49 protein-coding genes and 2 pseudogenes (1 of these 51 cut by a window edge) are annotated in these 56,638 nt (G+C 67.3%); 27 read left to right on the top strand and 24 right to left on the bottom strand.

Features of this window, described 5'->3' with window-relative positions:
• From A3A5_RS0121570 to A3A5_RS0121550, 5 genes are all read left to right on the top strand, one after another.
• Nucleotides 1-1,369, top strand: partial view of a UbiD family decarboxylase gene (locus A3A5_RS0121570; RefSeq protein WP_035813259.1) — the 3' portion only. Its footprint begins 101 nt before the window's first position; the window shows 1,369 of its 1,470 coding nt (coding positions 102-1,470); the start codon falls outside the window, past its left edge; the stop codon is at nt 1,367-1,369.
• A 4-nt stretch (nt 1,370-1,373) separates the two neighbouring features.
• Nucleotides 1,374-1,967: a UbiX family flavin prenyltransferase gene (locus tag A3A5_RS0121565; RefSeq protein WP_051108557.1), complete on the top strand. Its 594-nt coding sequence runs from the start codon at nt 1,374-1,376 to the stop codon at nt 1,965-1,967.
• Between the two features lie 69 nt (nt 1,968-2,036).
• The gene (locus tag A3A5_RS0121560; RefSeq protein WP_018312598.1) at nt 2,037-2,999 is read left to right on the top strand and encodes a tripartite tricarboxylate transporter substrate binding protein; all 963 of its coding nucleotides are present in this window, start codon (nt 2,037-2,039) and stop codon (nt 2,997-2,999) included.
• Nucleotides 3,000-3,033: 34 nt separating this feature from the next.
• Nucleotides 3,034-4,773 carry a GMC family oxidoreductase gene (locus A3A5_RS0121555; protein WP_018312597.1) on the top strand — a complete coding sequence of 580 codons (1,740 nt, stop codon included), beginning with the start codon at nt 3,034-3,036 and terminating at the stop codon, nt 4,771-4,773.
• Nucleotides 4,774-4,852: 79 nt separating this feature from the next.
• Nucleotides 4,853-5,647, top strand: a complete 795-nt coding sequence (locus A3A5_RS0121550; RefSeq protein ID WP_018312596.1) for a sterol desaturase family protein — start codon at nt 4,853-4,855, stop codon at nt 5,645-5,647.
• Here A3A5_RS0121550 and A3A5_RS0121545 read toward each other — a convergent pair.
• On the bottom strand, nt 5,574-6,479 hold the full coding sequence (locus A3A5_RS0121545; RefSeq protein WP_018312595.1) for a LysR family transcriptional regulator: 906 nt from the start codon (nt 6,477-6,479) through the stop codon (nt 5,574-5,576). The two genes, A3A5_RS0121550 and A3A5_RS0121545, sit on opposite strands and share 74 nt — an antisense overlap.
• 452 nt (nt 6,480-6,931) lie before the next feature.
• On the opposite strand from A3A5_RS0121545, the gene A3A5_RS0121540 reads away from it, so the two are divergent.
• The 6 genes from A3A5_RS0121540 to A3A5_RS0121515 all read left to right on the top strand — a co-directional run bounded on the left by A3A5_RS0121540 (nt 6,932) and on the right by A3A5_RS0121515 (nt 15,305).
• Nucleotides 6,932-9,976 (top strand): molybdopterin cofactor-binding domain-containing protein, encoded by a 3,045-nt coding sequence (locus A3A5_RS0121540; RefSeq protein ID WP_018312594.1) that lies wholly within the window; start codon nt 6,932-6,934, stop codon nt 9,974-9,976.
• Nucleotides 9,973-10,788 carry a xanthine dehydrogenase family protein subunit M gene (locus tag A3A5_RS0121535; protein WP_018312593.1) on the top strand — a complete coding sequence of 272 codons (816 nt, stop codon included), beginning with the start codon at nt 9,973-9,975 and terminating at the stop codon, nt 10,786-10,788. Before A3A5_RS0121540 ends, A3A5_RS0121535 begins: the two co-directional genes overlap by 4 nt.
• Entirely contained in the window at nt 10,785-11,339 is a 555-nt protein-coding gene (locus A3A5_RS0121530) for a (2Fe-2S)-binding protein (protein ID WP_018312592.1), read from the top strand. Before A3A5_RS0121535 ends, A3A5_RS0121530 begins: the two co-directional genes overlap by 4 nt.
• A gap of 1 nt (nt 11,340) precedes the next feature.
• Entirely contained in the window at nt 11,341-12,951 is a 1,611-nt protein-coding gene (locus A3A5_RS0121525) for an AMP-binding protein (RefSeq protein WP_018312591.1), read from the top strand.
• 3 nt (nt 12,952-12,954) lie between these two features.
• Nucleotides 12,955-13,770, top strand: a complete 816-nt coding sequence (locus tag A3A5_RS0121520) for an enoyl-CoA hydratase/isomerase family protein (protein WP_018312590.1) — start codon at nt 12,955-12,957, stop codon at nt 13,768-13,770.
• Nucleotides 13,771-13,949: 179 nt separating this feature from the next.
• Complete coding sequence (locus tag A3A5_RS0121515; RefSeq protein ID WP_018312589.1) at nt 13,950-15,305, top strand: MFS transporter; 1,356 nt, start codon at nt 13,950-13,952, stop codon at nt 15,303-15,305.
• Nucleotides 15,306-15,311: 6 nt separating this feature from the next.
• Here the strand turns inward: A3A5_RS0121515 and A3A5_RS45025 are convergent.
• Together A3A5_RS45025 and A3A5_RS45430 are read right to left on the bottom strand one after the other, a co-directional pair.
• A pseudogene (locus tag A3A5_RS45025) lies at nt 15,312-15,464 on the bottom strand (EAL domain-containing protein); the annotation flags it as partial.
• Nucleotides 15,465-15,770: 306 nt separating this feature from the next.
• On the bottom strand, nt 15,771-15,899 hold the full coding sequence (locus A3A5_RS45430) for a hypothetical protein (protein ID WP_018312587.1): 129 nt from the start codon (nt 15,897-15,899) through the stop codon (nt 15,771-15,773).
• Nucleotides 15,900-15,994: 95 nt separating this feature from the next.
• On the opposite strand from A3A5_RS45430, the gene A3A5_RS0121500 reads away from it, so the two are divergent.
• The 4 genes from A3A5_RS0121500 to A3A5_RS0121485 all read left to right on the top strand — a co-directional run bounded on the left by A3A5_RS0121500 (nt 15,995) and on the right by A3A5_RS0121485 (nt 21,127).
• Nucleotides 15,995-17,002 carry a LacI family DNA-binding transcriptional regulator gene (locus A3A5_RS0121500; RefSeq protein WP_018312586.1) on the top strand — a complete coding sequence of 336 codons (1,008 nt, stop codon included), beginning with the start codon at nt 15,995-15,997 and terminating at the stop codon, nt 17,000-17,002.
• Nucleotides 17,003-17,117: 115 nt separating this feature from the next.
• On the top strand, nt 17,118-18,452 hold the full coding sequence (locus A3A5_RS0121495) for an FAD-dependent oxidoreductase (RefSeq protein ID WP_026200988.1): 1,335 nt from the start codon (nt 17,118-17,120) through the stop codon (nt 18,450-18,452).
• Entirely contained in the window at nt 18,449-20,134 is a 1,686-nt protein-coding gene (locus A3A5_RS0121490; protein ID WP_018312584.1) for a dihydroxy-acid dehydratase, read from the top strand. The genes A3A5_RS0121495 and A3A5_RS0121490 overlap by 4 nt, the downstream gene beginning before the upstream one ends.
• 18 nt (nt 20,135-20,152) lie before the next feature.
• A complete protein-coding gene (locus tag A3A5_RS0121485) occupies nt 20,153-21,127 on the top strand; it encodes a tripartite tricarboxylate transporter substrate binding protein (RefSeq protein WP_018312583.1) in 975 nt (324 codons plus the stop codon).
• A gap of 415 nt (nt 21,128-21,542) precedes the next feature.
• On the opposite strand, the gene A3A5_RS41990 is transcribed toward A3A5_RS0121485, so the two are convergent.
• Complete coding sequence (locus A3A5_RS41990; RefSeq protein ID WP_081623963.1) at nt 21,543-21,731, bottom strand: hypothetical protein; 189 nt, start codon at nt 21,729-21,731, stop codon at nt 21,543-21,545.
• Between the two features lie 104 nt (nt 21,732-21,835).
• On the opposite strand from A3A5_RS41990, the pseudogene A3A5_RS39070 reads away from it, so the two are divergent.
• Nucleotides 21,836-22,939, top strand: a pseudogene (locus A3A5_RS39070) (AMP-binding protein); the annotation flags it as partial.
• A gap of 13 nt (nt 22,940-22,952) precedes the next feature.
• A complete protein-coding gene (locus tag A3A5_RS0121475; RefSeq protein WP_018312581.1) occupies nt 22,953-24,134 on the top strand; it encodes a CaiB/BaiF CoA-transferase family protein in 1,182 nt (393 codons plus the stop codon).
• 461 nt (nt 24,135-24,595) lie between these two features.
• On the opposite strand, the gene A3A5_RS45020 is transcribed toward A3A5_RS0121475, so the two are convergent.
• A complete protein-coding gene (locus A3A5_RS45020; protein WP_232431427.1) occupies nt 24,596-24,916 on the bottom strand; it encodes a flagellar hook-length control protein FliK in 321 nt (106 codons plus the stop codon).
• 351 nt (nt 24,917-25,267) lie between these two features.
• Between A3A5_RS45020 and A3A5_RS45015 the strand changes: the two genes are divergently transcribed.
• The gene (locus A3A5_RS45015) at nt 25,268-26,071 is read left to right on the top strand and encodes a hypothetical protein (RefSeq protein ID WP_232431424.1); all 804 of its coding nucleotides are present in this window, start codon (nt 25,268-25,270) and stop codon (nt 26,069-26,071) included.
• Here A3A5_RS45015 and fliJ read toward each other — a convergent pair.
• Genes fliJ through fliF form a run of 5 tightly spaced genes read right to left on the bottom strand, consistent with a single transcriptional unit; the run spans nt 26,058 to nt 31,479 of the window.
• Nucleotides 26,058-26,516, bottom strand: a complete 459-nt coding sequence (gene fliJ, locus A3A5_RS0121465) for a flagellar export protein FliJ (protein WP_018312580.1) — start codon at nt 26,514-26,516, stop codon at nt 26,058-26,060. The two genes, A3A5_RS45015 and fliJ, sit on opposite strands and share 14 nt — an antisense overlap.
• A complete protein-coding gene (fliI, locus tag A3A5_RS0121460; RefSeq protein ID WP_018312579.1) occupies nt 26,494-27,969 on the bottom strand; it encodes a flagellar protein export ATPase FliI in 1,476 nt (491 codons plus the stop codon). The genes fliJ and fliI overlap by 23 nt, the downstream gene beginning before the upstream one ends.
• On the bottom strand, nt 27,962-28,780 hold the full coding sequence (gene fliH / locus A3A5_RS0121455) for a flagellar assembly protein FliH (protein ID WP_026200987.1): 819 nt from the start codon (nt 28,778-28,780) through the stop codon (nt 27,962-27,964). Before fliH ends, fliI begins: the two co-directional genes overlap by 8 nt.
• Nucleotides 28,767-29,789, bottom strand: a complete 1,023-nt coding sequence (gene fliG, locus A3A5_RS0121450) for a flagellar motor switch protein FliG (protein ID WP_018312577.1) — start codon at nt 29,787-29,789, stop codon at nt 28,767-28,769. The genes fliH and fliG overlap by 14 nt, the downstream gene beginning before the upstream one ends.
• Entirely contained in the window at nt 29,776-31,479 is a 1,704-nt protein-coding gene (fliF, locus tag A3A5_RS0121445) for a flagellar basal-body MS-ring/collar protein FliF (protein ID WP_018312576.1), read from the bottom strand. Before fliF ends, fliG begins: the two co-directional genes overlap by 14 nt.
• A gap of 408 nt (nt 31,480-31,887) precedes the next feature.
• Between fliF and fliE the strand changes: the two genes are divergently transcribed.
• A complete protein-coding gene (gene fliE / locus A3A5_RS0121440; RefSeq protein ID WP_018312575.1) occupies nt 31,888-32,211 on the top strand; it encodes a flagellar hook-basal body complex protein FliE in 324 nt (107 codons plus the stop codon).
• Nucleotides 32,212-32,293: 82 nt separating this feature from the next.
• Here the strand turns inward: fliE and A3A5_RS0121435 are convergent, their stop codons facing one another.
• The 9 genes from A3A5_RS0121435 to A3A5_RS0121395 form a co-directional block, all read right to left on the bottom strand.
• Nucleotides 32,294-32,587, bottom strand: a complete 294-nt coding sequence (locus tag A3A5_RS0121435; protein ID WP_018312574.1) for an EscU/YscU/HrcU family type III secretion system export apparatus switch protein — start codon at nt 32,585-32,587, stop codon at nt 32,294-32,296.
• Nucleotides 32,584-33,888, bottom strand: a complete 1,305-nt coding sequence (locus tag A3A5_RS0121430; protein ID WP_018312573.1) for a flagellar hook-length control protein FliK — start codon at nt 33,886-33,888, stop codon at nt 32,584-32,586. The genes A3A5_RS0121435 and A3A5_RS0121430 overlap by 4 nt, the downstream gene beginning before the upstream one ends.
• 70 nt (nt 33,889-33,958) lie before the next feature.
• A complete protein-coding gene (locus A3A5_RS0121425) occupies nt 33,959-34,300 on the bottom strand; it encodes a flagellar protein FliT (RefSeq protein ID WP_018312572.1) in 342 nt (113 codons plus the stop codon).
• Between the two features lies 1 nt (nt 34,301).
• Entirely contained in the window at nt 34,302-34,727 is a 426-nt protein-coding gene (fliS, locus tag A3A5_RS0121420) for a flagellar export chaperone FliS (RefSeq protein ID WP_018312571.1), read from the bottom strand.
• 37 nt (nt 34,728-34,764) lie between these two features.
• Nucleotides 34,765-36,171, bottom strand: coding sequence for a flagellar filament capping protein FliD (fliD, locus tag A3A5_RS0121415; RefSeq protein WP_018312570.1), 1,407 nt, complete (start codon nt 36,169-36,171; stop codon nt 34,765-34,767).
• Between the two features lie 33 nt (nt 36,172-36,204).
• On the bottom strand, nt 36,205-36,558 hold the full coding sequence (locus A3A5_RS0121410) for a flagellar protein FlaG (RefSeq protein ID WP_026200986.1): 354 nt from the start codon (nt 36,556-36,558) through the stop codon (nt 36,205-36,207).
• A 132-nt stretch (nt 36,559-36,690) separates the two neighbouring features.
• On the bottom strand, nt 36,691-37,932 hold the full coding sequence (locus A3A5_RS0121405) for a flagellin FliC (RefSeq protein ID WP_018312568.1): 1,242 nt from the start codon (nt 37,930-37,932) through the stop codon (nt 36,691-36,693).
• Between the two features lie 220 nt (nt 37,933-38,152).
• A complete protein-coding gene (locus tag A3A5_RS0121400; RefSeq protein WP_018312567.1) occupies nt 38,153-38,479 on the bottom strand; it encodes an RNA chaperone Hfq in 327 nt (108 codons plus the stop codon).
• Nucleotides 38,480-38,965: 486 nt separating this feature from the next.
• Nucleotides 38,966-39,922, bottom strand: a complete 957-nt coding sequence (locus tag A3A5_RS0121395) for an oxygenase MpaB family protein (protein WP_018312566.1) — start codon at nt 39,920-39,922, stop codon at nt 38,966-38,968.
• Between the two features lie 236 nt (nt 39,923-40,158).
• On the opposite strand from A3A5_RS0121395, the gene A3A5_RS0121390 reads away from it, so the two are divergent.
• Both A3A5_RS0121390 and A3A5_RS0121385 read left to right on the top strand, forming a co-directional pair.
• Nucleotides 40,159-40,446 carry a hypothetical protein gene (locus A3A5_RS0121390; RefSeq protein WP_198293166.1) on the top strand — a complete coding sequence of 96 codons (288 nt, stop codon included), beginning with the start codon at nt 40,159-40,161 and terminating at the stop codon, nt 40,444-40,446.
• A 287-nt stretch (nt 40,447-40,733) separates the two neighbouring features.
• Nucleotides 40,734-41,174, top strand: coding sequence for a BON domain-containing protein (locus tag A3A5_RS0121385; RefSeq protein ID WP_018312564.1), 441 nt, complete (start codon nt 40,734-40,736; stop codon nt 41,172-41,174).
• Between the two features lie 104 nt (nt 41,175-41,278).
• Here A3A5_RS0121385 and A3A5_RS0121380 read toward each other — a convergent pair whose 3' ends face one another.
• The 4 genes from A3A5_RS0121380 to ligD form a co-directional block, all read right to left on the bottom strand.
• Nucleotides 41,279-42,301 (bottom strand): Ku protein, encoded by a 1,023-nt coding sequence (locus A3A5_RS0121380; protein ID WP_018312563.1) that lies wholly within the window; start codon nt 42,299-42,301, stop codon nt 41,279-41,281.
• A 216-nt stretch (nt 42,302-42,517) separates the two neighbouring features.
• On the bottom strand, nt 42,518-44,521 hold the full coding sequence (locus A3A5_RS0121375) for a response regulator (RefSeq protein ID WP_018312562.1): 2,004 nt from the start codon (nt 44,519-44,521) through the stop codon (nt 42,518-42,520).
• A 311-nt stretch (nt 44,522-44,832) separates the two neighbouring features.
• Entirely contained in the window at nt 44,833-45,234 is a 402-nt protein-coding gene (locus A3A5_RS0121370; RefSeq protein ID WP_018312561.1) for a hypothetical protein, read from the bottom strand.
• A 145-nt stretch (nt 45,235-45,379) separates the two neighbouring features.
• Nucleotides 45,380-48,103: a DNA ligase D gene (ligD, locus tag A3A5_RS0121365; protein WP_018312560.1), complete on the bottom strand. Its 2,724-nt coding sequence runs from the start codon at nt 48,101-48,103 to the stop codon at nt 45,380-45,382.
• 257 nt (nt 48,104-48,360) lie between these two features.
• Between ligD and A3A5_RS0121360 the strand changes: the two genes are divergently transcribed.
• Complete coding sequence (locus tag A3A5_RS0121360) at nt 48,361-49,368, top strand: SDR family oxidoreductase (RefSeq protein ID WP_018312559.1); 1,008 nt, start codon at nt 48,361-48,363, stop codon at nt 49,366-49,368.
• Nucleotides 49,369-49,529: 161 nt separating this feature from the next.
• Entirely contained in the window at nt 49,530-51,533 is a 2,004-nt protein-coding gene (locus A3A5_RS0121355; protein WP_026200982.1) for an ATP-binding protein, read from the top strand.
• Here the strand turns inward: A3A5_RS0121355 and A3A5_RS0121350 are convergent.
• The gene (locus tag A3A5_RS0121350; RefSeq protein ID WP_026200981.1) at nt 51,518-52,582 is read right to left on the bottom strand and encodes a sigma-54-dependent Fis family transcriptional regulator; all 1,065 of its coding nucleotides are present in this window, start codon (nt 52,580-52,582) and stop codon (nt 51,518-51,520) included. The two genes, A3A5_RS0121355 and A3A5_RS0121350, sit on opposite strands and share 16 nt — an antisense overlap.
• A gap of 359 nt (nt 52,583-52,941) precedes the next feature.
• On the opposite strand from A3A5_RS0121350, the gene A3A5_RS0121345 reads away from it, so the two are divergent.
• The 4 genes from A3A5_RS0121345 (at nt 52,942) to A3A5_RS0121330 (ending at nt 56,427) form a co-directional block, all read left to right on the top strand.
• Complete coding sequence (locus A3A5_RS0121345) at nt 52,942-54,342, top strand: sigma-54 dependent transcriptional regulator (protein ID WP_018312556.1); 1,401 nt, start codon at nt 52,942-52,944, stop codon at nt 54,340-54,342.
• A gap of 141 nt (nt 54,343-54,483) precedes the next feature.
• The gene (locus A3A5_RS0121340; protein WP_026200980.1) at nt 54,484-55,290 is read left to right on the top strand and encodes a HAMP domain-containing sensor histidine kinase; all 807 of its coding nucleotides are present in this window, start codon (nt 54,484-54,486) and stop codon (nt 55,288-55,290) included.
• Between the two features lie 200 nt (nt 55,291-55,490).
• The gene (locus A3A5_RS0121335) at nt 55,491-55,862 is read left to right on the top strand and encodes a hypothetical protein (RefSeq protein WP_018312554.1); all 372 of its coding nucleotides are present in this window, start codon (nt 55,491-55,493) and stop codon (nt 55,860-55,862) included.
• A gap of 91 nt (nt 55,863-55,953) precedes the next feature.
• A complete protein-coding gene (locus A3A5_RS0121330) occupies nt 55,954-56,427 on the top strand; it encodes a PRC-barrel domain-containing protein (RefSeq protein ID WP_018312553.1) in 474 nt (157 codons plus the stop codon).
• The last annotated feature ends 211 nt before the right edge of the window (nt 56,428-56,638 follow it).

The raw sequence follows: 56,638 nt of genomic DNA, 5'->3' as shown, positions 1-56,638 counted from the left end.
CGAGCCGGTTGCGCTTGAGCACACCCTTGCCGCGGTCGCCAAGCGGCTGGATGGCGAGCGCGCGGCCTTCTTCAACCAGCCCGGCGGCCATGCGATTCCGGTGGTGAGCGGATTCATGTCTCGCCGCTCGTGGATCGCCGAGGCGATGAGGGTGCCCGAAGACGGCTTGCTGGAGCGCTTCCGCAGTGCGGCCGCGCAGCCCCTGCCGGTGCGCGAGATCGCCCAGTGCGAGGCAGCGTGCCAGCAGGTCATCCACCTGGACAAGGTGAACCTGCACGAACTGTTGCCCATCCCGACCCACAGCGAGCACGACAACGGTCCCTACATCACGGCCGGCCTGGCCATCGCGCGAAACCCGCGCACGGGCGTGCAGAACGTCTCGATCCACCGCATCCAGGTGCATGCGCCGGACCGCATGGCGATCCTGATGCTGCCACGCCATCTCGATGCGTTCTACCGTGCGGCCGAAGCATGCGGCGAGGCGCTGCCGATCGCCATCGTCATCGGTGTCGATCCTCTCACCATGCTGGCTTCGCAGGCCATCACACCGATCGACCATGACGAACTGGAAATCGCCGGCGCGCTGCATGGGGCGCCGCTTCCCGTGGTCAAGTGCCGCACCAGCGATGTGCGCGTGCCGGCCAATGCCGAGATCGTGATCGAGGGCCGGCTTCTGCCCGGCGAGCGCGAGATGGAAGGGCCCTTTGGCGAGTTTCCCAAGTACTACAGCAGCGCCGAGCCGCGCGAGGTCATCCAGGTCGACGCCGTCACGCACCGGCTTCGCCCGATCTATCACACCATCGTGCCGGCGGAGATGGAGCACCTGCTGCTCGGGGCGATTCCGCGCGAGGCGACCTTGCTGGCGCATCTGCAGCGCAGCCATCCCGGGGTGCAGGATGTGCATCTGTCGGTGGGCGGCGTATGCCGGTACCACTTGTATGTGAAGCTCGACAAGAAGCGAGAGGGCGAGGCGAAGAACGTCATTCTCTCGGCGTTTGGCGCGCATTACGACATCAAGCAGGTGATCGTGGTGGATACCGATGTCGACGTCCACGACCCCGCCGAGGTCGAATGGGCGGTCGCGACGCGCTTCCAGGCGGACCAGGATCTGGTGGTGATCGCGGGGGCGCAGGGCTCGGTGCTCGATCCCTCCACGACCGTCGCGGCCAGCCTGGCCGGTATCGACAACCCGGAGCCGCACCTGCAAGGCATCTGCGCCAAGATGGGGCTCGACGCGACCCGCCCGGTCAAGTACGCGGCGCATGTGTTCACGCGCGTGCGGATTCCCGGCGAGTCAACCATCGATGTGCAGGCGCTGGTGTCCGCCGACCCATCGCGCTGGAAAGCGTACCTCGGCGATGGAGCTTGATGTCATGGCCAACCAGAAACGCATCATCGTCGGTATCTCCGGCGCCAGCGGCGCCGCTATCGGCGTCAACCTGCTCAAGGCGATACGCAGCCTGGACAACGTCGAGTCGCATCTGATCGTGTCGGCTTCGGGCATGCTCACCGCGACCCAGGAACTCGGCATCAAGCGCAGCGAACTCGAGGCGCTGGCCGACGTAGTGCATAACGTGCGCGATATCGGCGCGGCGGTGGCCAGCGGCTCTTTCGTGACCGAGGGCATGGTGGTCGCGCCGTGCTCGATGAAGACACTGGCGTCGGTGGCCAACGGGTTTTCTGACAACCTGCTGACCCGCGCCGCGGACGTGGTGCTCAAGGAGCGGCGGCGCCTGGTGCTGGTGGCGCGCGAAACCCCGCTGAACCTCGCGCACCTGCGCAACATGCTTTACGCCACCGAGATGGGCGCGATCGTGATGCCGCCCGTGCCCGCCTTCTACGCACATCCGACCAGCATCGAGGACGTGGTCAATCACACCGTGGGTCGCATCCTGGACCTGTTCCAGATCGAGCACGACACGCTGGCCAGCCGCTGGTCGGGCCTCGCTCACGACTTTGCCGGCTGACGGCCAGCGCTGCGGACCGGGGCACTGATCCCGGCCGAGCTTTGAATACTGAACAGGCAGGAGACAGACATGAAAACTTGGCTCGCCCATGCCGGGCTCGCTTTGCTGTTGCTGACGGGGCTTGCCCATGCACAAGGCTATCCCACCAAGCCGATCCGCATCGTGGTGCCGTACCCGCCCGGCGGTTTCAACGACACGCTGGCCCGCATCGTCGGCAGCAGGCTCACTGCAGCCTGGGGCCAGCCCGTGGTGGTGGACAACAAGCCCGGCGCGGGCACCATCATCGGCACCTCGTTCGTGGCCAAGGCCGCGCCCGATGGCTACACGCTGCTGGTGGTGCAGTTCCCCTTCGGTGCCAATCCCTGGCTCTATAAGTCGCTGCCGTACGACACCCTCAAGGACTTCACGCCCGTCATCCTGGCTGGCCAGTCGCCGATGACCCTTGTGGTGACCAACGGATCGCCGATCCGCTCCGTGGACGATCTTGTCAAATCCGCTAAGGCCACGCCCGGCAAGATCAACTACGGCTCGTCGGGCAGCGGCTCGTCCAACCACCTTGCCATGGCGCTGTTCGAGCGCAGTGCCGGCGTCACGCTCGCCCAGGTTCCCTACAAGGGCAGCACGCCCATGCTGACCGATCTGGCCGGCGGGCAGGTCGAAGTGGCCTTCGACGCGTTGCCCCATGTGCTGCCTTTCGTGAAGTCCGGCAAGGTGCGCGCGCTTGCCGTCGCCGACCGGAGCCGCTTTGCGTCGCTTCCCACGGTGCCCACCATGGCCGAGAGCGGCCTGCCCGGCTACGACGCGTCATCCTGGCACGGCATTGTCGCGCCGGCCGGCACGCCCCCGGAGATCGTGCGCAAGCTGAACGCGCAGATCAACGACGCGCTGCGCACGGCGGATGTGCGCAATATCTTCCACGAGCAGGGCGTCAGGCCGGCCGGCGGCAGCGCGGCGGACTTCTCGGCGTTCATCGGCAAGGAACTGGCGAAGTGGAAGCAGGTCGTGCAGGACGCGGCCATCCCCTTGCAATGACGCAGCAACCACGCACATGACAAGGGGAGAACACATGGGTACGCCGAGGGACCGCTTCGACTATGTGATCGTTGGCGGCGGGTCGGCCGGCTGCGTGCTGGCCAATCGCCTCTCGCGGGACCCGGGCATACGCGTCGCGCTGATCGAGGGGGGCGTCGATACGCCGCCCGGCGCGGTGCCGGCGGAGATTCTCGACAGCTATCCGATGCCCTTGTTCTTCGGCGACCGGTACATCTGGCCATCGCTGCAGGCGCGCGCCGTGGCAGGGGCGCGCGCCAGACTCTACGAGCAAGGGCGCGTCATGGGCGGCGGCTCCAGCATCAATGTGCAGGCCGCCAACCGCGGGCTGCCGCGCGACTACGACGAGTGGGCGGCGTCGGGCGCGCCCGGCTGGTCGTGGCAGGATGTGTTGCCGTATTTCCGCAAGCTCGAACGGGATGTGGATTTCGCCAGCAGCCCGATGCACGGCAGCGACGGCCCGGTGCCGATCCGCCGCATCCTGCCGCAGGCGTGGCCGCCATTTTGCACGGCTTTTGCGCAAGCGATGGGCCGCAGCGGATTGTCCGCGCTGGACGACCAGAACGCGGAGTTCGGCGATGGCTGGTTTCCCGCTGCCTTCTCGAACCTCGATGGCAAGCGGGTATCGACCGCCATCGCCTATCTCGATGCGAACACGCGCAAGCGGACCAATCTGCGGATCTTTGCCGAGACAACGGTGAAGGAGCTGGTCGTATCCGGACGCGAAGCGCGCGGGGTGATCGCCGTTCGTGCCGACGGGGCGCGGCTGGCGCTGGAAGCCGGAGAGGTCATCGTGTCAGCGGGCGCGCTGCAGTCTCCCGCCATCCTGATGCGCGCGGGGATTGGCGACGCGGCCGCGCTGCAGGCGCTCGGCATCGAGGTGGTGGCCGACCGGCCCGGCGTTGGCCGCAATCTCCAGGATCATCCTGCGCTGACCTTCTGCCAGTTCCTCGCGCCCGAGTACCGCATGCCGCTCGCGCGCCGGCGCTCCAGCATGACGGCGGCGCGCTTCTCATCCGAAGTGCCGGGCGGCGAAGCGTCGGACATGTATTTGTCCAGCTCGACACGGGCGGGCTGGCATGCGCTCGGTAATCGGCTCGGCCTCTTCTTCCTGTGGTGCAACCGGCCATTCTCGCGCGGGCAGGTGAGCCTTGCCGGCGCCCAGCCGGAGGTGCCGCCTCTGGTGGAGCTCAACCTGCTGGATGACGAACGGGATCTGCGACGCATGGTGGCTGGTGTGCGCAGGCTGGTGCGCATCGTCGGTGCATCGGCCTTGCATCAGCATCCGGATGATTTCTTCCCCGCCATCTTTTCGCCGCGCGTCAAGGCAATGAGCCGCGTGAGCCCCGGCAATGCGATGCTCACCGCGTTGCTGGGGGCACTGCTCGATGTCTCGGGGCCGCTACGCAGAAGCCTGATCGCGCGCTTTGTCACGGGCGGGGCAAACCTGACCAGCCTGCTCGCGGATGAGTCCGCGTTGGAGGGCTTCGTGCGCCAGAGCGTCTTCGGGGTCTGGCATGCCAGCGGCACTTGCCGGATGGGCGCGCAGGCGGACCGGAGCGCGGTGACGGACGCAACGGGCCGCGTCCACGATGTCGGCCGGTTGCGCGTCGTCGACGCGTCGCTGATGCCTCGGCTGCCGACGGCCAATACCAACATTCCCACCATCATGCTCGCGGAAAAGATCGCCGACGCCATGTTGGCCGAGCGCCGCGCAACCCGGCGGGCGTTGAGCGAAGGTGCCGATCCGGGCTGAACACCGAAGCTGGAAACCAAAGGTAAACACCGAAGCCGCACTATGGGGCGCCACCAGCGCCTGGAACGAGGAGACAACGATGAAATACGATGACGAAGTCCGCGCACGTTCTTACCGCTTCCGCGACGAGTATGTCGCGTCCACGCCCGCGTGGTACCGCGGCGAACTGCATCTCGCCTTCACGCTGCTGTTCACGGGCGGGGTGGTTGCATGGTGCGCGATGAACCTGCGAGCACCGACGCTGGCGCAGTGGCTCGCGATCGTGCCGATCTTCCTGTTCGGGAACTGGGCCGAGTGGGCCGCGCACCGCTATGTACTGCATCGGCCGACGCGCTTTTTCAGCATGATCTACAAACGGCATTGCGCCGTGCACCATCGCTTCTTCACGCACGTGACGCTTGAGTACAAAGGCCAGAAACACTGGCGCGCCTTGTTGTTCCCGCCGTTCGCGCCGGTGGCTTTCGTGCTGGCCGCAGTGCCGTTCGCACTGGCGATCGGCGCGGTGTTCTCAAAGAACGCGGGGTATATCGCGCTGATGACGATGGCGGCGTACTACCTGATGTACGAAGGAATGCATACGCTATCGCACGTCACGGACAGCCCGCTGCTCGACAAGATGCCATTGGTGGGTACCGTGCGGCGCCTGCACGTCACGCATCACGATCCCGAACTGATGGCCACGCAGAACTTCAACCTGACCTTCCCGATCTGCGACACGCTGTTCGGCACGCGCAGCGATGCCCCGCGCGCGGCGCGCAGCCCGGTGCAAGGGCAGGACAGCGATGGCCGCAGCGCCCCGATCAGGCGGCGGTGCCGGATACCCTCCGGATCTCCTCGGCCACGATCGCGATCAGCGCGTCGGCGGCCGTGCTGAGCGGGCGCTGCGGATGGCTCACGCACACCAGGTGGCGCACAATGCGCGGCGCCAGGATGGGGTACACGCGCAGCCGGCCCTCGTCGACGGCGCGTTGCACCACGATGCGCGGCAGCACCGTGGCAAAACGCGTGGCCTCGACGAACTGGACGATGGTGCCGAGGATGTCGATCTCGAACTTCGGCTGCAAGGTCACGTCTTCCAGTTGCGTGGCCGCATCCAGCACGCCGCGCAAGCCATGGCGCTTGGTGGGCAGCACCAGTTCCAGTCCCGGCAGCTTGGTGAGTTCCACCGCTGCCGGCAGTTCCGGGCCATGTTCCGCACTGGTGACCAGCACCATTTCCTCGTCGTGCAGGGATTGCACATGGAGCGAGAGCTTGCCGCGGGGCTTATGCACCACGGCCGCGTCGAGCTGGCCGGCGGAAACCAGGTCGATCAGCGTGGCGCTGAAGCCGTCGGCGACTGATACCTCGACGTTCGGGTAGCGCGCGTTGAAACGCGCCAGCGAACCCACCAGCACGCTCTCCGTCTCCGACGCCACCATGCCGATGGAGATGCTGCCCGCCACTTGCTCGTCGCGTTGCATCAGCTGTTGCCGCGCATTGGCCAGGTCGCGCACGAGCGGCAGGAACAGCCGATACATCATGCGGCCGGCGGCGGTCGGCACCATGCCATGCGGGATGCGATCGAACAGCTTCTGTCCGAACTCTTCCTCCAGCTTGGCGATCTGCATGCTCAGCGCCGGCTGAACGATATTCAGCCGTTTCGCCGCGCGCGTGACGGAGCCGTCTTCGAACAGGGCGATGAAATATTGGATCTGTTTGAGGTCCATGCCAAGTGATCGATCAGGTATCAATAAATTCGTTGGACTGGAATGAGCGTATCAGTTTTTTGTCGCCCTCATCGCGTACTTTTCGGGCCGTTATTCGCGGCCGAACATTTAGCCGTGGCGCGTCAGCAGCACGGATGTGCGCATTAACGCCCATGCTGGCAGAGATCATCGTAAATGATGAAGCGAATCAAAAAACAATATTAGAACTAATACCATAACCTCCCTAAGCTCCTGTTCAACGTTGCATGTCCCGGGTGGATTCGCCTGCCGGGGCCGACGCGAAGAACGGAGTCAGGAATGAGACAGAACGATGCTGGCGGCATGACCGGCACGACACTGGAGACAGCGGTAGCGGACGTTCGCCCCGTGCCGCGTGGCATCTCCCCGTGCCGGCCCGCAATCCCCGCTAACCAGATGGACCGTCCCGGCCCCGCCAGGCGGGAAGGCCGGTCATGAGCGACAAGCGCAACCTGGCCGCGGCAGCGGCGGCCATCCACCATGCATCCGCAGCAGGCGCGGCCGCGCGCCAGCGCCACGTCGGCCGTCCGATGGAGCGGCTCGAGGACGCCGCCATCCTCACCGGCCGTGGCCGCTATGGCGACGACCTCGGCGTGAAGCCGGGCACCCTGCATGCCGCCATCGTACGCTCCCCGCATGCGCATGCCGAACTCGGCACCATCGATACCGGCGCGGCGCTTGCCGCGCCGGGCGTGCATGCGGTCCTGACCGGCGCCGACCTGGCGGCCTGGTCGCGGCCCTTCGTGGTCGCCGTGAAGTCGCCGATGGAGCAGTGGGCGCTGGCCATCGATCGCGTGCGCTACGTGGGCGAGCCGGTGGCCGTGGTAATGGCCGAGAGCCGTGCCCTGGCCGAAGACGCGCTCGACCTGGTGCGCGTCACTTACCGCGTGCTGTCGCCGGTGGTATCGATCGAAGCCGCGCTGGCCGACGATGCGCCCATCCTGCATCCCGGCGTAGGCGCCAATGTGGTGAGCGACCGCCTCTTCCGCTACGGCGAGCCTGAAGCCGCCTTTGCCGCGGCGCCGCACCGGGTCACGCTGACCGCGCACTATCCGCGCAACACCTGCACGCCGATCGAATGCGGCGTTGTGATTGCCGAGTTCCTGCCCGGTGACGAGGGCTACGACGTCACCTCCAATTTCATGGGGCCGTTCTCGCTGCATGCGGTGATGGCGATGGCGCTCAAGGTGCCGGCCAACCGGCTGCGCCACAAAGCCCCGCGCGATTCCGGCGGCAGCTTCGGTGTGAAGCAGGCCGTGTTTCCCTACGCGGTGCTGATGTGCCTGGCGTCCCGCAAGGCCGGAGCACCGGTGAAGTGGGTGGAAGACCGGCTCGAGCATCTCAGCGCCGCCACCTCCGCCACCGCGCGGCTGTCCACGCTGGAAGCCGCGGTGATGGCCGATGGCCGCATCATGGCGCTGTCCTACGACCAGGTCGAAGACTGCGGCGGCTACCTGCGCGCGCCGGAGCCCGCCACCTTCTACCGCATGCACGGCTGCCTGACCGGCGCCTACGACATCCCCAACCTGCTGGTGCGCAACCGGGTGGTGATGACCAACAAGACGCCCACCGGCCTGGTGCGTGGCTTTGGCGGCCCGCAGGTGTATTTCGCGCTGGAGCGGCTGGTGCAACGCATCGCGATGGAACTCGGGCTCGATCCGCTCGATGTGTATCGCCGCAATTTCGTCCCGGCCGGTGCCTTTCCGTATCGGGCTGCGGCAGGCGCGCTGCTGGATTCCGGCAACTACCAGCTGGCGCTGGAGCGCGCGCTGGAGGAGGGCGGCTATGAGGAACTGAAGCGCCGCCGCGATGCCGCTCGTAGCGAGGGCCGGCTGTACGGCATTGGCTTTGCCGCCATCGTCGAGCCTTCGGTCTCGAATATGGGCTATATCACCACCGCCATGCCGGCCGAGGCGCGCAAGAAGGTGGGGCCGAAGAACGGCGCCATCGCCAGCGCCACGGTCAGCGTCGACCTGCTCGGCGGCGTGGTGGTCACCATTGCCTCGACGCCGGCCGGGCAGGGCCATATGACCGTGTGCGCGCAGGTCGTGGCCGATGTGCTTGGCGTGGACCCGGCCGACGTGGTGGTGAACGTCGAGTTCGATACCCACAAGGATGCGTGGTCGGTTGCCGCCGGCAATTACTCTAGCCGCTTTGCCGGCGCGGTGGCCGGCACCGTGCATCTGGCCGCCGAGCGGGTGCGCGACAAGCTGGCGCGCATCGCGGCGCCGCAGTTCGGCTGCGCGCCTGCGGAGGTGGTGTTCGAAGACGGCCGCATTGCCCGCAAAGGCGCGCCCGAATCCGGCCTGCCGTTCACGCGTGTAGCCAGCAATGCGCCGCACTGGTCACCGCAGCAGCTGCCGGCGGGAGAAGAGCCTGGCCTGCGCGAGACGGTGTTCTGGTCGCCGCCCAACCTGGAAGCGCCGGATGAGAACGACCGCATAAACACCTCGGCCGCCTACGGCTTTGCCTTCGATATGTGCGGCGTGGAGATCGACCGCGCCACGGGGCGCGTGCGTATCGATCGCTACGTGACCGCGCACGACGCCGGCACGCTGCTCAACCCGGCGCTGGCCGATGGCCAGATCCGCGGCGCCTTCGCCCAGGGGCTGGGCGCGGCGCTGATGGAGGAGTTCCGCTATGGCGCCGACGGCAGCTTCCAGTCCGGCACGCTGGCCGACTACCTGATGCCGACCACCTGCGAGGTGCCCGATCCGGTGATCGTGCACCTGGAAACGCCAAGCCCCTTCACGCCGCTCGGCGCCAAGGGCCTGGGCGAGGGCAACAACATGAGCACGCCCCCCTGCATCGCCAACGCGGTGGCGGACGCGCTCGGCGTGCAGGACATCCGCCTGCCGCTGACCCCGGCCAAGGTGATGGCCATGGTGGGCTTCGACGATCCGCCACCGTCGCGCCCCGAATTGCTGGAAGCCATACGCGAGGCCGCCGTGCCCGCGGCCCGCAAGGGCAGTGGCAAGGCGCTCACCGCGCGCGGCTCAGTGGATCTCGACGCCACGCCCGAAGCCATCTTCGCCGTGCTGCTGGACCCGCAGGCGCTGGCCAAGGTGGTGCCCGGCTGCCACGCGCTGGAGCGCACCGCCGAGAACCACTACCGCGCCGACGTGACGGTAGGGGTTGGGATGATCAAGGCGCGCTTCGAGGCGGAGATCTCCCTGTCGGACCTCGATCCCCCGCGCCGGCTGCGGCTGGCGGGCGCCGGCATGTCCTCGCTGGGCAGCGCGCGCGGCGCCGGCCTGGTGGATCTGGTCCCGCATGGCAGCGGCACGCGCCTGAGTTACGACTACGAGGCCGAGGTATCCGGCAAGGTCGCCGCCGTGGGCGGACGCATGCTGGAAGGCGCCGCCAAGGTGGTGCTGCGCCAGTTGTTCGAATCGCTCGGCCGCCAGGCCGCCGGCAAGCCGGTACGGCCGCAAGGCTGGCTTGCCCGCCTGCTGGCCCGTTTGGGAGTTCGTCGATGAAACCATCCGCTTTCGATTACCTGCGCGCCGAAACCACGCAGCACGCGCTCGATGCGCTGGCCCGTGGCGGCGAGGGCGCGCGCGTGCTGGCCGGCGGCCAGTCGCTGATGGCGGTGCTCAACATGCGCCTGGCGCAGCCGCAACTGCTGATCGATATCTCGCGCACCGCCGAACTGAACACGGTGCGGGTGGAAGACGCTCACCTGGTGGTGGGTGCCGCGGCCACGCAGGGCAGCGTCGAATGGCGCGCCACGCTGGCCGACGAGGTGCCGCTGCTGGCCATGACCTTTCCGCATATTTCGCATTTCCAGATTCGCAACCGTGGCACCGTGTGCGGCTCGGTGGCTCATGCCGATCCGAGCGCCGAATTGCCCCTGGTGCTGACCGCGCTGGGCGGCGAGGTGGTGCTGCGCGCCGCGCGGCGCCGCCGCGTATTGCCGGCGGCCAGCTTCTTCCAGGGCATGTTGATGACGGCACGCGAGCCCGACGAGCTGGTGGAGGCGGTGCGCTTTCCGCTACGGCGCCCCGGGGCGCGCTACGGCTTTGCCGAATTCTCCGCGCGCCACGGCGATTTTGCGCTGGTGGCCTGCGCGGCCACCGTGACCGATGACGCCATCGCGCTGGCGGTTGGCGGCGTGGCGGACCGGCCGGTGCTGGAAATCTGGCCGCGCCTGCAGGGCAAGGACCTGGAGGAGGCCATCAACGATTTCAGTTGGAAACTGGGCGCGCAGGACGACGCCCATATCAGCGCGCAGTACCGCCGGCACCTAGTGCGGCAACTGGGCATGCGTGTGATCGAGGAGGCAAAATGAGCAAGACCACCAAGGGCGCCGAATCCGGCAAGCCCGCCGAGGTAATGCAGCGCCAGGAGCGGCGCCGCATCACCCTGACCCTGAACGGCCGCGAACGCAGCGGCTATTGCGAGCCGCGCGAGCTGCTGTCGGATTTCCTGCGCCACGAGCTCGGCGCCACCGGCACCCACGTTGGCTGCGAGCACGGCGTCTGCGGCGCGTGCACGGTACGCGTCGACGGCGTGGCCGCGCGCTCGTGCCTGATGCTGGCGGTACAGGCCGAGGACCGGGCCATCGATACCATCGAAGGCCTGGCGCCGGCAGAAGGCCTGAGCGACCTGCAGGAAGCCTTCCGCCGCCACCACGCGCTGCAGTGCGGCTTCTGCACCGCCGGCATTCTGCTGTCGTGTGCGGACTACCTCGAGCGCGTGCCGCAACCCACCGAGGCGCAGGTGCGCGACATGCTGTCCGGCCACCTGTGCCGCTGCACCGGCTACACCCCCATCGTGGCGGCGGTGCTCGACGTGGCCGCGCGCCGCGCGGCTGCCGGCGTGGCCAGCGAGGAGGCCTGAGATGCTTGATCTTGGCCGCACCTTCCTGCAGAGCGTGGAGCGCAGCCCGCACGCGCCCGCCATCGTCGATGGCGACCTGATGCTGACCTATGCGCAGTGGTACGAGCGTATCCGCTGCGCGGCGGCCGGCCTGCGCGAGATCGGCCTGGTGCCAGGCGATCGCTTGCTGGCCGTATTGCAGAACCGCTGGGAAATGGCCACGCTGCACTGGGCCTGCCAGTTCGCCGGCATTGTGATGGTGCCGCTGAACTGGCGCGCCAAGCCGGAGGAACTGGACTATTGCGTGCGCGATGCGGGCGTCAAGGCGCTGGTGTTCGAACCGGTCAGCGCCGATGCGGTGCTGGCCAGTCCCGCGGCGCGGGCCGTGCCCTGCATTGCGCTGGATGGCGCGGCCGGCGGCTCGCTGCCCTTCGCCACGCTACTCGCGAGCATCCCACTGAGCCCCACACCGCTGGCCGAGGCGGACGGTGTTTCTCTGATGCTCTACACCTCGGGCACCACCGGCAAGCCCAAGGGCGTGCCGCGCCGGCACCGTCAGGAGCGCGCCGCCGCGCTCGCGCACGTGGCGCAGAACCTGTATCGGCGCGGCGAGTGCACCCTCGGCGTGATGCCGCTGTACCACACCATGGGCGTGCGCTCGCTGCTGGCGATGGCGCTGGTGGACGGCCTGTTCGTCTGCGTGCGCCGCTGGAACGCCGGGCAGGCGTTGCAAGAGATCGCCGCCCACCGGATCAGCTGCCTGTACCTTGTGCCCACGCTCTACCACGACCTGCTGGCCGATGCGGGATTCGATGCCTCGGCGATTCGTACCGTGACCAAGCTCGGATTTGCCGGCGCTTCGATGAGCGATGGCTTGCTATGCCGCCTTGCGCTGGCCTTCAAGCCCGAGCTGTTCGTCAACCACTATGGTTCGTCGGAGGTGTACACCTTCAGCATCGACCAGCACGCCACCCGCAAGCCCGGCAGCGCGGGACGCGCCGGCATTAACACACGGCTGCGCGTGGTGCGCCTGGAAGCAAAGTCGCCCGACGATCTGGCGGCCATCGGCGAAGAAGGCCAGATCATTGCCGATCTGCGCGGCGACGAGGCCTTCGAGGGCTACTGGAACCGTGACGACGCCAACGCCAAGTCCTTGCGCGACGGCTGGTACTTCACCGGCGACACCGGCTACTTCGATGCCGACGGCGACCTCTTCGTCAGCGGCCGGGTCGATGACATGATCATCAGCGGCGGCGAGAACATCTCGCCGGTCGATATCGAATCGGTGCTGTCGCTGCATCCGGCGGTGGACGAGGTGGCCGTGGCCGGCGTGGCCGACCCGCGCTGGGGCCAGAAGGTGGTGGCCTTCGTCAAGCCGCGCGGCAGCGTCGATGCGCAGGCACTGGACACCTATTGCCGAAACTCTGACCTCGTCAACTTCAAGCGCCCGCGCGACTACGTCTTCGTCGAGGAGATCCCCAAGTCGCCGGTGGGCAAGATCCTGCGCCGCAAGCTGTCCGCCGGCGAATACGCACTGGCCCCGCATTCCGTGAACCCCGGCCCCAATCCCAGCCTTAACCCCAGCCCCAACCAGGCAGCGGACGCCGCGCCTGTCGACACAATCAAGGAGTAAGACATGACCCAGGTAACCGATCTGATCCATCCCGACCAGCAACGGCTCCAGCAGCTCGATGGTTTCTCCGTGGAGATCGATGCGCAGCGCGAGCGTGCGGACATCATCCTGCACCGCCCACCCTACAACGTGATCGCCATGGCGGCGCGCGACCAGCTGCGCGCGGTGCTCGAGGCGCTCGACGCGGACGAGCGCGTGCGCGTGATCGTGCTGCGCGCGCAAGGCGAGCATTTTTCCAGCGGCGGCGATATCAAGGGCTTCCTGGAGTCCTCGCCCGAGCACGTCTCGCAGCTGGCCTGGAACGTGGCGGCGCCGGCGCGCTGCGGCAAGCCGGTGATTGCCGCCAACCGCGGCTATTGCTTCGGCGTGGGCTTCGAGCTGTCGCTGGCCTGCGACTTCCGCATCGCCACCGAGACCACGCAGTACGCGCTGCCGGAGCAGAAGCTGGGGCAGATCCCGGGCTCGGGCGGCTCGGCGAGGCTGCAGAAGATGGTGGGCATTGGCCGCACCAAGGACATTGTGATGCGCTCGCGCCGCATCTCGGGCAAGCAGGCCTATGAGTGGGGCATCGCGGTGGAATGCGTGGCCGACGCCGAGCTGGAGGCTGCCACCGACGCACTGGTCGACGAACTGCGCGGCTTCTCGCCGCTGGCGCAGCGCACCGCCAAAAAGCTGCTCAACGACACCGAGGACGCGCCGCTGTCGATCGCCATCGAACTGGAAGGGCATTGCTATAGCCGCCTGCGCAGCTCGGACGATTTCCGCGAAGGCGTCGAAGCGTTCCACGGCAAGCGCAAGCCGGCATTCCGCGGCAGCTGATGTCGTTAGCGGGCGTGCTGGCGAGGCCGCCCGCATCCCGGGAGAGATGGACCGGAGCACGAGGCCCATTGACCGCGCGGGCAAGCGCTTGCGTGGCGGCAAGGTGGCGCCCGTCTGGCGTCGGTGCGGTAATCACCCCGGAAGAGATCCAGACAGAGATCCAACCAAAGGAGACAACCATGGAAGTCATAGTCAAGAAGAAGGCAGGGACTGTCAGCGGCACGGACAGCGTGGCGCTGCGGGCAGCGAGCAATCGACAGGTGTTTGGTGCCGTGACGGCTTCGTGCATGGGGTGGGCGCTGGACCTGTTCGACCTGTTCATCCTGCTGTTCGTGGCACCGGTGATTGGCAGGCTTTTTTTTCCGTCGGAACATGCCATGCTGTCGCTGGCCGCAGTGTATGCATCCTTTGCCGTCACGTTGCTGATGCGTCCGCTCGGCTCCGCGATCTTCGGCTCCTATGCCGACCGCCACGGCCGCAAGGGGGCGATGGTGGTTGCGGTTACCGGCGTTGGCTTGTCCACGGCGGCGTTCGGGCTGCTGCCCACGGTGGGTCAGGTGGGCCTGCTTGCGCCAGCCTTGTTCATCCTGTTGCGGCTGGTGCAGGGCATCTTCGTCGGTGGCGTGGTGGCTTCCACCCACACCATCGGCACGGAGTCGGTGCCGCCCTCCTGGCGCGGCGCCGTGTCCGGACTGGTAGGCGGCGGTGGCGCCGGCATTGGGGCACTGCTGGCCTCCATCACCTACCTGGCGATGACCGCGCTGTTCCCGGGAGATGCCTTTGACACATGGGGCTGGCGCTGCATGTTCTTCTCCGGCATCGTCAGTTCGGTGCTGGGCCTGTTCATCTTCAATTCGCTGGAAGAGTCGCCGCTGTGGAAGCAGTTGCAGGCGGCCAAGGGCCATGCCGCGCCGCTGGAAAACCCGCTGCGTACCCTGTTCTCCCGCCAGTACCGGGGCATCCTCCTGGTCAACATCCTGCTCACGATTGGTGGGGGCAGCGCCTACTACCTGACCTCCGGCTACCTGCCGACCTTCCTCAAGGTAGTGGTAAAGGCGCCGGCAGGCGAAGCCGCCGCTATCCTGATGCTCAGCAGTCTTGGCGTGATCGTGGCATCGATCCTTGCGGGTCACCTCAGTTCGCTGGTTGGCCGCAAGCGGGCCTTCCTGCTGATCGGCGCCCTGAACGTGGTCCTCCTGCCGCTGCTCTATCACCGGATGCCCGAGGCAGCGGACACCACCACGGTCGGCATGTACGCCGTGGCGCTCGCCATGCTGGGCAGCACGGGTTTCGCACCGATCCTGATTTTCCTGAATGAACGGTTCCCCACGAGCATCCGCGCAACGGGGACTGGCCTGTCGTGGAATATCGGCTTTGCCATCGGCGGCATGATGCCGACCTTTGCATCGCTGTGCGCGAGCACCCCCGCCGAATTGCCAAAGGTGTTGGGCATGTTCCTGGCGACTGTCACCATCATCTACCTGGCGGGCGCGGCTATTGTTCCGGAGACGGCTGGGCGCCTCGGGGAAAAGTAAGCGCTATGACTTGTCGATCTTCAGGGTGTCGATCGGAAGGCGAGCCAGATAGGCGAGGCTGGAATATCCCGAGCCGAAGTCGTCGAGCGAGGTCGATACACCAGCCCGTTTCGGCGCGTCGAGGACGGACGAAGCCTTCTCGACATCGCTCATCAGCGATCCGCGTCGGCGCGATACCTGAAGAATACCCACTCGATGGCTGGACGTGGCACTGTTCGTCGCCCGCGCCGAGCGGGCGACCTTATCCGAATCCTGATTCGGAGGCCAGGATCTGGTGGCCCAAAGAAATGCGAATCCACTGCACCCGGTAGGCACTCCGAAATCGTCACACCACATTCTTGCGCGACGGCTAGCAACTTAAAATGTTTAGTGGCTACCGACCGGCATAACGCTGCCAAAGAAATGGTTTTTCAGTTCGACCGCAAATCTGGGGAAAGGTCGCCGAACCAGGAGAGATGTCGAATCCTAATAGTAGGTGCAGATCGGGATTGCCGAGTCGCTTTGGCCGAAGACATGGGCGATAGCGCACAGCGGAATGCCGCCGGTGGCCTGGATGGTCATGGTTTTCAGCGCGGCGCCGGGTGGCACCTCCATGCGGCCGCCAGAGCATGCGACGGCATCTTCGTCAGACGTGTTCGATTAGAATCGGGACGCATCCCCGATAACGTGCCGCTGATTTTGACAGCACCATGAGCAAAAGACTTACGAGCATCGATATTGCCCGCCTGGCGGGCGTGTCCCAAACCACCGTTTCCCGGGTTCTTCAAGATCTGCCCTCGGTGAAACCGGAAACCAAGGCACGCGTCCTCAAAATCATCCAGGAGCACGAATATCTTCCCAGTGCCGCGGCTCGGCAGATGAAGACCAGACGAAGCGGCACGGTTGCGGTCGTTGTCGCAAATCTGTCGAACCCGCTCTACCCGTTATTGCTGCAGCTTCTGGTGGAACGTCTTGCCGGCCGGGGCTTTCGGACGACTGTCTGGGAACTGGACGGTGTGATGGACGATGCAACAGTGCGCGCGCTCGCAGAGAGTGCTACCGACGGCGTCATTTTTGCAACTGCCCTGGAGGAGTCCAGGGAGTTGCTGGCCAGGGTGGCAGCCGAAAAGCCCGTTATTCTCATCAACCGGTCGGTCGGTACCAACCTCTTCGATACGATCGTCAGCGACAATTACGCTGGAGGTCGGCGAGTCGCCGAGTATTTCCAGGCGGCAGGCCGCAAGCACATCGGACTGATCTCCGCCAAATCGAGCAAGAGCTCGCGCGCAAGCACCATCCGCGACCGCGAGAGGGGCTTCATGGAAGGCCTGGGGGATGTGGCACTAAGTCCCCGTTTCACCCGCGCCGATGCCGGGGATTTCGGCTATGACTTTGGGTTCCGTGCCATGCAGACCCTGTTGAGCGAAAGTCCGGATATCGACAGCGTTTTCTGCACCAACGACATCGTTGCGATCGGCGCGCTCGATGCGGCCAAGCGTTGTGGCCGATCCGTCCCCGGCGACATGTGGGTTGTGGGATACGACGATATTCCGATGGCGCGCTGGGAATGTATCGCATTGAGTACTGTGCAGCAGCCGCTGGCGGCTATGGTCGAGCAGGTTGTCGAGCGACTCGAGGCTCGCATTGGAAACCCCGCGATGAGCCCGCATACGTTCGTATTGCCCAATGACCTGGTGCTGCGCCGCACAACGTCCTGACCTTGCGCCAGCGAATTTGCTCGTTATAATGAATACGTAACCATTTTTGCTTGGGATAGCATGCTGGCGGCTCGAGTGACTAAGCATACTCGCCGCCCATTTTTTTGGAGATAAAATGACTACGTATTCATACGGCGAGATCACCGAGGCAGCGCGTTCCACGCCCGTGGTTCGATCCGCCGACGTTTGCGTCGTAGGAGGGGGCGCCGCGGGCGTTGCGGCCGCCATTGCAGCCGCGCGCTCCGGCGCCAAAGTCTTGCTGCTGGAGCGGGAGGGGTTCCTCGGCGGGACCTTGACCTCGGTAAGCCTCGGTAGCATTTGCGGTCTGTACGCCGTGTCGGAATCGGAAATCCAGCAGGTCGTCGGCGGTGTCTGCAATGAAGTGATCGATCGTCTGCGTGCACTGGACGGAGTAGGGGCGCCCACCCGATGGCTCGAGACTGCCTCGCTACCCTACGATCTGTTTGCGATGAAGGTTGCCCTTGATCAGCTCGTCAAGGAGGCCCGGATCGAAGTGCTGTTTCACGCGATGGTCGTAGATGTTGCGATGGACGGCAGCGAGGTCGACGCGGTGCTGATCGAGACCAAGGAAGGCAGGCTGGCGATTCGCGCCAAGGCGTTCGTCGACTGCTCGGGCGATGCGGACGTGGTCAAGTTTGCCGGTGCGCCTTTTGAGATTTCGACCGGCGACCTGCAGTTCCCGACCACGATGGTTCGCTTTGGTGGTGTCGATACGGCGGTGCTCAGTGGCCTGAGCCGGGCGGCGCTCCGTGAGCGCCTCGAACTAGCGGTGAATGATGGCTTCGACCTGCCGCGGACCGCCGGGGGCGTATTCGCCGAACGGCCGGGCCTGGCGCACCTGAATATCACGAAGGTCGCGGTGGACGGCGAGTCCCCGGACCCGTTCGATGTCAGCATCATGTCGCGCGCAGAACTGGCCGGGCGCGAGCAGGTGTGCATGTATCTGCAGGCGTTTCGCCAATACGTCCCGGGCTTCGAATCCGCCTTCGTCATGGATACCGGTGCGGTCATTGGTGTCCGGGAAAGCCGTCGCATCGTCGGCAGCTATGTGCTGACCGACCAGGACGTGCTGGAAGGTGCCCGGTTCTCCGATGCCATTGCCTGCTGCGCGTGGCCGATGGAAGACCACGCGGCCGGTCGCGCGACCAAATGGATTTGGCTGAAGCCAGGAACCTACTTCCAGATTCCGCTCAGTTCCCTCACGCTGCCGGGCTTTGACAACCTGATGGTGGCCGGCCGCTGCGCCTCGGCCACACACGGCGCGCAGGCGTCGATCCGTGTTACCGCACAGTGCTTTGCAATGGGCGAGGCTGCGGGCTATACCGCCGCCGCCGCGGTGGCGCAGCGACGTAGCGTGCACACCGTACCCGTTACGGACATTCAACAATCCCTGGCCAACAACGGCGCCTTCCTCGGAGCAACCCAATGACATCGCAACAATATCGCAGCAACTTCACTCCCGGCACCACGCGCTGGGCGCTGCGCAAGGCGCAATGGCAGGCGCTCGGTCTCAGTGACGCGGACATGGAGAAGCCGAAGATCGCGGTGGTCAATACATCGTCGGAACTGTCGAGCTGCTTCAGCCACCTGGACGGCGTGGCGGCGCAAGTCAAACAGGCGATTCGCGCAGCCGGCGGCGTGCCCTTTGAAGTGCGCACCGCCGCGCCCAGCGACTTCATCACCAGTGCCGGCAAGGAAGGGCGCTACATCCTGCCGTCACGCGACCTGATCGTGAACGACATTGAAGTGCAGGTTGAGGGGGCACAGCTCGATGGCATGGTTTGCCTGGCCTCGTGCGACAAAACCACCCCCGGCCAGATGATGGCGGCGGCGCGGCTCAACATTCCGACCATCGTCGTAATTTGCGGCTACCAGGCGAGCGGGCAATACAAGGGCGAGCATGTCGATATCGAGGACGTGTTCGAGAAGGTCGGCATGCATGTCACCGGGCAGCTCTCGTTCGACGACCTCGATGGGATGTGCAAGCGCGCCGTCCGCAGCCCAGGCGTTTGCGCCGGCTTGGGCACAGCAAATTCGATGCACATCGTCTGCGAGGCGCTCGGCCTGACCCTTCCTGGGGCAAGCCCGGTGCTGGCGAATTCGCCGGCAATGGTCGAGCAAGCCAGGGGCGCCGGTGCGCGCATCGTGGAAATGGTCAATGAAGGCCTGACACCGCGCAGCATCCTGACGCCAGCAGCGTTTCGCAATGCCGTAAGAGTCGCCTTGGCGCTCTCCACCTCGATCAATGTCCTTCGCCACCTGCAGGGCGTGGCCGAGGAGGCTGGGACTGATGTGGACCTCTACGACCTGTTCGACCGCCTTGGTCGCGAAGTACCGCTGCTGGCAACGGTCAAGCCGAACGGTCCGCACCGCACGGAAGACCTCGAGGCTGCCGGCGGCACGCTGGCGACGATCAAGCTTCTGGCTTCCATGATCGAGCAGGATTGCCAGACGGTATCGGGCAAAACCTGGCAAGCGATCCTGGACGCTTATGAAGCGCCGTCACCGTCCGTCCTGCGGTCGCTGGAGGACCCGGTTTCGACCAAGCCGTCGCTGGTCATCCTGAAGGGATCGCTGGCGCCCGAGGGCAGCATTCTGAAACTGGGGAATGCGGGAGAAAAGGCGGAAAGGTTCCGGGGCAAGGCCATGGTCTTCCATTCTCAGGAAGAGGCCATTGCCGGGCTGGCAGAAGGCCGGATCACCCCCGGAACCGTGGCTTGCCTGCGCGGCATGGGGCCCATCGGCGGGCCGGGCGTGGCATTGGCTTCATCGTTCGTCGCCGCGGTGGAAGGCGCCGGATTCAATGGCAAGGTGGCGGTCGTCACGGATGGCCAGTTATCCGGCCTCAATCGCGGCGTGGCCGTTGGCCAGGTCTGTCCGGAAGCGGCCGCCGGCGGCCCGCTGGCGCTGGTCCAGGATGGCGATGAAATTGAAATTGATATTCCCGGCCGCCAAATCAATTTGCTGGTCGAAGAATGCGAGCTCGCCGCGCGCCGCGCGCACGCGACTCCGATCCGTGGGGCCACCGAACAGGGTTGGCTGAACATCTATAGCAAGACAGTAAAGCCGCTGGCTCGCGGTGCGGTATTGATACCGATCCGGCCACGCTGACCATCCTCTGGAGGAGACATGAAGACGATCATCAAAACTACCTGGTGCTGCGCCATTGCAACGGCGACCCTGATTGCTGGCGTGGCCGCCGCAGCCTATCCGGACAAACCTGTGCGTATCGTCGTGCCGTATCCGCCGGGCGGGGCTTCCGACACGACGGCTCGCTTGCTGAGCGAGAAACTGAAGCAGGTCACGGGCGGCACCTTCGTGGTGGAAAACCGGCCGGGCGCGAACGGGAACATCGCTGCCGAGATGGTTGCGAAATCACCGGCGGACGGCTACACCTTGCTGATGGCAAACGTTGGTCCAAACGCGATCAGTCAGACCATCTATCCGCACCTGAACTACGACGTCAACAAGAGCTTTGCGCCCATCGGGCAAACCACCACGGTGCCGATCGTTCTTGTCGCCGGCCCCAAGGTCAAGGCGACAGACATCAAAGGACTGGTGGCGGAAGTCAAGACCAATCCCGGCAAATATACCTTCGCATCCGCCGGCAATGGATCTTCAAACCATCTGGTGGGTGAGATGTTCAAGTCCGGACTCAAGCTCGACATGATGCATGTTCCCTACAAGGGAGACGGTCCTGCCATGACAGACGTCATGGCAGGACAGGTGTCGATGATGTTTACCACTGCGGTTGCCGCGCGCCCGTATATTACGGGCGGCAAGCTGAAGCTGATTGCGGTGGCCAGCAAGAAGCGCGTGCCGGCATTTCCGGGTGCTCCCACCATCAGCGAGACCGTATTGCCGGGCTTTGAGGCCTCCTCCTGGGGCGGTCTTGTCGCGCCGGCGGGTACTTCCGCTGAAATCGTAAAGCACCTCAATGCCGCGATGGTCAAGGTATTGGCCATGCCTGAAGTGAAGGAAAAGCTCTCGATGCTTGGGGCAGAAGTTGCAGCCAGTAAGCCGGAAGAGTTTGCCAGGTATATCAAGGACGAAACCGATAAGTGGGGCGCGGTCGCCAAATCGGCCAATGTCGTCGCTGAATAGTGGCATGCGCGGTGAGCGGCGGGAAGCCGCTCACCGCGTCCGTGCGTCAGCGGGACAATGCCTGCCTTGTATTTCTCGCGCCCCGGTTTGCAAGGTAAGTCGAGTATGGGCACACGCGGTCGGATGCAGACTTATCCGGATTGTCGTACTGCAGCCACTCGTCCTATTGCGCGGGGGCACCAACACGATGGACCGCTTTTCGTCCTCGGTTTTGTGCATCCGTCCCATGACCGCGTGCCCTTCCGCGCCCAGGGGCAGCATGGTTTCCCAATAGCGGTAACTGTTACCGGGAGAAACCTAATCGAAGCACAATAGTGCGGTCAGGCGGCATACAGTCACAGGAACCGTCGGTCTCTGGTCTGCTGCGGCCGTGATAAAGCGGCACATTGTCGCGAGGTGATCGGCGCTTCACCGCCTACTTGCCGCTGCGCTTGCCGCCAATGCCGACTTTGCCGCGCCCGACCTTGCGATGCGGCACAGAGGGGCGCAGCCTCTTTCTGGAGCTAGCCGTCAACGTGACATGCTCCGCAGGGTAGCAGGTCGTCCGAGACAGTTCTGGCTGGTAGGCGGCATGGCCCCGATCTATGCGCTTGATAGCTGACATGACTGGCTCCTCCTTGGGGAAATTCTAGTCCGCAAAGGCCACGGCGATTAAGTACGGTCCTACCGGATTGGTAGTTTGGCTCTTATTAACCCGCAGCCGGTAACAGTTTCCCGCTCAAGATCGCCCATGATGCCGTGGTGCACTTCGATGTGGCCGCGGGCGACGTCTTCTGCTGGCCCGCCGATATGGGCTGGATCGCGGGCACACTGGTGCTGGGCTGCGCCCTGCTGCGCGGCGCCACGCTGGTCTGCTACGACGGCGCGCCCGACTACCCGAGCTGGGCACGCATGTCGCAACTGGTGGAACGGCACAGGGTCACCCATTTCGGCTCGGCGCCGACACTGATCCGGGGCCTCGCCAATAACGAGCAGGTAGCGCTGGAGGGCGACGTCTCCTCGGTTCGGTTGTTGATCACCGCCGGCGAAGGCATCGACCCGGAGCACTTCTGCTGGTTCCAGCGGACCTTCGGGCGCGGCACGCAGCCGCTGATCAACTACACGGGCGGCACCGAGGTGTCGGGCGCGCTGCTGTCAAGCGTCGTGGTAAGGCCTATCCCGCCGAGCGGCTTCAACACGATCTCGCCGGGCGTGGACGTGGACGTGGTCGACGCGAGCGGCAAGCCGCTGACCGGTGCAGTAGGGGAACTGGTGATCCGTCAGCCTTTCGTCGGCATGACGCAGTCGTTCTGGCAGGACCCGGAGCGCTATCTCGACACCTACTGGCACACCATCCCCGGCCTCTGGGTGCATGGCGACCTGGCGCTGCGCCGGCAGGACGGCACGTTCTTCATGATGGGGCGCTCCGACGACACGTTGAAGGTGGCCGGCAAGCGGCTGGGCCCGGCGGAGGTGGAAGAAGTCGTACTGGAATTACCGGAAGTCGCTGAAGCGGCGGCCATCGGCGTGAACGACAAGGACAAAGGGCAGCGGCTGGTGGTGTTCGTTGTCGGATCGCCTGGTGCGGCGGGCGATGCGGACGCGGTGTCGTCGCTCGTCACCCGCCACGTCGACAAGCGCCTTGGACGCCCGTTCCGTCCCGGCGCAGTGCATGTGGTCGGCCAGTTGCCGAAGACACGCAGTTCCAAGATCATGCGCCGCGTGATCCGCAGCGTGTACTGCAACACGCCGCCGGGCGACCTGTCGTCGCTCGACAACCCCGCGTCGCTCGACGAGATCCGCGCGGTATCGGGCGCAGGCCCGCAGGCATGAGGCGGCAAGCAAGATGAAAGTTCTCGAAGGCATCAGGGTCCTGGATTTTGGCCGGTTCATTGCCGGCCCCTTCTGCGCGGCCTTGCTGGCTGACTTCGGCGCGGATGTCATCCGCATCGACCGCGTCGGGGGCAGCGAAGACCGCTTCGTCGCGCCGGTGACCAGCGAAGGCGAAGGCGCGTTCTTCCTGCAGGTCAACCGCAACAAGCGCTCGATCACGCTCGACCTCGACAGCGAAGAGGGCGGGGCGGTGGTACGCAAGCTGCTGTTGACCACCGACGTGGTCGTGGCGAACATGCCGCCGCGCACCATCGCCGCGCTAGGTCTCGACTATGACAGCCTGCGCAAGGTGAAGCCCGACATCATCCTGACTGCCTCCTCGGCGTTCGGGGCAGACCCGGCCGTGCGCGACCGTGTCGGCTTCGACGGCGTAGGGCAGGCAATGAGCGGGGCGGTCCACCTGACCGGGCTGCCGGACCACCCAATGAAGTCGATGGTGCCGGTCGTCGATTTTTCGACTGCGCTGTGCTGCGCGCTCGGGGTCATGATGGCGCTCTACGAACGCAAGGCGAGCGGCCAGGGGCAGGAAGTCAGCGCGTCGCTGCTGCACACGGCGCTCACGCTGTCCAGCGGCAGCCTGATCGAGGAAGCGCTGCGCGGGCTGAACCGGCAGGCCACCGTGAACCGCAGCCCGACCTACGGCCCGTCCGACATTTTCCGCGTCAAGGACGGCTGGATCATCGCGCAGGTGATTGGACCCGCGATGTTCAAACGCTGGACGCGCATGGTCGACCGCCCGGAACTGCTGGACGATCCGCGCTTCGCGGACGATGCGACGCGCGGCGAGCATGGTGAAGTCCTCAGCGACATCATGTCGGACTGGTGCGCCGGCCGCACGCGCGAGGAAGCGCTGGCCCTGCTGGAGGAAGCGCGCATTCCCGGCGGGCCGGTCAACACGCCGCGCCAGGCTCTGGAGGACGAAGTCGTCCGCGCCTCCGGAGCGTTTCACTGCGTGGACTATCCGGGGGCAGCCGCGCAGGTACCGCTCGTCGCCACGCCGGTGTCGCTGTCGCGTACCGCGCCGGCTATCGTGCGGCGCCCGCCGATGGCCGGCGAGCATACCGAGGAAGTGCTGCGCGACGCGGGCTATGCGGCCGGCGAGATCGCGGGGCTGCGCGCACGGGGCGTGATCTGAGAAGGCACCGGCAGCAAGACAGAATCGCCGGCTCGCCATTGACGCCGGCCGTCTTGTTTTCCGCGTCAGAACTTGTGACGGATGCCCAGCGCGACGCCGAACATGTTGTTCTTGTCGCTGCCGGGGAAGTAGCCGTTGGCGAAAATGATGGCCGACGATGCCTACTGGAAGCAGGTGGCGTGGCCCGGACAACGACACAACCCAGAACACCATCCTTGAACGCGATACTTTTTATATTGACGGAAACTGGACGCCCCCTGCGCCCGGCGCGACCCGGTCCGACATCGTCGATCTGGCTACGGAGTCGGTGATCGTAGGCAGGACGGGTGAGAAGGCCCAGGCGGGGCCTGGATCCCAGGCTCATCGCAACCGGTTTTTAACACTTTTTGTTAACCGCTAGCCATACGGCGGCCTTGCTTTCATCTATGGCGCGCAGTCACCGCGCGCCACGCAGCCCATGGTCAGGCAAAGGTATCGATCTCGCCACGCCCAAGCACTCGCACGGGACGAGCCGTTGCGCCGGCCGCGGCCGCTGGCTCAGCCGCCGCCAGCGTACCGGTGCCAAAACTGGCCTGTCCCCGTCCGTTCCCCGGCGCCTGTTGTTGCTGCCCGTTCCCGTTGCCCGCCTGGCCGGCAAAGCCATCGGCGCCCACTGAAGTTTGCCCCAGCTGGATGCCGCTTTCCGACAGCGCGGTGCGCAGGTGCGGCAGCGCCGCTTCCACCGCGGCACGCACGGCCTGGTGGGGCGAGACAAACTGGGCCTGGGCCTGGTCGTTGACCACGTTGAGCACGACCTTGAGCGGCCCCAGGTCGGCGGGTTCAGCTGCAGTTCGGCGCTTTGCTGGCCTTGCGTGCTCATGCGGATCATCTGCTGGCCAAGGGCCTGCGGCCACTGGCTGTCGTTCAGCTGCGGGGCGACCACTGGACGGGCGGAGGCGGCGGCAGCGGCTGCAGTAGCCGACGGGGTAGCCTGGCCGGCCAGCGCGGCGGCCACGGCTTGTGTGTTGTCGGGGCTGGCCGCGCTAGCCTCGCCGGTGCGGGCGGCAGCCTGTGCGACGGCGAACGGCGTTGCCGCGGGTCTGGCATCCGCCGTGCCGGGGTTGGCGGCGAGCGGATCGGCGCGGTGCCCGGCGATGCCGCTGTCCGGGCGATTGCCCGATCCGCCGGCAGACTGGCCGGTGGTGTCCTGCTGCTGGGCGGCGATCCCGTCGCCCGGGATCGCCTGGGTCGCTGCGGCCTTGCCGTCGGTGCCTGTGCTGGCGCCGGCCTGCATCGCGGCGCGCTGGGATGCGATGGTGGCCAGCGTGTCGGCTACCGAAGGCTGTGCAGGCCGGGCTTCGGTGGTGACGACCTGCAGCGTGTCCGGCCGTGGCGTGGTGGCCGCCGGCATGGCATCGGCCTGGACATCTGCCGTGGCCGACTGCGTGGCATTTGCCAGCGCCGCCTGCAGTGCGGCGGCGCCGCCGGTGTCGGCAACGCCGGCGAGGGCGGAACCTGACGTGCCGGCCGGCGCGGCAGCGGGGCTGGCCGGGGCGGCGGCAGGAAGCATCAGTGCCAGGGCCGCTGCGGCAGCGGCTGCGGCATCCGTCGGCGTGGCCGCCGCGGTGTCGTCCTGGTCCTTGTCTTCGTCCTTGGGGCCGGCCGCAGGCTTCTTGCCGGCCGCGGCGGCTTGCCGCGGCTTGCCGGCATCTGCCTGCGCCGCGGGCTGGCGGGATGCGGGCTGGTCGCGTGCGGCGGTTTCCCTGGCCGGTGGCGCGGGGGCCTTGTTGCTTTCGCGAGCGCGCGACAGCGCGTCGCCGAATCCGCTCGCCGTTGCGTCGGCGGTGGCGCGCCTGGCGCCCTCGACCGCATTGGCGGCGCTGCTGACAATCTGGCTGATATCGATCATGGAGTTGGCTGCGGGTGTGGCCCGGCTGATGTTTCTCAGGCTTCGCTGAGACGGCTGGCCGTGGTGCGGGCCAGGCGGGCGGCGTATTCGTCGTTGGCGCGCTGTTCGCGGCGCGCGGCAACCTGGTCTTCCTTCGCTTCGGCGCGCGCGATCAGCGTGTCGAACGAGTTCAGGCGGCGCTGCTGGTGCTGCCAGTGGTTGCGCCCTGCCAGCAGGTCGGCTTCGGCCTTGGCCAGCGCCGCGCTCTGCTGGTGGATGGCATGGTCAAGCGAATCGAGAAAGCGCGAGAAATCCTGCCAGCGGCTGGAGGTCATGCCTTCGGCGGCCACCACCTGCATGCGCGCGCGGTACTCATGGCGGTACTGCGTGAGCTGGTTGAACTGCTGCTCAGCCTGCGTGCGCAGTCCCTGCAGCCTGCCCAGCTCGCGCGCGGCGGCGTCGGTATCGTTCTGGGCGAGGTCAGCCAGCGTATTAAGCGGTGAATGCTTGAGCATGTTCACTCCTGTCGAAGAGGCTGTGAAGCTGGGCGATGGCGTCGTCGTAGCCGGCGCGCTCGTGGATGTCTTGCTGCAGGAAGGCTTCCATGCGCGGGTGCAGGCGCATCGCCAGGTCCAGCTCCGGGTCGTTGCCCGGCACATAGGCACCCACGCTGATCAGGTCGCGGTTGCGCTGGTAGCGCGACATCAGCTGCTTGAAGCGGCGCACCGAGCCGAACTGCGCGTTCGGGATCAGCGCGGTCATGGCGCGGCTGATCGATGCTTCCACGTCGATGGCCGGGTAGTGGCCGGATTCGGCCAGGCTGCGCGACAGCACGATATGGCCGTCCAGGATGGCGCGCGCGGAATCGGCGATCGGGTCCTGCTGGTCGTCGCCTTCGGTCAGCACCGTGTAGAACGCGGTGATCGAGCCGCCGCCTTCGGGGCCATTGCCGGTGCGCTCGACCAGCGTCGGCAGCCTGGCAAAGACCGACGGCGGATAGCCCTTGGTGGCCGGCGGCTCGCCGATGGCCAGCGCGATCTCGCGCTGCGCCATGGCGTAGCGCGTCAGCGAGTCCATGATCAGCAGCACATGCTGGCCCTGGTCGCGGAAATACTCGGCCAGCCGCGTCGCATAGGCGGCGCCCTGCATGCGCAGCAGCGGCGAGGTATCGGCCGGCGCGGCCACCACGACCGAACGTGCGCGGCCCTCGGGGCCGAGGATGTTCTCGATGAACTCCTTCACTTCGCGGCCGCGCTCGCCGATCAGGCCGACCACGATCACGTCGGCGCTGGTATAGCGCGCCATCATGCCGAGCAGCACGCTCTTGCCCACGCCCGAGCCCGCGAACAGGCCCATGCGCTGGCCGCGTCCTACGGTCAGCATGCCGTTGATGGCCCGCACGCCGGTATCGAGCACAGTCTCGATGGGCGCGCGCATCAGCGGGTTGATCTGCTCACCGGCCAGCGGCACTTCCATGGCGGCGGTGATCGGGCCCAGCCCGTCGAGCGGACGGCCCGCGGCATCCAGCACGCGGCCCAGCAGGCCGGCGCCAACCGGCAGGCGCTTGGAGCCCGGTTCGCGCGGCGTGGTGGTGCCTGCCGGCTGCGGCGATGGTTCCAGCGGGTAGACGCGCGCGCCCGGCAGCAAGCCCACCACATCCGATTGCGGCATCAGGTAGAGCCGGTCGGCGCCAAAGCCCACCACTTCTGCTTCCGCGGTGCGCGGGGCATTGCTGTCGGTGGTGAACTGCCCGGCGGGGAGCTCGATCAGGCAGTCGCTGCCCACTGGCAGGCGCAGGCCCACGGCTTCCAGCACCAGGCCGGCGGCGCGCGTCAGGCGCCCGCAGCTGCGCTTGCTGTCGAGCCCGGCGATGCCGGCCGCGGCGGTGTTCAGTGCGCCGATCCAGCGCTGCGTATGGGCTAGCGCCGGATCTGGCGTGGGCGTGGCCGGCGCAGTGGTGTCAGGCATGCGGCGGCTCCCATGGATCGTCGCGGCCCAGTGCCTTGACCACACGGGTCCAGCGCGTGGGCAGCGTGGCGTCGCGCTCGCCGCTGGCGGCGCTGGCGATGCAGCCCCCGCGCGCCACCGACGGATCGGCGCGCACGGTCCAGCCGGCGGCCGCCAGTTCGCCATGCAGGTGGGTTTCCACCAGCGCCACGTCGTCGGGATGCAGCAGCAGGCTGGGCGATCCGCACAGCGCGGGTTCGCTGGTCAGCAGCTCGCGCACGGCCGGCAGCAGCAGCGCGGGGTCGTCCGCCAGGGCAGAGCGCACCAGCTGGCGCGCCACGTCCAGCGCCAGCGACACCAGCGCGCGCGCGACCTGGTCGTCCACGCCGCCGAGCGCACCGCGGAAGTTGGTGGCCAGCGCCTGCAGCTGCGTGGCCTCGTTGCGTGCGGCTTCCAGGCCGCGGGCGTAACCTTCGCGGTGGCCGTCGCCGTAGCCCTGGGTCTGCCCCTGGGTGTAGCCCTGGGCATAGCCTTCCTTGCGCGCGCCTTCTCGCATCGCGTCGAGCGCCTCGAAATCGATCGGCGGCGGTGCCGGTTCGGAAGGCATGGCCGCCAGGGCTGCGGGCGGCTCGGTCCCCCGGGGATCGAGCGAGCCCATCTGCCAGCGCTGCCAGCCGGCTGCGCCGCCACGCGCGCGGCGCGGGGGCTCGAACGGCGCAAAGCCGCCAGGCTCGGCGGCCGTGCTGTTGCCGGCAAGGGAAGAGAGCGGGTCGCCGCGCGGCCCGCGGCGTGCGGCCTGGCCGCGCTCAGGGTTTGCCTCAGACATAGGCATCGTCGCCTCCGCCGATCTGCACTTCGCCCGCATCCGCCAGGCGCCTTACCACCTGCAGGATGGCCTTCTGCTCGGCCTCGACCTGCGACACGCGCACCGGGCCCAGCGCGTCCAGGTCCTCGCGCAGCATCTCGCCGGCGCGGGTGGACATATTGCGGATGAACTTGTCGCGCAGTTCCTGCGGCGCGCCCTTGAGCGCGACGATCAGCGACTCGGTGGCGACTTCCTTGAGCACGCGCTGGATGCCGCGGTCGTCGACCTCCAGCAGGTTCTCGAACAGGAACATCTCGTCGATGATCTTCTGTGCCAGGTCGCCGTCATGCAGGCGCACGCCGTCGATGACGGCCTCTTCGTGCGCGGTGCTCATCAGGTTGATGATTTCGGCCGCGGTGCGCACGCCGCCCATGCGGCTGCGCTTCAGGCTCTGGCCCGCCAGCAGCTTGGTCAGCACGTCGGTCAGTTCCTGCAGCGCGCCCGGCTGCACGCCGCCGAAGGTGGCGATGCGCAGGATCACGTCGTTGCGCAGGCGGTCGGTGAACAGCGCCAGCACCTCGGAGGACTTCTGGCGGTCCAGGTGGATCAGGATGGTGGCAATGATCTGCGGATGCTCGTCGCGGATCAGCTCGGCAATGGCCGTGGCGTCCATCCAGTTCAGTGAATCGATGCCGCCGCCCGGATCGCGCGACTCCAGGATGTCCTCGATCACCGACTGGGCGCGTTCCTCGCCCAGCGCCTTGTTCAGCACGCTGCGGATAAAGGCGTTGGAATCGACGTTCAGTGCCAGGTACTGCTCGGTCTCGGAGCGGAACTCGCCCAGCACCTCGGCCATTTCCTCGCGGGTGACCGAGCTGAGCGTGGCCATGGCCGAGCCCAGCTCCTGCACTTCGCGCTGCGACAGGTGCTTGAAGACCTCGGCCGCGGCATCCTCGCCGATCGCCATCATCAGGACGGCGCTCTTTTGCAGGCCACTGGCCGAGATCTCCTTGGAGATGCCCTTAGCGGTTGTCATTGGCAATCCAGTTCTTGATCACGCTGGCGACCAGGCGCGGGTCGCGCTGTGCGGCGTCGCGCACCAGCGCGAGGTCGCCTTCATACTTGGCGGCAAGCCGCAGGATTTCCGGGTTGGCGGGCTCGTCCGGCGGCAGCAGCACGGCCTCGGTCTCGTCCCTGGCTTCCGGCGCCGGCAGCGGCGGGGTGGTATAGCGGCGCAGGATCGGGCGCGCCACCCTGAACCACGCGAACAGCGCCAGCAGTGCCAGCAGCAGGTAGCCCGCAAGGGTCTTGCCCAGCTCAATCATGTCGGGCTGCTTCCACAGCGGCACCTCGGGCGCGGCCTTCTCGCGCTCGGCGGTGAAGGGGCTGTTGACCACGTTGATGGAGTCGCCGCGGTCGGCCGAGAACCCCATCGCTTCCTTGGTCAGGTTCTGGATCTGCGCCAGCAGTGCCGGCGGCAGCGCTTCAGCAACGAGCTTGCCCTTGGCATCGGCCTGCTGGCGGTAGTTGACCACCACCGCCACCGACAGGCGGCGCACGCCGCCCGGTGCCTGCTGCACGTGGCGCACGGAGCGGTCCAGCTCGTAGTTGACGGTGGAGTCGCGGCGATTGCTGCTGGGGCCGCTGGAGGCCGCGGACGTGGCACCCTGAGCCCCCTGTCCCGCCTGCCCGGCAGCCGGAGCGCCGGCCTGTCCCGGCGCCTGGCCCGCACGCGGCGTCTGCGGCGTGGTCACGGGCGCGGCGGCGGCGGCCGGCGGCTGGTTCGACAGCGCCCCGGGTACGCCGCCCGGCGGCGTGGCACCCTGCTGGGTCGATTCGCTGGTCTGCTGGCTGCGGATGGCCGAGCGGGTCGGGTCCTGGTTAGGCTTGTAGCTCTCGTCGGTGTGCTCGACGACGGAGAAGTCCACGTCGGCGGTCACCTGCGCGCGCACGTTATCCTTGCCGACGATCGGCGTCAGGATCGCTTCGATGCGCTTCAGGTAATTCTGCTCCAGCGCCTGGACATACTTGAGCTGGGTGGCGTCGAGCATGCGCTCGTTGGCCGTGTTCGATAGCAGGTTGCCGTGCTGGTCGACGATCGAGATCGACTTGGGCGTCAGTTCCGGCACGCTGGACGACACCAGGTGGCTGATCGCCGCGACCTGGCCTTCATCGATGGCGCGGCCCGGGTACAGCTGCAGCACGATCGACGCGGTCGGCTTCTGGCGCTCGCGCACGAACAGCGTCGGCTTGGGGATGGCCAGGTGCACGCGGGCGGACTGCACCGCGGCAATGGATTCGATCGAGCGCGCCAGCTCGCCTTCCAGCCCGCGCTGGTAGTTGACCTGCTCGGCAAACTGGCTGATGCCGAACTTCTGGTTGTCCATCAGCTCCATGCCGGCCGTGCCGCTCTTGGGCAGGCCCTGCGATGCCAGGCGCAGGCGGATTTCGTGGACCTTCTCGGCCGGCACCATCACCGCACCGCCGCCTTCGGCGAACTTGTACGGCACGTTCATCTGCTGCAGCGACTGCAGCACCGCGCCGCCGTCGCGTTCGGACAGGTTGCTGTACAGCACCTTGTAGTCCGGGCTGCGCGACCACAGCACGCCCACGGCGATGGCCGCGGCCAGGGCTGCGCCGGCCAGCATCAGCGGCAGCTTCGGGTTGGCCTTCAGGCGCTCGATCACTTCTGCCGGGCGCCCGGGCAGTGCCACGGCCGCGGTCATGCGCGTGCTCCGGATCCGGCGCTGCGATGCTCGCGACGGCACGGGCGATGCTGACCGCCTTGGTCGTCGGCGCGGCTCACGGCCCGGCTCACATTACGCTGCAGAGAAAACACGCGTACTCCCGAATCGATGGTTGTCTGGTGGTTTCCGGAGCCAGCACGGGACGACAGCCCGCGCTCTTCCGGCACGGTGGCAATGATCGGCCAGACTTGAGCGCGACAATCCGGCGAACAGACGCGGTTTTTTGTCCGATTTCGGCCCATGGGAGGCCGCAGGCGGCGGGTACTCTGCGGGGGCTGAAACTGGGTGCGAACCGCCTGAGGCCCGCCTGCCCGGCAGGCCGTTATGTGATGCAAGGGGCGCGCCACAAGACGAACTCTGCCGGTGGACCGGCATACGACGAGCCAAATGACCACTATCTCTTCCATCGAGGGCATGCTGCAGCAACTGCGCGGGATGTCCCAGGTTGCCTCGGGCAACAGTGCCAGCCAGTCCTCCGCGCCGGTCGGCGGCGGCTTTGCCGGCGAACTGCAGCGCTCGCTGGGCCGCATCAACGCCGCGCAGGAACGCGCCTACGGCCAGGCCGAGGCGTTCGAACTGGGCAAGCCCGGCGTGGCGCTCAATGACGTGATGATCGACCTGCAAAAGGCCAATGTGTCGTTCCAGACCGGCGTGCAGGTGCGGAACCGGCTGGTGGCGGCTTACCAGGAAATGATGAATATGGCGGTGTAAGGCCAGCGCCTGCCCCGAAAGCAAAGAGCCCCTGGCGCGCGCAAGCGGCCAGGGGCTCTTTGTCGTCGGGAAGCCTGCCGGGTCAGGCCTGTGCTTCAGCGCCTGCGTCCATGCCCGCTTCAAGGTGGTAGATCCACGCCAGCAGTTCGGCCACGGCCACATAGAGCTGCGGCGGCACGTGGCTGTCCAGGTCGACCTGCATCAGCAGGTTCACCAGGGTGGGCGAATCGTGGATATAGACGCCCGCTTCGCGCGCGCGGGCGATGATGGCTTCGGCCACCACGCCATAGCCCTTGGCGAGCACGCGCGGGGCCTTGTCGCTGTGCTGGTAGGACAGCGCGATCGCCGCGCCGCGGTCTTGCGCCGCTTCGCTCATCGCGCCTCTCCTTCGGTCATGTGGTCCTGGGTCTGCACGCTCAGGCGCTGCAGCACGATGCCCTGCGCCTCCAGCTGGTTGCGCAGCAGCGGCCGTGCCGCGATGAAACGCGCCGCGACATCGGTCTCGGGCGTTGCCACGCGGGCGTCGAGCCCTGCCGGCCCCAGTGTCAGCACCGCTTCGACAATGCCAAGGCTCGGCAAGTGCAGCCGCACCCGGCTGGACCATGGCCGGGCGCTGTCGTCATGGGCCTGCGCGGCGCCATCCGCATCGGGGCGTAGCAGCTCCCACTCCATCGGCACGCCGGGCCACGCCTCGCCGGCAAAGCGAAACTGCTGCGTGGCGAGCAATTCCAGCTGCTGGCGGACCACGCCTTCGGTTGCCGGATGGATGGCCGGGCCGGCTGCCGCGGCCTGCCGGATGGTTTCTGCCGAGGCGGTATCCGGAAGACCTGCGGGGCCGCGCGCTGCGTAGGGGGCGAGACTGTCCGGCGCGCCAGCCTCCGCGGTGCTCTGGTAGGCCTGCGTGGCCAGCGCCGCGGCGGACTGGCGCTGGGTGCCGGGTTCGGCAGCTTCACGGCTGTAGGCCGCCGTGGTAGCGGTGCCTTGCCGCAACGCCTGTTCCGCCGCCGCATGGCTGTGGGCCACGCGCGGATTGCCGGCCGAAGCCAGCGCTTCAGCCAGCACCTGCGAGGCCGGAAGCAGCGGCGGCGCCGAGGGCCGCGCCGGCTCTGCCGCTGCCGCACCGCCGGCATAGGTCAGCAGCGCAGACGGCAGCGTTGCCGCGGCCTGGGCAGCGCCACCTGGGGTCGATCCGGCCGGTGCCGGGACTTGTGCCTGCGGTTCCTGACGGATGTCGGACAGCCCGCGCGCGCCGGCAACCCATTGCGCCAGGTGCGATTCGTAGAACAGGCCGCTCTGGCCGACCGTGTTGGCAAGGGCCGCTGCAGTGGCCTGCGCGGAAGCTGTCGTGGGCGCCGCGGCAAGCAGCGGGCCGGCGCCGCGCACCGGCAGCGCCTCGGTACCGTCCATCACCGTCAGGATGGCCCGCGCGGCCGCACTCAGCGATTCCTGTGTCGAGGCGCCTGGCAGCAGCGTGGCCTGACCGGCCACGGCGTTGGGACCGGTCGCGAGCGGGCTTTGGCGGATCGCCTGGCCAGTGGAGTTCTGGACATTCGACTCCGTGGCCTCGGGCACGGGCTGCAGCGCCGCCATCTTGTCGATGGCAAGTGCCGTGCGCAGGGATTGCGGGTCCGGGGCCTGACCGGGTGCCAGGCCTGGAGGCAGATGGATGCCGGTCATACGGGTCGCGTGAATGCAGGCGTTGGGCTTGCCGGCCCGCCGCGGGAAGTTGCGCAGCGCTCAGGCTGCGTCAGGCCGTTGCGCCGTAGGCGACGGACAGTTCGATCTGGCGGCGCGAGCTGGTCAGCATGTCGCCCAGCCTCTTCAGCTGCGGCATGGCCAGGTCACGGATGCGGGCATCGTACGTGAGGATGCGGTCCAGCAACTGGTAGCGGCGCATGCGTTCCGCATCGGAGAACGGTGCCTCGTGGTCCATCAGGCGCAGGCGGTCTACATGGGCCAGGTAGCCTTGCTGCAGCTCGGCAACGGTGTCCCAGTCAGCTGCCTGGGCGGCCTCGTGCATGCGTGCGGACAGCGCGAGGATTTCCTCGTAGCAGGTCACGATCGGGGAAAACTCGGGAAGGGAGGCCATGTCAGTTGTCCTGCAAGGCGGGTTGCTGATCCGCGGCCGCGGCCGTGTCGTCGATCTGCGCCCAGGCCGAAGCCAGGCTTTCGAGCAGCGTGTCGACCTCGGCCAGCAGGGCCGCGTCGCTGCGCAGGTTGGCCAGCATCAGCCGGCGCACCATGTACTCATACAGGGATTCGAGGTTGGCGGAGATCTCGCCACCAGCCTCATGGTCGAGCACGGCGCGCAGGCCGTTGTCGATGATGTCGATGGCTTTGGAGATGGCGTTGCCGCGCGCGGGCACGTCGCCGGCCTCAAGATTGAACTTGGCCTTGGCGATGGCCGAGCGGGCGCCGTCATACAGCATCGTGATGAGCTTTTGCGGGCTGGCGCTCATGGCGCCGGTCTGGACGCCCACCTGGGCGTAGGCATTGGCGGATGCGCGGGCGAACATGATTGGGTTCCTCTGGCTCTGGTGTGCGGCTGAGTGATTACTTCTTGGTGCTGCTGGTCAGCGCGTTGAACTGCTGCGTCAGATAGCTGCTGGTGCGGTTCATCTGCGCGACCATCAGATCCAGTTGCGTGAACTGGGCTTTGTAGCGATCGATGGTGGCGGTGACGCGGTCCTGGACCCGGCTATAGTCCTTCTCCAGGTCCTTCAGGGTCTTAGTGATGCCGTCCTGGGCCGACTTCAGCGCGCCATCCGTCTTGGTCAGGCTGCCGATATAGTCGCTCGCCTGCTTGCCGATGCCGCCGCTGCCGGTGGTGCTGGAAAACATGGCCGTGACGCCGCCGAGGTTATTGTTCAGCGCCTTGGTCAGCTTGGCATCGTCGAGCGCCATCGTGCCGTCCTTGTTGAACGAGATGCCAACGCCGATCAGTGTGATATTGCCGCCGTTGCCGTCATCCATGGCGCCGCCGAACATGGAGCGCAGGCTGGACTGGATCGCGCGCAGCGTGCCGTCACCAGTGAGTGCGGAGGACGTGCCGGCCTTGGTATCGAACGCCGTCAGCGTCTTGGCCGTACTCTGGATATTGTTGTAGGCGGTGACAAAAGCCTGGACCGAAGCCTTGATCGCGTCGTTGTCGCGCGTGACCACCAGCGACGTGGTGCCGGTCTTGGCTAGGTTCATGGTCACGCCCTGGGCGGCATCCACCACCGAATTGCTCTGGCTGACCACGTCGATGCCGTTGATCTTCAGCGTCGCGTTGGCCGGCGGCACCTTCTGTTCCATCTTGTTGACGCCTGCAGCCGCGGCCGGATCGAAGGCGATCGCATTGTTCAGCGCCGCATCGGTCGACGACACGCGCATGGTGGACTGCGTGCCGGTCTTGTCCGAAGTCAGCACCAGGTGATAAGGACTGGCGCTGCCGTCATTGACGATGCTCGCGGTCACGCCGATGCCGGCCTTGTTGATGGCATCGCGCATGCCTTCGAGCGACGAGCCTGCGGGGATGGTGACCTTCTTGGTGCTGGTGGCGGCGCCGCCGGTGGCCAGCGCCTCGCCGAAATCGAAGACCAGTTCCCCGCCGCCGATCGCTGCCTTCTGGTCGGCCACATTGCCGCTGACCAGCGACTGCGCGGTGGCCAGCGCGCTGACGGTGATGCTGTAATTGCCGGGCACCGCATTGGCGGCCGTGGTGGCAGACATCACGTCCGGCGTGCCGACATTCGCCTTCACTGCGCCGAAGGTGGCGGCTTCAGACAGCTTCTTCGCGGCGGCCTTGTAGGCGTCCAGCACACTCTGCACCTGGCTGTAGGCCGACAGCTTGGTCTGGTAGCTCTTGGCCTGCGTGTTGATCGCGTCAAGCGGCGCCTGCTCTGCCTTCTGCAGCTGGTCCAGCAGGGTGCTCAGGTCCAGGTTGGAGCCGATGCCGATGGAGGAGATCGTTGCCATATTGTTGTCTCGTCTTCAACTGATATTCAGGGCTCAAGCCACCTGGCTGACGAACAGCCCTTGCAGCTTGTCGATGGCGCGGGCGATGCGCATCACCTCTTCGGTGGGCATCTGCCGGATCAGGTCGCCGGTTTCCTTGTCGATCACCTTGGTGATGATGCGGTGCGTGGTCTCGTCGATCTCGAAGCGCAGGCCGATCGAGGTGGTCTTGAGCGTCTCGACCAGTTCGCCGATGGCGGCGGAGGTATCCACGGCTTGCGCCGATGATGCCGCGGCGTTCTCCTCCGGTGCGCGCAAGCCGGCCGGTGCACGGGTCTTAGTGCTCTTAGCCAGCACCTCGGACGGCAGGTGTGCTGCGGTCGGGCTTACGGTTGGGGGAGGCGCCATGGTCTGCTCCGTCCTTTGTCGTGGTTCACGTGCGGGTTGAAACGCTTTGCGGGCAGCGGTCTGCCTGCGAAACGTTCCGGCAAAAAGGCCGGGCCTTGCGGCCCAGCCTTCAATGCCTGGTCGCGGATGCGATTAACGCAGCAGCGACAGCACGCCTTGCGTGGTCTGGTTGGCCTGGGCCAGGACCGAGGTACCAGCTTGTTGCAGGATCTGCGCGCGGGTCATGTTCGACACTTCCGTTGCGTAGTCGGCGTCCTGGATGCGCGAGCGCGAGGCCGACAGATTGGTCACAGCGGTACCAAGGTTTGCGATTACCGAGTCGAAGCGGTTCTGCACTGCACCCAGCGAGCTGCGCAGGTCGTCAACCTTCTTGAGCGCGGAGTCGATCGTTGCAAGCGGGTTGACCGTGCCGCCGGCCTGCAGGCTGGCAACCGAGATCTTTGCGCTGTCGATGGTGAAGGCCGCCTTGGTGGGATCGGTCGTGGTGTTGGCCGATTGCGGGTCGAGGGCGACGTAGCGATACATCGACGTACCGTCCACCGCACCGGTAAAGCCTTGGTTGATCAGCGACTGGGTTTCACCGGCGCCGGTCGGCTTGATCGCGATTTCAGCAAACAGGTTGCCGTTGCCGTCGGCCACGGCATTGCCCGTGAACGTGGCGCCGCCAGCCCCCAGGCCGAGCTTGGTCGACAGCGTGTCGCCGCTGAGTTCCGTGACGGTGGTCGAGGTGACCGTCGTGGTGGCGCCGTACAGGGACTGCAGTTGTGCAGCCGTCGGTGCATCGCCAGCGGCCGAGGCGGTCGTGCCGTTGAACTGGAAGCCGGCCGCCACAGCCTTGGGGCCGGACAGCGTGAAACTTTGCAGGCCCAGCGTCTTGGAGCTGATTTCCTGCAGGTCGATCTTGATGGTTTCACCGTCGTTGGCGCCGACCTGGACAGTCAGCGGACGGGCAGAGGCGGACAGCACCTTCACACCGTTGAAGTCAGTTTGTTGCGAGGTGCGATCGATTTCAGAGAGGCGCTGTGTAATTTCATCCTGGATCGACTTCAGGTCAGAAGCCGAGTTCGAGCCGTTGGCAGCCTGCACGCTCAGTTCACGGATACGCTGCAGGTTGTTGTTGACTTCGGTCAGCGCGCCTTCGGTCGTCTGCGCCAGCGAAATACCGTCGTTAGCATTACGCTGAGCTTGCGTCAGGCCCTTGATGTTCGCGGTGAAGCGGTTCGCAATCGCCTGACCAGCGGCGTCGTCCTTGGCGCTGTTGATGCGCAGGCCCGACGACAGGCGCTGGATCGCCGTGTTCAGCGACGATTGCGACGTGTTCATGTTGTTCTGAGTCATCAGAGACAACGAATTGGTGTTAATGACTTGCGCCATGGTACGACTCCTGTATGCAAAGTTTTGGGCATTCCGGCTAGTGCCGTAACGTTGGCGGCCTGCTTTGCAGGGCGTAGAGTGCCTCCGTTGCTTGGGTTATCGACCGGGCAAGGCAAAGGTTTAGAGTGATCTCCGCGATAGTTTCGCGGGGTGCCGGCAGGGCGGGCGGAGGCGCCGCGCGACAGGGGACGGCGGGAAGGCGTGTGGGTCGGGCGTTGGCCTAGCGGCGCTTGCGGGTGCGGGGGATGTAGAGCGGCAGGAAGTCCGGCCCCGGGCCCGGATCCGGTGCCACCACCGGCGCGTCCTGCACATTGGCCAGCGTGACCAGGCAGATGGCCCGCTTGTAGACCACCGTGGGCCGGATGTCGTCCGGCTGCCGGCCAAGCAGCACCACGTAGTCGTCTGACGCCAGCACCAGGCCTTGCAGCCGCGCGCCGTTGGACAGGTGGACGATCACAGGCGCCTGGCTGGTGCTGTATGCAGCAAATTGCTGGTGCTGCAGTTGCTTTCGGCCCGGTGACTTGGGCCGGGTTTCCTTCTTCTTCACAACGACTCCGGAAGAGCCCGCTAGGGTTCTGGCGGCTGGGTCCGTTGGCCGGCGGCTTGGGGTGCGGCGCGACCAGGGCGGCAAGAGAAACATCCGCTCTCGGTAACGGCGGTTGGTGCTGCCAGAAGAGAAGGGGAATACTTCAGCGCTACCTCATATCGTCATAAGGGAATTCCCTGATAGAAACGGGATTTACACCTCATGTAAGCGCGTTTATATTCTTGACAAGAGCCTTTCGGCTCGAGCAGTCCTGGAAAGCCTACGAGCACCCCGCGCGTAGGCTTCTTTTTTGCCTGCGTCGTTTGAATCGCGCTCTGTGGCGCTGTGACTGGTGCGGCTAGTAAATCCGACCGGCCGTTCGGAATGCCCAGGCAGATTTAACGCCACTTTCGCGCCGCGCAATCCTCCGAAATGCGAGGGTTTTTGCCGCCAATTCTCATTTCCCCTCAAGAAGGATCCGTTGAACGCCGATAGCCGGCGCGGCCCTCAGCCGGCCGTCATGGCAATGCCGCGGGCCACGCGCCGTCGGGCGCGCGCTGCCAGGCCGGCGCCGAGCACCCAGCGAAGCGCCGGTGCCAGCACATGCATGCCAGCGAGTGCGGCCGGGCGCCGTATCGAAGGGCCGTCCAGGTCGAGCTGGTGCCGTGCCCACGGCGGCAGCAGTGCGATGCCCGCGTCGGCCATGATGCGCACCGCCGGCTGCAGCAGCGGGTTGGCCACCGGCATCTTCCGCACCAGCCGCACCACTTCGCTGGTGCGTTCGCTGGCCAGCAGCGCCGGCCGCATGGATTCAAGGTAGGCCGTGACTTCGGCGCGCGAGCGCGGCACGTCGGCCGCGCCCAGCATCTGGGCGATGCGCGCAACCTCGTCGTAGTAGCGATCCTGCTCGGCGCTGCTCAGCGGCCCGACATAGCGCAGGTAGCCAGCCAGGAAGCTCGAGACCTCGGCCACGTGCACCCAGGTCAGCAACGCCGGGTCGGAGGCCGCATAGTGCCGCCCGTCCGGCGCCACCCCGACCACGCCGGCATGGATGCGCCGTACGCGCCCGATCAGCGCCATGGCATCGGCACGGCTGCCGTAGGTGGTGCCCGCGATGAACTGCGCGGTGCGCCCCAGTCGCCCCTGCATGTCGGCGCGAAAGCTGGAATGGTCCCAGACCCCGGCCAGCGCCAGCGGATGCAGCGTCTGCAGCAGCAGCGCGCTGACGCCGCCCGCGAGCATTGCCGGAAAGTCGGCATGCACGCGCCAGCAGACCGCGTCGGGCCCGAACAGGCCAGGATCGCCCGGCGGGTTGTCATAGTCGAGGGTCAGGCCGGAATTGCTGCGGGTCAGCGCGCGCACGTGCGCGCCGGCGCGCTGACGCAACCTGGTGGAGAGCTGGTTCAGCGGGCCGCGTCCTGGCCGCGCAGAGCGGCCGGCGGCAGGGTCGGTATAGCTGGACAAGGCCGGTGGGTGCCTGGATGGGGAAGTCACGGCCAGCATACACGGGATGCGGGACGATGTGCGTGGGGTCATGCCGGTGCGGTGGCCGCAAAAAGGGCCGGAGCCCCCTTGCGGGAGTCCCGGCCTGCCAATCTCCGGCGTATGCCCCTGCGGTCGCACCGCATGTTGCTGCCGCACATACCCGGAAAGCTGCCTGTTGTCGAGGCTAGCGAGGATTATTGCTGGCGTTGTCCGCCTTGTCCGCTTTGCTGGCCACCCTGTTGCCCGCCCTGGCCGCTTTGCTGGCCGCTGCGTTGGCCACTTTGCTGGCCCGGTTGCGAGCTGCCGCGATCTTGCTGCTGTTGTTGGTCCTGCTTGCGGTCCTTGTCACCCATCTGACCGCCGCCTTGTTGTCCCGGTTGCTGCTGGCTGCCGCGTTGGCCAGTCTGCGATTGTTCCTGCTGCTTCTGGCCCGACTGCGACTGTTCCTGCTGCTTCTGGCCCGACTGCGATTGACCCGGCTGTTGCTGCTGTCCCATTGCTAGCTCCTTGGCGCGGCGAACTGCCGCATTCCTTGTTTTGCAATCGCCATGCCAAGCGTGAGAGGACCCGGATGCCGCCGGCATCGGCCTGTATCGGGCTATGCAGCACACCGGGCGGCGGGCGCTTTTACAACGGGCGGCCCGATTTACACACCCCGGGCCGCGCCGCCCATGCCTGGTGCGGCCTGGCCGGCAGGTATGGAGCTTGCTGAAAAATGACTTACCAGTGGTTCCGCGCGCCAGGCAAGGCACGGCAACGGATGCGCTGGTGACCCGAACAGGAGGCAGACATGCGTTTTTCCCGAATCCCCGCGCGCATCGTGCGGATGGCCTGTGTTGCTGCGGCGCTGGCGGCGGCCGGCGGCGCGCTGGCGCTCGACAAGAGCGGCCTGATCTTGGTAGCGGCGGACAACCCCCCTGTGGCGCCCGTCAATTCCGCGCCGGGCATGCCCGGCCGTGCGGATCCTGACCGGGGCGCCGCCCCCGACCTGAGCGCCGACAAGGCCAAGCGGGCAGTCGAGGACAGTGCCATCACCACCAGGATCAAGACCAGGCTGCTCACCACCAAGGACCTCAAGTCCACCGGCATTCATGTGAAGACCCAGTTGGGCACGGTTGAAGTGAGTGGCACCGTGCCAAGCCAGCAGCAGCACGACATGGCGCTCGACGCGATCCGCAGCGTCGAGGGCGTGACGTCAGTCAATGACAACCTGAAGGTGTCGTCGCGGTAAGCGGGCTTGTCCAGTGCTGACGGTTTGCTCCCCTCTCCCGCTTGCGGGAGAGGGAGAACACAATCGGGACTTGCCTGACATGATTGGCAAACCGCAGTGCCTGCCTAAGCTGCGTGCTTCCTGCGCGTAGTGCTTGCACTCTTGCGCGCGGCCGGCGCATGCGACTCGCGCTTGGCCGGTGCACGCTTGGTCTTGGCGGCAGTGCTGGCGCGCTTGGCGGGTGGGGTCGTCGCAGCCCGCTTTGCAGCGGGCTGCTTCCTGGCGGCGGCATGCCGCGCGGGGGCCTTGCGGCGCGCGGGCGCGGTGTCTTCCTTATCTTCCTTGCCGCGCTGGCCCAGGCTCTGGCGCAGCAGCGCCACCATGTCGATGATCTTGGCGCCCTGGCGCGGCGTTTCTTCCTCTTGCGCGGGCTGGGTCAGCTGGTGGGTCTTGCCGGAGTCGATCTTTTCTTCGATGCGCGCCATCAGGTCGTCACGATAGCTGTCGCGGTACTGTTCCGGCTCCCAGTCCTCGCTCATGTCGTTGACCAGCTTGGTGGCCATCTCGATCTCGCGCGCGTGCGCGCCGGTGGGTTTGCCGGTGGCTGCCTTGGGCAGACGTAGCTCGGAGATGGGCAGCACCTCGTCGGCAAAGCGCATGGTGTTGAGCACCAGCGCGTCGCCGTGCACCAGCATCGCGGCCAGGTGCTGGCGGGCGCGCAGCACCACCAGCGCCAGCGCAGCACGCCCGGTGCGGCGCATGGTTTCATGCAGCAGCGCGTAGCCGCGCTCGCCGCGCTTGTCGGGCTCGAGGTAGTAGGGCGTATCGAAGTAGTACGGCGGGATGCTCTGCGCCTCGACAAAGCTGACGATATCCACTGTCTGCGTGGCCTCGACATTGGCCTGGCGGAAGTCTTCCTCGTTCAGCAGCACGTATTCGTCCTTGGCGTACTGGTAGCCCTTGACGATATGTTCCTTGTCCACCGGCTTGCCGGTGCTCTTGTTGATGCGCTGGTAGCCCACCGGCGCCATGTCGCGCACGTCGAGCAGGTCCAGGTCCAGCGTCTGGCTGCGCGACGCGGGCCGCAATACCACTGGGATATTGACCAGGCCAAAGGTTATGGCGCCTTTCCAGATGATGCGTGACACGTGACGGCTCCTTTGCCGGCCGCACGGGCACGTTGCGGCGGCGGTGGCGGCAGATCGCCCGGAGGCGGGTCTGCCACCGGTTCGGGCGGGCCCGGCGGGGGTTCCGGCGGCGGGGTTTCAGGCTTGCGCGGCGGGATGTCGGGGTCGGGCGTGGTATGCACGGAGCTTCCTTGTTCAAGGGTGGATGGGATCGGCGGCTGGCATTGGCATCACGCGTTAGGGGTGGCGCGCGCCGATTTCGTCCAGCAGCCGTGTCAGCGCGTCCAGGTCGGCTGGCTTGACCAGGTGCCGGTCGAAGCCGGCTTCCAGCGCGCGGCGGCGGTCCTCGGGCTGGCCGAATCCGGTCAGCGCCACCAGCGTGGCGCCGCGCATCTCGGGCAGCGCGCGCAGGCGGCGCGCGGTTTCGAAGCCGTCCATGGCGGGCATGCCCAGATCCAGCAGCACCACTTCCGGACGGGCATCGGTGGCGCCCGCCAGCGCGCTGGGGCCGTCGGCGGCGGTCACCACCGTATGGCCGAGCGTCTGCAGTGTCATCATCATGGCTTCGAGCGCGTCAGCGTTGTCGTCCACCACCATGATCCGGCGCGGCACGCCTCGGTGCGGTGCGGCGCGGCCGGAGCAAGGGTGCCACTTCTGCCACGGCTCCACCGGCAGCGTCACCGTGAAGGTGCTGCCCTGTCCGGCGCCGGGGCTGTCGGCGCGGATGGTGCCGCCATGCAGGCGCACCAGCTTTTGCACCAGCGTCAGGCCGATGCCGGGACCGTCATGCTGGAACGCAATGCGCGGCGGCTCTGGCTGGGTGCCGTCGTCGAGCGGGGCCAGCGGATCGAACAGCTGCCGCTGCAGCGCCTCTGACAGGCCGGCGCCGTTGTCGCGCACGCGCACGGTAACGCGGCCACCGGACCCGGCATCGGGCGCAGTGTCCGCCACGCTGTCTTCAAGACTGGCATCGACGGCGATCTGGCCGCCGGCGGGCGTGTAGGCCGCGGCGTTCTGCAGCAGGTTGCTGAAGATCTGCGTCAGGCGCACCAGGTCGCCCCGTACCGGCAGGGGCTGCTCGGGCAGCGACAGGCGCAGCGTATGGCCGCAGGCCTCTATCGTCGGGCGCACGGCTTCCACCGCGGTATTGAGCGCGGTGCGCAGTTCCACCAGGTCCTCGCGCAGCGTGATGCGGCCCTGGTTGAAGCGCGAGATGTCGAGCAGCTCATCCACCAGCCGCGTCAGGTGGTGCAGCTGCCGGCCGATGATGTCGCGCGCGCGGAACATGTCCTCGCGCGAGGGCGAGAGCTGCTGCAACAGGTCCGCGGCGCTGCGCAGCGGCGCCAGTGGATTGCGCAGTTCATGCGCCAGCATGGCCAGGAACTGATCCTTGCGCCGTTCCTCGTCGTGCAGCGCGCGTTCGGCACGGTTTTGCAGCGTTACGTCCTGGCAGGTGCCGGCAATGCGTGACGGCGGCGCGCCGCCGTCGGCCGGCGGGCTTTCCACGCTGCGCACCGGGAACGCCTGCGCGCGGATATCGCGCAGCTCGCCGTCCGGGCGCGTAAGGCGGAACTCGATGTCCAGCTTGCCGTCGCCCAGCATGCTGGCAAAGGCCGCTTCCACGCGCGCCCGGTCGGCCGGGGCCACGCGCTCCAGGCAGCGGCGCGGGTCTTGCGCCAGCTGCTCGGGCGCATGGCCGCACAACGCGGCGAGCGAGGGGCTGGCGAACAGCAGGCGGGGCTCGGCCGGGTCGAGGATCCACACCACGTCGGCCAGCGATTCGGCCAGCTGGCGGAACATGTCTTCATGCGCATGCAGTGCCCGCGAAGTGCGGTGATAGGCGTCCTCTGCGCCGCGCAGCCGCAGCAGCGCCTGGATCGTCGACAGTACCTCTTCCGGCTCGGCAGGCTCGACCAGGTGGCCGTCGGCGCCGCAGCTCAGGGCCTCTACGCGCTGGCGCGCCAGCCCTGGCGAGGTCAGCAGCACCAGCGTGTGGGCGGTCTGTGGATCGGCCTTGAGCAGCCGGCAGACTTCCAGCCCGCTGATATCGGGCAGGCGTGCTGACAGCAGCACCAGCACGGGCTCATGCTGTCGCACCAGCGACAGCGCCGAATGGCCGGTGGCGGCCTCGATCACAGAATACCCGCCGCGATGGAGGATGCGGCTCTTGACGTAGCGCGGCCCCTCGCGGTCATCGACATTCAGGATCAGCGGGGCCGGGTTGGCGGCATGCGGCGTCATGGCATCACGCTGACAGGCGCTTGCGCGCCCGCGCGGAGGGTTGCTCAGGGGCAAGGCCCGGGATGGTCCGCGGCGCCGTGTAAAAGTGCGCCAGCCGCGCCGCACCGCTTGCAAGCTTTGCCGCGACCGCGCGGCTGCCGATTGTAGTTCTTACATGTGCACAGAAGTCATCCATCGCCATTCCCCCTTTTGCATCAGCACGCCTGCGGTCTTTGCCAGGCTGTTGCGCTGGCAGTGGCAAGAGACGTGCCGGACAGGCGCCGCCCGGCACGCAGCGCGGCAAGTGAACTGCATGGCATGCGTTGCGGGCTTCAGTGGCGGGCTGCCTCGCCGGCATGCGCTTCAGCGCTGGGGGACGTGCCGCCGTGCGGTCCGGCTGAGCCGGTCGCTTCGGCAGCTTTCTGCGGGATCTTGCCGGGCTCGGTGGAGCCGCCGCTGGTGGCGCCCTTGCCAAAGCGCGCGGAGATACTGTCCTGGACCCGGCCCAATGCCTCGGCCTGCTGTTTGGCCGCTTCGGCTTCCTTGGACTTCTTGGCTTCGGCGGCCTGCTGCTGCTCGGGCGTTGGCGCCGGCAGGCGTGCCTGCACCGGGGTGGCGGCGAAGGACAGCATTGCGCAGGAAACCAGCAGGTGACGCAAGGCGCGCCGGTTGCGTGGCGCGGCGCCGGCGGCCGCGGCCCGAATCTTCGCGGCGATCCTGAGTTGGCTCATCATCACATCTCCATGTCATGGTTGCACTGCCAGCAGGGCAACAAGGCGCACGCGGCGGGTGCGCCGGGCCGTGTGCCATGACCAGGATGCGGCAAGAAATGTGCCGCTTGGCGTTTTCTGCGGAATCCGCCAGCAACGGGCGGGATGGCTATCCGGCGCCCGCCAGTCGCGCCGCGGCGCGCGTGATCGCCTGCCGGGTGCCGGCGTAGTCCGCCCACGGATCGTCGGCCGCCAGGGTGTCGAGCCTTGGGCCCGCATTGGCTACGGTCCACTGCGCCGCGCCTTTCAGGGTATCGAGTTCTTCCCACCACACCGGCATCGATACGCCCAGCCCCGGGCGTGCCCGCGCCGAGAATGCCGCCGCCGTGGTGGCGCCTACGCCATTGCGCAGGTAATCGATGAAAATCTTGCCAACGCGGTTGCGTGGACCGCTCTTGGCCACGAAGCGCCGCGGAATGGTCGCGGCGACATGGCGCACCACGTCATGCGCGAACGCCTTTACCTCGTCCCAGCCCGCACGCGGCGTGATCGGCACCACCACGTGCAGCCCCTTGCCGCCGCTGGTCTTCAGGAAGCTGGCGAGTCCGAGTTCATCGAGCAGCGCCTTCACCAGCGCAGCGGCCTCCTGCATTTGGGCCCAGGGCACGCCTTCGCCCGGGTCCAGGTCGAAGACGACCCGGTTGGGGCGGTCAATGCTGCGTTTGCTGGCGTTCCAGGTGTGGAACTCCACCACGTTGAGCTGTGCCGCGGACACCAGGCCTTCGGCCGACGCGATTTCCAGCAGCGCGGGATGCCCGGGCCACAGGCCCGGATCGAGCACGTTGAGGCCCTCCACCCGAAGCGTGTCGCCATGCCGCTGGAAGAACTGTTCGCCGCCCACGCCCGACGGCGCCCGCACCATCGCGATCGGGCGCCCGCGCAGGTGCGGCAGCATCAGTGGCGCGGCGCGTTCGTAGTAGCGCACCAGGTCGCCCTTGGTCAGGCCGGATGCGGTGTCGATGACGCGCCCGGCATGGCTGATCGCGACTTTGCCGCCGGTGGCGGTAGCGTGCTTTGCTGCTTTTGCTGATCTTGCTGCAGGCTCGCCCTTGGCCGCCGGCGCTGCCGGCCGCTCCACCGACACCGCGCGCGCCGGCTTGTCGGTGCGCAAGCCGTGAAAGACGGCATGGCGCACGCGGCCTTCGCGGGTCCAGCTGCCGAACGAGGCCTCGGCCACCAGCTTTGGCTGCACCCAGTGCCCTTTTACCCCTGCCGGCACGCTCTCAAAGGGCGCGGAATCGGCGCGCAACGCGTCCAGCTGTGTGCGCAGCGCACTCAGCGTGCGCGTGTCGAAGCCGGTGCCGACATTGCCCGCGTAGCGCAGCCGCCCGCCGCTGTCGTGCACACCAAGCAGCAACGAGCCGATGCCGGCGCGGCTGCCCTTCGGGTCGGTGAAGCCCGCCACCACGAACTCCTGGCGCAAGGTGCATTTCAGCTTGATCCACGTACTGCTGCGCGCGCTGACATAGGCGGCGTCGGCGCGCTTGCCGATCACGCCTTCAAGCTTCATGCGGCAGGCTGCCTCAAGCATGTCGGCGGGGCTGGCCTCGAAGTCCTCGCTGAACTGCAGGCGCGGCGAGGTGTTGTGCGCAAAGATCCGGCGCAGCAGGGCGCGGCGCTCCACCAGCGGCACCTTGCGCAAGTCATGGCCGGCAAAGTAGGGCAGGTCGAACACGAAATACTGGATGGCCTCGACGTGCGCGGTATCGAAGGCGTTCTGCAGCGCCTGGAAGTCGGTTGCGCCATGCTTGCCGAGCACCACGATCTCGCCATCGAGCCAGCCGTCGGGCAGGCCCAGGGTGCCGACGTCATGCGCGAGCGCACGCAGCTTGCTGGTCCAGTCGTGGCCCTGGCGCGTGAAAAGGCGCACATCCTTGCCGTCGATGCGGGCCAGCAGCCGGTAGCCATCGAACTTGATCTCGTAGTGCCACGCCTGCGCGTCGGACGGAGCCTGTTCCACCAGCGTGGCCAGCTGCGGCGCCAGCGCCAGCGGCAAGGCCGCGCGTGGCGCGCCGCGCGGCGGCTTCAGGGACTGCGCCAGGCTGCGCGCACCCGCCGCGGCCTCTGGCGCGCCATCGCCAGGCGGCCGGGCGGTCTTTGCGCGCTTTGCCGCAGGCTTGCGCTGTGTGCCGCCCAGCACGCTGTCCGGCAAGGCCTCGACCACGTCGAACTCAGACGCCGGCACGGCGGCCTCATCGCGCTCCTTGATCAGCAGCCAGGCGTCCTGCTCCTTCTGCCGGCTGCCGTGCATGCGTACCAGGGTCCAGTGGCCGTGCAGCTTTTCGCCGCGCAGCGCGAACTTCAGCTTGCCGGCGCGGTAGCCGGCCTCCGCATCGCCCACCGGCAACCAGGTGCCGCGGTCCCAGACGATGACCGTGCCGGCGCCGTAGTGGCCGGCCGGGATCACGCCCTCGAAGCCGGCGTAGTCCAGCGGGTGGTCCTCGACATGGACGGCCATGCGCTTGTCGGCAGGGTCCAGGCTCGGACCCTTGGGCACGGCCCAGCTTTTCAGCGTGCCGCCGAGTTCGAGGCGAAAGTCATAGTGCAGCCGACGGGCCGCATGCTTCTGGATCACGAAGGACAGCTCGCCGGCGCGCTTGCGCGGCTTGCCGCGGGCGGGCGCGGCGCCGCCGCCAGGCTCAGGCGTGGCGCTGAAGTCGCGCATGCGGCGGTATTTGTCGAGCGCGGCGGGGGCGCCCTTGGCGGCTGGCGCGCCGCGTGCCGCCGGGCGGGCCGTGCTGGCGCGCTTGTCCGTGTGCTTGCCGGTGCGTTTTGCCGCGGCGCGGTGCTTGCCTGGATCCTGTGGCGCTGTCGGTCGCGTGGTCTTGGCCATGGCTGTCGCCGGTTATGTGGGATGTATCCAGCTTAGGCAGCACATGCCGCCGCTGAAATCGGCGCCCGTCCTACAGTGCCCTGCGCAAGCCCCCTGCGCGCGCCGCGGCATGTGGTTCTTACCGGGTGTTGTAAATCTGCGGCGGCCCGCCTGCCGTGGCGCCGCCACCCGGGGCGGCGCCGGACAGGAACGCTCCTTGCGAATCCCCAGCGGCATGCCCGGCACCGTGCCGGGTCTTCCCGAGGAGGATGCGGCAGATGAAACCAACCCTGAAGAACATTGGCTCGCAGGTCATCGTCCTGACCGGCGCCAGCAGCGGCGTGGGCCTGGTGACGGCGCGCAAGGCGGCGCAGCTGGGGGCACGGCTGGTGCTGGTGGCGCGCAGCGAGGGTTCGCTGCACCAGCTGGCCGAAGAGTTGCGCGAGCATGGCAATGAAGTCATCACCGTGGTGGCCGATGTCGGCAAGCATGAAGAGGTTGGCAAGGTGGCGCAGGCTGCCATCGAGCGCTTCGGTGGCTTCGATACCTGGATCAACAACGCTGGCGTGACCATCTTCGGCCGCCATTGCGATGTGCCGCTGGAAGACCAGCGGCGGCTGTTTGATACCAACTACTGGGGCACCGTGCATGGCTCGCTGGCGGCGGCCGCGCACCTGCGCGAGCACGGCGGCGCCATCATCAACATGGGCAGCGAGGCCGCGGACGGCCCGCTGCCGCTGCAGAGCGCCTACGCGGCCTCGCAGCACGCGATCAAGGGCTTTACCGATTCGCTGCGGCTGGAACTGGAGCAGGAGCAGGCGCCGGTCAGCGTGACGCTGATCAAGCCCGCCGGACTGGAAACGCCGCTGGCGATGCACGCCAAGAACTTCCTCGATGTCGAGCCGCGCCTGCCGCCGCCCCTGTATGACCCGGCGCTGGCCGCCGACGCGATCCTGTTTGCCGCCGCGAACCCGCGCCGCGAGCTCTTCGTCGGTGCGGCCGCCAAGGCGTTCTCGGCCGCGGCGTACCATGCGCCGCGCACCTTCGACCGCTTCATGCGCCGCTTCATGGGCCGCGCGCAACAGACGCACCACCCCGCGGGGCCGCTCGAGGACAACGCGCTGTATGGCAGCGGCAGTGGCCTGCAGGAACGCAGCGGCAGCCACAACGCGCTGCACTCCTGTCCCTACACCACCACGGCGCGCCACCCGATGCTGGCCACTGCGCTGGTGGTGGGCGCCTCAGCCGCGGTTGCCGCGGTGTACCAGTTGCGGCACAAACGCTAGTGTCCGGTGCCGCGCACATTGGGTGGCGCATGGGCCGCGAACGCCTATTATTGACTCGAATGCCCGCAGTTGCGGGCATTCGGCCCTCCGCCGCGCGGCGGCGCCAGGCCGCCCGCGCATGGGGCCTGCTGTCTTCACCCCATCACACAGAAGGTGTGCTCATGTCCGAGCCGCAAGCGGAAGAAGGTGTCCTCCGTGCGCCACCCGTGGGCGAGCCGGACGGCGCCAGGGCGGACGATGCCAGCCTCTCGCTGGCGGCACAGTACCGGCGCCTGCTCGATGCGGTGGAAGACTGCGCCGTGTTCGAGACCGATGCGCGCGGGTGCATTGCGATGTGGCCGGATGCCGCGCGGCGCGTGTTCGGCTACAGCGCCGAGGAAATCACCGGCCGTCACTTTTCCTGCCTGCATCGCCCTGACGATGTCGCTGCCGGCCTGCCGCAGCAATGGCTGCAGGCGGCCGCACTCGGAGGCAGCGTGCGCGACGCAGGCTGGCGCGTGCGGCGCGACGGCAGCTTGCTGCAGGCGTCCTGCCTCATGCGGGCCATCGGCGCGGCCGACGAGCCGGGCGCGGGGCATGGCGGTGCCTTGTCCGCGGCGTCCGCGGCGAGCCAGGCCGCCGGCTTTATCGTGTCGTGCCGCGACATTACCGTGCAGCAGGCCGCATCCGAGCATGCCGGGCTGGCCGATACCCGGCTGCGGCTGCTGGCCGACAACCTGCCCGGCACCGCGGTGTGCGAGCTTGACCTGGACGGCACCATCCGCGGCTGGAACGTCGGCGCGCAGGCCCTGGCAGGCTACGCCGAGGCCGAAGCCGTCGGCCAGCCGCTGGCACTGCTCTATTCCCGCCAGGATGCCGCCGCGGGGCGCGACCGCGCGGCGCTGGAAGCCGCGCGCGCCTGCGGCCAGTGGGCCGGCGACGAGCGCGTGGCACGCAAGGACGGCTCAGTGGTGCGTTGCCAGACGCGCATGGTGCTGGTGCGCGACGCCGCCGGCTGCCCGAGCAGCCTGCTGTGGACCGCCCGCGACCTGAGCGATGCGCTGCGGCTGGAAACCCTGGAGGCCGGCAGCCGCCGGCTGCAATCGTTCCTGGCCATCCTCGCGCATGAACTGCGCAATCCGCTGGCGCCGGTGCGCAACGCGGTGGAAGTGATCGCGCTGACCCCGAATGCCGATACGCGCGTGCGCCGCTGCGCCGGGATCATCGACCGCCAGCTGCATCAGCTGGAGCGGCTGGTGAACGACCTGCTCGACGTAGGCCGCGTGACCGCCGGCAAGCTGAAGATGGAGCTGACGCCCACCTCGTACAACGAGGTGGTGACCACCAGCATCGAGGCAATCCGCCCGGTGCTGGAGGCAGCCGGCCAGCAGCTCGTGGTGGCGCTGCCGGCAAGGTCGCCCTACGTGCGCGCCGATGCCGAGCGGCTGGGGCAGGTGCTGCTGAACCTGCTCAGCAACGCGGTCAAGTACACCCCGCGCGGCGGCACCGTCAGCGTGCATGTGAGCGTCGAGCCAGCGCGCGTGATCACCGCCGTGTCGGATACCGGCCGGGGTCTCGTGCCCGCGGCGCTGGACCGCATCTTCAACCTGTTCGCGCAGGAGGCCGACACCGGCAGCCGCAGCGGCCTGGGCATCGGGCTGGCACTGGCCAAGGCCGTGGTGGAGGCGCACGGCGGCGCGATCCAGGCCGACAGCGGTGGCGCGGGCAAGGGCAGCACCTTCACCGTGATCCTGCCGCGCGCCACCGTCCGCCGGCACGAGGCCGGCACGCCGCCGCGGGGGCCGGTGCTGCTGCGCCGCGTGCTGGTGGTGGACGACAATGCCGATTCGGCCGACAGCATGGCCGAACTGCTGAGCCTGCTCGGCCATGAGGCGCGCGCGGCCCATGGCGGCCAGCAGGCACTGGACATGGCCGCCGAATTCCGCCCGGATTGCGTGCTGCTCGACCTGGAGATGCCCGACATGTCGGGCTTTGAAGTCCTGCCGGCATTGCGCCAGGCGTGCGGCCCGCGCGCGGTGCAGTTCCTGGCGCTGACCGGGCGCTGCACTGCCGAAGACCAGCGGCGCAGCAAGCTGGCAGGCTTCCATGCGCACCTGACCAAGCCGCTGGCGATCGATGCCCTGTCGCGCGCGCTGGCCGCGCCGGGCCCTCACAAGGAGCGGTAGGCGTCCAATCGGTTGTACAGCGTCTTCAGGCTGATGCCGAGCGCGTGCGCGGCCTGGCGCTTGTCGCCGTCAAAGCGAGCCAGGGTGGCCATGATGATTTCGCGCTGGGTGTCGGCCAGCGTGGTGCCGACGCGCACGCTGACCACGCCGTCCACCGTGGTGGGCCGCGGCGGCTGCGTGGCCAGGTTGGGGTTGCCGATCTCCACGACCTTGTCCGCCAGGATAAAGGCGCGGTAGACGGCGTTCTTCAGCTCGCGCACATTGCCCGGCCAGTCATAGCGCACCAGCCGCTCCAGCGAGGCGGCCGAAAAGGCCTTGTCGGTGCGCTCCATGGCGTTGTATTCGGCCAGGAAGTGGCGTGCCAGCGGCACAATATCGTCGGCCCGCTCGCGCAGCGGCGGGATATGCAGCGGGAACACGGCCAGCCGGTACAGCAGGTCTTCCCGCAACTGGCCGGCTCGCGCTGCCTCGACCGGGTCGCGGTTGGTGGCTGCCAGGATGCGCACGTCCGCGGCGATGGGCGTGTCGCCGCCAACGCGGTGGAAGGTGCGGCCTTCCAGCACCCGCAACAACTTGATCTGCATCTCGAGAGGCATTTCAGTGACTTCATCGAGAAACAGCGTGCCCCCATGGGCCTGCTCGAAGTAGCCTGCCCTCTGCTCGATCGCGCCGGTAAAGCCACCTTTCTCGTGGCCGAACAGCTCTGACTCGATCAGCGTGGGCTGGATCGCGCCGCAGTTGACCGCAATGAAGGCGCCCTTGCGGCGCGCGCTGCGCTCATGCACCGCGCGTGCCACCACTTCCTTGCCGGAGCCGCTTTCGCCTACTGCAAGCATGGTGACGTCGGTGGGCGCCACGCGCTCGATCTGGGCCAGCAACCGCTGCATGGCGGGCGACGTGCTTTCCCACAGCAGCGAGACCTGCGAGGGTATGGCGCGGCGCGGCGCGGCCTCGCGCGCCGGCTCGGATGTGCTGGCGGCGTGGCTGGCGGGCTGGCCAGAGGGAGGAGCGGCGTTGCTGCGCCGCGGTGTGCTGGCGGTCACGGGCACGATGAAGGCCTCGGTCGGGGCGGCGGGCTTGTCGTGGGAAGTTCCTATGCTAGCCTTTGGCGCAGGGGCTTGCCATAGGTGCGCGACCCCGCGCGGAAACATCCGACAGCTGTGTCAGACGGACACCGGCAACGACCGTGCCTGCCCCCGCTTAGACTGGCATTACGCAGTGGACTTGTGCAACCGACTGAAAATGTCGCAGTCGAAACCCGTGCCGCCCCTGTGCCCGTCGCGCCAGCCTCGCATGGAGCGCGCCGGCGGGCGTCCCGGGCCCGGCAGCAATGGCCGCCGTGGCTCGCGAAAGCAGGCGCCAGTGGATTTCGCCCAAAAGTTTCCAATAGGTCTCACTGACGGATCGTATGCCCCACATCCTGATTGTCGATGACGACGAAAATGCATGTGCCGCGCTAGCCGAAATCGTGGCCATGGAAGGCTTCAGTTCCGCCACCGCGGGCACCCTGCGCGAGGCGCGGCTGCAGATCGGCTGGCGCATGCCGGACGCGATCGTGGCCGACCTGCGCCTGCCGGACGGCAACGGCATGGAGCTGTTCGACGAGGTTGGCGCCTCGGGCGTCGAAGTGATCCTTACGACCGGCTATGCCAGCGTGGAAAGCGCGGTCGAAGCGCTGCGCGCCGGTGCCACCGATTACCTGGTCAAGCCCATCAACGTGGCGCGGCTGCAGATCGTTCTCAGGCGGCTGGCCACCACCGGCGAGTTGCGCGCCGAGATCCATTCGCTGCGCGGTGAGTTGCGCCGCTATGGCCGTTTCGGCCGGCTGATGGGCAGTTCAGAAGTGATGCAGGTGGTCTACGACCAGCTCGCGCGCGTGGCGCCGACTGAAGCCACGGTATTGCTGATCGGCGAAAGCGGCACGGGCAAGGAACTGGCCGCGCAGACCGTGCATGAGCTCTCGTCGCGGCGGCGCCAGCCGTTCCTGGCGGTCAACTGCGGTGCGATCTCGCCCACGCTGATCGAAAGCGAGATGTTCGGCCACGAGCGCGGCAGCTTTACCGGCGCGGACCGCCAGCACAAGGGCTATTTCGAGCGCGCCGACGGCGGCACCCTGTTCCTGGACGAGATCACCGAAATGCCTGCCGAGCTGCAGGTCAAGCTGCTGCGCGTGCTGGAGACCGGAAGCTTCATGCGCGTGGGCACCAACCGCGAATGCCATGCCGATGTGCGCGTGCTGGCCGCCACCAACCGCAACCCCGAGGATGCGGTGGCCGACGGCAAGCTGCGCGCGGACCTGTTCCACCGGCTGAACGTGTTCCCGGTAGAACTGCCGCCGCTGCGCGCGCGCGGCGACGACGTGATCCAGATCGCCAACCTGATGCTGGAGCAGCTCAATGCCGAGCAGGGCACCCGGCGCCGCTTCGCGCCCAATGTGCTGGACAGCCTGCGCCTGCACGCCTGGCCCGGCAATGTGCGCGAGCTGCGCAACTTTGTGCAGCGCGCCTTCATCATGTCCGACGACGACCTCATTACCGAGGTCCAGGTGCCGCTGCAGGTCGCAGCCACGCAGGCGCCGGGCGCGGCGGTGGTGTCGGTGCCGGTGGGCATGTCCCTGGCCGATGCCGACCGGCAGCTGATCTTCGCCACGCTGGAGCAATGCGCCGGCGTGAAGAAGCATGCGGCCGAGATCCTCGGCATCAGCCTGAAGACTTTGTACAACCGGCTGGAAGATTATGCCGCCCGCGGCGAATTGCCAGAGTGGCTGCGCGCCTCGCGCAACGACACCGGATCGTCGGCTAACGGCTGACGGCGTGAGCCAGCGCCTGCGTTTGCGGGGATTGCACCTGTGCCAGCGGGCGGCAGCGCCCTGTGCAGCACGTTTCTTGCTTCCGTCCAGTGCATCCGACCCGGCCAATCCGGCCCGGGACGTGCCAATGCCGAGCCGCACATGACGCAGCAACCCCCGCAGTCCGCGATGCCGGACGCTCCGCACTCTTCGCCAGCCGGTGCCGTGCGCAGCGTGCAAGAGGTGAGCGCGCTGATCGAGCAATCGGCGCATGACCTGCGTTCGTCGCTGAACGCCATCCAGAGCTGGGCCTATGTGCTGGACCGCGCCTTCGATTCCACGCCGGCGCCCGCGCAGCGCGCGCTGGACGGAATTCGCTCCGGCATGCAGCAGCAACTGGCGCTGATCGAGGAGATGGAAGAAGCCGTGCGGCTGCTGGCCGACGAGGGCGCACCGCGCTGGCAGCGCCTGGACCTGCTGGCGCTCATGACCCAGGCCATTGCCGACCGCCGTCCCGCGGCCGAAGCCCGTGGCGTGCTGTTGTCGCCGGTCGCCACTGATGGTGCGGCCGGATCGTCGGAAGCAGGCTATCTGATCGATGGCGACGCCGTGCGGCTGGCCCCGCTGCTGCGGCACCTGCTGGTGCATTGCATCTGGCGCGCGCCGGCCGGCGGCTCGGTCGCCGTGCGGCTATTCAGCGAGCCGGATCACGTGAAGCTGCGTATCACCGAGAGCCCGCCGCTGGACCCGCAGCGCAGCGCCAGCCGGCTGGCCGCGCTGACCGATTTCTTCGGGCGCCGGGCGGCACCGGATGGTGCTGCCCCGGCCCGGCAGAGCAGCGCGCTGCTGCTGACGCGCCGCATGGTGGAAATGCACGGGGCGGCGCTGAGCGCGGAAAACGATGGCAGCGATAGCGACAGGATCAGCGTCTGCATTGCCGTCAGGTTCCCGCGCCACATGCGCGCCTGACGCGGCGCCGCGCAACGATGTAGTTTTTACCGGCCTGTCGCGTGCGCTACACGTAGCGCTTGCCGGTTGGCCTTTGTCGAACTCGCCATACACGCGGCGTCACCACAGCGCCTGCACCGCTCCCCGCCTCTCGCCTGGCCGCTTCCGTTTCTGGCCCGCGCCTTGCATGGATGAAGGACCCAACCAAGGAGGGTACAACCATGCCCAAAGCCAGCCGCAAATCCGACAAGGCCGCGCAGGTTGCTCACAAGCCGTCCGGCGCGAAATCCGACAAGTCCCAGGCTGCCCGCATGAGCGGGCCATCCGCAGGCAAGGCCGGCGCAGGCAAGGCCGCCGCCGGCGACAAGCAACGGGGCAAGGAAGCCAAGACCTACCAGGCCGCCGTGGACGACTCGCTGGAGATGACGTTCCCGGCCAGCGACCCGATCTCGCCGAGCGCAGCCATGCACGCCGAGAAGAAGACGCAAACCGCGCGCGACGACGTCGACTGGAAGCTCAAGCAAGGCAGCGAAAAACAGCCCGTGGGCGCCAAGCCAGCCGGCCAGCGCAAGGGGTCGACCACCCGGCGCTGAAGCGCACACGTCCGTCACCCTGAGTCCATCCCGGTGCCGCGGCGCGGTGCCCCAGTGCCCGCGCCGCGGCCCGCCACAAACGGAGATAGCCATGACCCGAGTCCAACCTGAACCCCCTGGCGAACAACCGCCGCACGGCGCATCCATCGTCGGCGGCATCGACCGCAATTCCCCGGGGCCGGGTCCATTCGTGATGGCAGCCGACACGCTTGAGGGCAACAAGGTGGTTGACCCCGCCGGCGACGAGATCGGCACCATCGACCACATCATGATCGACGTGCTGGGCGGGCGCGTGGCCTACGCGGTGCTGGCCATGGGCGGCTTCCTTGGCATCGGCGAAAAGCTCTTTGCCTTGCCGTGGTCTGCGCTCACGCTCGACACCCGGCGCAAGTGTTTCGTGCTCGGTGTTGAGAGGGACCGGCTCAAGGCCGCACCGGGGTTTGACAAGGACCACTGGCCTAGCATGGCGGACTCGCAGTGGGCTACCAGCATTCACCAGTATTACGGGATTGCGCCTTATTGGGAGGCGGAGCGGTATGACCCTTGGGATGATAGGGGGAGGTGATGGGGGTGTTTTGGCGCATGCGGTTTGCTTGTCGTGCTTGACTGGCGTGGGCTGTTTCGCCGGCGCAGCCGGCGAGTCACTTTTTGTCCGAGCGACAAAAAGTAACCAAAAAACGCGTCGCCTGTGCGGCTGGCAATAAATTGCACGGCGTTGGTGATTCGGGGGGTGGTGATTTCCGCTGATGTGATTGGTGGTTCGAGCCAGCTACGCT

It is taken from the genome of Cupriavidus sp. UYPR2.512, assembly GCF_000379565.1.
Taxonomy (GTDB): domain Bacteria; phylum Pseudomonadota; class Gammaproteobacteria; order Burkholderiales; family Burkholderiaceae; genus Cupriavidus.
This window is presented reverse-complemented; position numbering and strand designations above follow the sequence as displayed.

Bases quoted from the DNA above. Each gene is read 5' to 3' on its own strand.
- A3A5_RS0121405 (WP_018312568.1), bottom strand. From the start codon at position 37,932: ATGGCGCAAGTCATTAACACCAATTCGTTGTCTCTGATGACTCAGAAC.
- A3A5_RS0121435 (WP_018312574.1), bottom strand. From the start codon at position 32,587: ATGAGCGAAGCGGCGCAAGACCGCGGCGCGGCGATCGCGCTGTCCTAC.
- A3A5_RS0121345 (WP_018312556.1), top strand. From the start codon at position 52,942: ATGCCCCACATCCTGATTGTCGATGACGACGAAAATGCATGTGCCGCG.
- A3A5_RS0121330 (WP_018312553.1), top strand. From the start codon at position 55,954: ATGACCCGAGTCCAACCTGAACCCCCTGGCGAACAACCGCCGCACGGC.
- fliS (WP_018312571.1), bottom strand. From the start codon at position 34,727: ATGTTCGCCCGCGCATCCGCCAATGCCTACGCCCAGGTGGGCGTCCAG.
- A3A5_RS45430 (WP_018312587.1), bottom strand. From the start codon at position 15,899: ATGGAGGTGCCACCCGGCGCCGCGCTGAAAACCATGACCATCCAGGCC.
- A3A5_RS0121385 (WP_018312564.1), top strand. From the start codon at position 40,734: ATGCGTTTTTCCCGAATCCCCGCGCGCATCGTGCGGATGGCCTGTGTT.
- fliF (WP_018312576.1), bottom strand. From the start codon at position 31,479: ATGACCGCGGCCGTGGCACTGCCCGGGCGCCCGGCAGAAGTGATCGAG.
- ligD (WP_018312560.1), bottom strand. From the start codon at position 48,103: ATGGCCAAGACCACGCGACCGACAGCGCCACAGGATCCAGGCAAGCAC.
- A3A5_RS45015 (WP_232431424.1), top strand. From the start codon at position 25,268: ATGCCGCTGTCCGGGCGATTGCCCGATCCGCCGGCAGACTGGCCGGTG.
- A3A5_RS0121425 (WP_018312572.1), bottom strand. From the start codon at position 34,300: ATGGCCTCCCTTCCCGAGTTTTCCCCGATCGTGACCTGCTACGAGGAA.
- A3A5_RS0121410 (WP_026200986.1), bottom strand. From the start codon at position 36,558: ATGGCGCCTCCCCCAACCGTAAGCCCGACCGCAGCACACCTGCCGTCC.
- fliG (WP_018312577.1), bottom strand. From the start codon at position 29,789: ATGACAACCGCTAAGGGCATCTCCAAGGAGATCTCGGCCAGTGGCCTG.
- fliD (WP_018312570.1), bottom strand. From the start codon at position 36,171: ATGGCAACGATCTCCTCCATCGGCATCGGCTCCAACCTGGACCTGAGC.
- A3A5_RS0121355 (WP_026200982.1), top strand. From the start codon at position 49,530: ATGTCCGAGCCGCAAGCGGAAGAAGGTGTCCTCCGTGCGCCACCCGTG.
- A3A5_RS0121335 (WP_018312554.1), top strand. From the start codon at position 55,491: ATGCCCAAAGCCAGCCGCAAATCCGACAAGGCCGCGCAGGTTGCTCAC.
- fliE (WP_018312575.1), top strand. From the start codon at position 31,888: ATGACCACTATCTCTTCCATCGAGGGCATGCTGCAGCAACTGCGCGGG.
- A3A5_RS0121360 (WP_018312559.1), top strand. From the start codon at position 48,361: ATGAAACCAACCCTGAAGAACATTGGCTCGCAGGTCATCGTCCTGACC.
- A3A5_RS0121525 (WP_018312591.1), top strand. From the start codon at position 11,341: ATGCTTGATCTTGGCCGCACCTTCCTGCAGAGCGTGGAGCGCAGCCCG.
- A3A5_RS0121550 (WP_018312596.1), top strand. From the start codon at position 4,853: ATGAAATACGATGACGAAGTCCGCGCACGTTCTTACCGCTTCCGCGAC.
- A3A5_RS0121500 (WP_018312586.1), top strand. From the start codon at position 15,995: ATGAGCAAAAGACTTACGAGCATCGATATTGCCCGCCTGGCGGGCGTG.
- A3A5_RS0121540 (WP_018312594.1), top strand. From the start codon at position 6,932: ATGAGCGACAAGCGCAACCTGGCCGCGGCAGCGGCGGCCATCCACCAT.
- A3A5_RS0121375 (WP_018312562.1), bottom strand. From the start codon at position 44,521: ATGACGCCGCATGCCGCCAACCCGGCCCCGCTGATCCTGAATGTCGAT.
- fliH (WP_026200987.1), bottom strand. From the start codon at position 28,780: ATGCCTATGTCTGAGGCAAACCCTGAGCGCGGCCAGGCCGCACGCCGC.
- A3A5_RS0121430 (WP_018312573.1), bottom strand. From the start codon at position 33,888: ATGACCGGCATCCATCTGCCTCCAGGCCTGGCACCCGGTCAGGCCCCG.
- A3A5_RS0121475 (WP_018312581.1), top strand. From the start codon at position 22,953: ATGAAAGTTCTCGAAGGCATCAGGGTCCTGGATTTTGGCCGGTTCATT.
- A3A5_RS0121340 (WP_026200980.1), top strand. From the start codon at position 54,484: ATGACGCAGCAACCCCCGCAGTCCGCGATGCCGGACGCTCCGCACTCT.
- A3A5_RS0121530 (WP_018312592.1), top strand. From the start codon at position 10,785: ATGAGCAAGACCACCAAGGGCGCCGAATCCGGCAAGCCCGCCGAGGTA.
- fliI (WP_018312579.1), bottom strand. From the start codon at position 27,969: ATGCCTGACACCACTGCGCCGGCCACGCCCACGCCAGATCCGGCGCTA.
- A3A5_RS0121485 (WP_018312583.1), top strand. From the start codon at position 20,153: ATGAAGACGATCATCAAAACTACCTGGTGCTGCGCCATTGCAACGGCG.
- A3A5_RS0121545 (WP_018312595.1), bottom strand. From the start codon at position 6,479: ATGGACCTCAAACAGATCCAATATTTCATCGCCCTGTTCGAAGACGGC.
- A3A5_RS0121370 (WP_018312561.1), bottom strand. From the start codon at position 45,234: ATGATGAGCCAACTCAGGATCGCCGCGAAGATTCGGGCCGCGGCCGCC.
- A3A5_RS0121555 (WP_018312597.1), top strand. From the start codon at position 3,034: ATGGGTACGCCGAGGGACCGCTTCGACTATGTGATCGTTGGCGGCGGG.
- A3A5_RS0121560 (WP_018312598.1), top strand. From the start codon at position 2,037: ATGAAAACTTGGCTCGCCCATGCCGGGCTCGCTTTGCTGTTGCTGACG.
- A3A5_RS0121565 (WP_051108557.1), top strand. From the start codon at position 1,374: ATGGCCAACCAGAAACGCATCATCGTCGGTATCTCCGGCGCCAGCGGC.
- A3A5_RS0121495 (WP_026200988.1), top strand. From the start codon at position 17,118: ATGACTACGTATTCATACGGCGAGATCACCGAGGCAGCGCGTTCCACG.
- A3A5_RS0121515 (WP_018312589.1), top strand. From the start codon at position 13,950: ATGGAAGTCATAGTCAAGAAGAAGGCAGGGACTGTCAGCGGCACGGAC.
- A3A5_RS0121535 (WP_018312593.1), top strand. From the start codon at position 9,973: ATGAAACCATCCGCTTTCGATTACCTGCGCGCCGAAACCACGCAGCAC.
- A3A5_RS0121490 (WP_018312584.1), top strand. From the start codon at position 18,449: ATGACATCGCAACAATATCGCAGCAACTTCACTCCCGGCACCACGCGC.
- A3A5_RS0121520 (WP_018312590.1), top strand. From the start codon at position 12,955: ATGACCCAGGTAACCGATCTGATCCATCCCGACCAGCAACGGCTCCAG.
- fliJ (WP_018312580.1), bottom strand. From the start codon at position 26,516: ATGCTCAAGCATTCACCGCTTAATACGCTGGCTGACCTCGCCCAGAAC.
- A3A5_RS41990 (WP_081623963.1), bottom strand. From the start codon at position 21,731: ATGTCAGCTATCAAGCGCATAGATCGGGGCCATGCCGCCTACCAGCCA.